This is a genomic window from Streptomyces sp. ADMS, assembly GCF_033441795.1.
Lineage (GTDB): Bacteria > Actinomycetota > Actinomycetes > Streptomycetales > Streptomycetaceae > Streptomyces.
The window spans coordinates 56723-108002 of record NZ_JAVFVX010000007.1; the positions used below are offsets into that span (position 1 = coordinate 56723).

Annotated in this window: 43 protein-coding genes and 3 pseudogenes (1 of these 46 only partly in view); 22 read left to right on the top strand and 24 right to left on the bottom strand. The window is 69.9% G+C overall.

From position 1 onward, the window contains the following. The 5 genes in view from RB628_RS05050 to RB628_RS05070 are tightly spaced (at most 54 nt apart) and all read left to right on the top strand, a layout consistent with a single transcriptional unit that may run on beyond the window. Window positions 1–170: the end of an alpha-ketoacid dehydrogenase subunit beta gene (locus RB628_RS05050; protein WP_318319044.1), read on the top strand. 835 nt of this gene lie to the left of the window's left edge; only the last 170 of its 1005 coding nucleotides appear in the window; its start codon lies off the left edge, out of view; it ends in the stop codon at window positions 168–170. After that, entirely contained in the window at window positions 170–1492 is a 1323-nt protein-coding gene (locus RB628_RS05055) for a dihydrolipoamide acetyltransferase family protein (RefSeq protein WP_318319045.1), read from the top strand. Before RB628_RS05050 ends, RB628_RS05055 begins: the two co-directional genes overlap by 1 nt. A 54-nt stretch (window positions 1493–1546) precedes the next feature. Next, complete coding sequence (locus tag RB628_RS05060; RefSeq protein WP_318319046.1) at window positions 1547–2467, top strand: NTP transferase domain-containing protein; 921 nt, start codon at window positions 1547–1549, stop codon at window positions 2465–2467. Further along, window positions 2464–3882: a molybdopterin molybdotransferase MoeA gene (locus RB628_RS05065; protein WP_318319047.1), complete on the top strand. Its 1419-nt coding sequence runs from the start codon at window positions 2464–2466 to the stop codon at window positions 3880–3882. The genes RB628_RS05060 and RB628_RS05065 overlap by 4 nt, the downstream gene beginning before the upstream one ends. 43 nt (window positions 3883–3925) lie before the next feature. Then, a complete protein-coding gene (locus tag RB628_RS05070; RefSeq protein ID WP_318319048.1) occupies window positions 3926–5032 on the top strand; it encodes a potassium channel family protein in 1107 nt (368 codons plus the stop codon). Window positions 5033–5046: 14 nt separating this feature from the next. On the opposite strand, the gene RB628_RS05075 is transcribed toward RB628_RS05070, so the two are convergent. Then, window positions 5047–5895, bottom strand: a complete 849-nt coding sequence (locus RB628_RS05075) for an ABC transporter permease (RefSeq protein ID WP_318319049.1) — start codon at window positions 5893–5895, stop codon at window positions 5047–5049. Continuing rightward, window positions 5892–6932, bottom strand: a complete 1041-nt coding sequence (locus RB628_RS05080) for an ATP-binding cassette domain-containing protein (RefSeq protein ID WP_318319050.1) — start codon at window positions 6930–6932, stop codon at window positions 5892–5894. The genes RB628_RS05075 and RB628_RS05080 overlap by 4 nt, the downstream gene beginning before the upstream one ends. Window positions 6933–7097: 165 nt before the next feature. On the opposite strand from RB628_RS05080, the gene RB628_RS05085 reads away from it, so the two are divergent. Next, entirely contained in the window at window positions 7098–8078 is a 981-nt protein-coding gene (locus tag RB628_RS05085; protein WP_318319051.1) for an NAD(P)H-quinone oxidoreductase, read from the top strand. A gap of 14 nt (window positions 8079–8092) precedes the next feature. Here the strand turns inward: RB628_RS05085 and RB628_RS05090 are convergent, their stop codons facing one another. Next, a complete protein-coding gene (locus RB628_RS05090; protein WP_318319052.1) occupies window positions 8093–8509 on the bottom strand; it encodes a hypothetical protein in 417 nt (138 codons plus the stop codon). A 149-nt stretch (window positions 8510–8658) separates the two neighbouring features. Between RB628_RS05090 and RB628_RS05095 the strand changes: the two genes are divergently transcribed. Continuing rightward, on the top strand, window positions 8659–9201 hold the full coding sequence (locus RB628_RS05095) for a bacterial proteasome activator family protein (protein ID WP_318319053.1): 543 nt from the start codon (window positions 8659–8661) through the stop codon (window positions 9199–9201). Between the two features lie 75 nt (window positions 9202–9276). Here the strand turns inward: RB628_RS05095 and RB628_RS05100 are convergent, their stop codons facing one another. Beyond that, window positions 9277–10929, bottom strand: coding sequence for a protein kinase domain-containing protein (locus tag RB628_RS05100; RefSeq protein WP_318319054.1), 1653 nt, complete (start codon window positions 10927–10929; stop codon window positions 9277–9279). Window positions 10930–11277: 348 nt separating this feature from the next. Here RB628_RS05100 and RB628_RS05105 point away from each other — a divergent pair, with 348 nt between their 5' ends. Further along, on the top strand, window positions 11278–12852 hold the full coding sequence (locus tag RB628_RS05105; protein WP_318319122.1) for a protein kinase domain-containing protein: 1575 nt from the start codon (window positions 11278–11280) through the stop codon (window positions 12850–12852). A 148-nt stretch (window positions 12853–13000) separates the two neighbouring features. On the opposite strand, the pseudogene RB628_RS42510 reads toward RB628_RS05105, so the two are convergent. The 4 genes and pseudogenes from RB628_RS42510 to RB628_RS05120 form a co-directional block, all read right to left on the bottom strand. After that, window positions 13001–13570: pseudogene (locus tag RB628_RS42510) on the bottom strand (phosphotransferase); the annotation flags it as partial. Window positions 13571–14056: 486 nt separating this feature from the next. Further along, a pseudogene (locus RB628_RS42515) lies at window positions 14057–14506 on the bottom strand (phosphotransferase); the annotation flags it as partial. Window positions 14507–14582: 76 nt separating this feature from the next. Then, complete coding sequence (locus tag RB628_RS05115; protein ID WP_318319056.1) at window positions 14583–14978, bottom strand: pyridoxamine 5'-phosphate oxidase family protein; 396 nt, start codon at window positions 14976–14978, stop codon at window positions 14583–14585. A 113-nt stretch (window positions 14979–15091) separates the two neighbouring features. After that, entirely contained in the window at window positions 15092–15772 is a 681-nt protein-coding gene (locus RB628_RS05120) for a response regulator transcription factor (protein ID WP_318319057.1), read from the bottom strand. A 320-nt stretch (window positions 15773–16092) separates the two neighbouring features. On the opposite strand from RB628_RS05120, the gene pdhA reads away from it, so the two are divergent. Genes pdhA through RB628_RS05135 form a run of 3 tightly spaced genes read left to right on the top strand, consistent with a single transcriptional unit; the run spans window position 16093 to window position 19932 of the window. Then, complete coding sequence (pdhA, locus tag RB628_RS05125) at window positions 16093–17433, top strand: pyruvate dehydrogenase (acetyl-transferring) E1 component subunit alpha (protein ID WP_318319058.1); 1341 nt, start codon at window positions 16093–16095, stop codon at window positions 17431–17433. Between the two features lie 2 nt (window positions 17434–17435). Next, window positions 17436–18461, top strand: coding sequence for an alpha-ketoacid dehydrogenase subunit beta (locus RB628_RS05130; RefSeq protein ID WP_318319059.1), 1026 nt, complete (start codon window positions 17436–17438; stop codon window positions 18459–18461). 10 nt (window positions 18462–18471) lie between these two features. Further along, a complete protein-coding gene (locus RB628_RS05135; protein WP_318319060.1) occupies window positions 18472–19932 on the top strand; it encodes a dihydrolipoamide acetyltransferase family protein in 1461 nt (486 codons plus the stop codon). A 70-nt stretch (window positions 19933–20002) separates the two neighbouring features. Here RB628_RS05135 and RB628_RS05140 read toward each other — a convergent pair whose 3' ends face one another. The 3 genes from RB628_RS05140 to RB628_RS05150 form a co-directional block, all read right to left on the bottom strand. Then, complete coding sequence (locus tag RB628_RS05140) at window positions 20003–20833, bottom strand: BRO family protein (protein ID WP_318319123.1); 831 nt, start codon at window positions 20831–20833, stop codon at window positions 20003–20005. Then, a complete protein-coding gene (locus RB628_RS05145; RefSeq protein WP_318319061.1) occupies window positions 20805–20954 on the bottom strand; it encodes a hypothetical protein in 150 nt (49 codons plus the stop codon). The genes RB628_RS05140 and RB628_RS05145 overlap by 29 nt, the downstream gene beginning before the upstream one ends. 192 nt (window positions 20955–21146) lie before the next feature. Continuing rightward, window positions 21147–22052 (bottom strand): D-alanyl-D-alanine carboxypeptidase family protein, encoded by a 906-nt coding sequence (locus RB628_RS05150; RefSeq protein ID WP_318319124.1) that lies wholly within the window; start codon window positions 22050–22052, stop codon window positions 21147–21149. 315 nt (window positions 22053–22367) lie between these two features. On the opposite strand from RB628_RS05150, the gene RB628_RS05155 reads away from it, so the two are divergent. Beyond that, window positions 22368–23030, top strand: coding sequence for a GntR family transcriptional regulator (locus RB628_RS05155; RefSeq protein ID WP_318319062.1), 663 nt, complete (start codon window positions 22368–22370; stop codon window positions 23028–23030). Beyond that, window positions 23027–24364 carry an MFS transporter gene (locus tag RB628_RS05160; RefSeq protein WP_318319063.1) on the top strand — a complete coding sequence of 446 codons (1338 nt, stop codon included), beginning with the start codon at window positions 23027–23029 and terminating at the stop codon, window positions 24362–24364. The genes RB628_RS05155 and RB628_RS05160 overlap by 4 nt, the downstream gene beginning before the upstream one ends. Window positions 24365–24581: 217 nt before the next feature. On the opposite strand, the gene RB628_RS05165 is transcribed toward RB628_RS05160, so the two are convergent. Then, window positions 24582–25406: a maleylpyruvate isomerase family mycothiol-dependent enzyme gene (locus RB628_RS05165; protein WP_318319065.1), complete on the bottom strand. Its 825-nt coding sequence runs from the start codon at window positions 25404–25406 to the stop codon at window positions 24582–24584. A 208-nt stretch (window positions 25407–25614) separates the two neighbouring features. Between RB628_RS05165 and RB628_RS05170 the strand changes: the two genes are divergently transcribed. Continuing rightward, entirely contained in the window at window positions 25615–26412 is a 798-nt protein-coding gene (locus RB628_RS05170) for a carbon-nitrogen family hydrolase (protein ID WP_318319066.1), read from the top strand. Window positions 26413–26611: 199 nt separating this feature from the next. Here RB628_RS05170 and RB628_RS05175 read toward each other — a convergent pair whose 3' ends face one another. Next, on the bottom strand, window positions 26612–27106 hold the full coding sequence (locus RB628_RS05175) for an LURP-one-related/scramblase family protein (protein WP_318319067.1): 495 nt from the start codon (window positions 27104–27106) through the stop codon (window positions 26612–26614). 603 nt (window positions 27107–27709) lie between these two features. Between RB628_RS05175 and RB628_RS05180 the strand changes: the two are divergent. Beyond that, a pseudogene (locus RB628_RS05180) lies at window positions 27710–27992 on the top strand (cupin); the annotation flags it as partial. Window positions 27993–28011: 19 nt separating this feature from the next. Here the strand turns inward: RB628_RS05180 and RB628_RS05185 are convergent. The 4 genes from RB628_RS05185 to RB628_RS05200 form a co-directional block, all read right to left on the bottom strand. Beyond that, the gene (locus tag RB628_RS05185; RefSeq protein ID WP_318319068.1) at window positions 28012–28230 is read right to left on the bottom strand and encodes a DUF6458 family protein; all 219 of its coding nucleotides are present in this window, start codon (window positions 28228–28230) and stop codon (window positions 28012–28014) included. Between the two features lie 100 nt (window positions 28231–28330). Then, entirely contained in the window at window positions 28331–29665 is a 1335-nt protein-coding gene (locus tag RB628_RS05190; protein ID WP_318319069.1) for a M18 family aminopeptidase, read from the bottom strand. 221 nt (window positions 29666–29886) lie between these two features. Next, window positions 29887–31713 carry an acyl-CoA dehydrogenase gene (locus RB628_RS05195; RefSeq protein ID WP_318319125.1) on the bottom strand — a complete coding sequence of 609 codons (1827 nt, stop codon included), beginning with the start codon at window positions 31711–31713 and terminating at the stop codon, window positions 29887–29889. A gap of 175 nt (window positions 31714–31888) precedes the next feature. Then, the gene (locus tag RB628_RS05200; RefSeq protein WP_318319070.1) at window positions 31889–32746 is read right to left on the bottom strand and encodes an intradiol ring-cleavage dioxygenase; all 858 of its coding nucleotides are present in this window, start codon (window positions 32744–32746) and stop codon (window positions 31889–31891) included. A 208-nt stretch (window positions 32747–32954) separates the two neighbouring features. On the opposite strand from RB628_RS05200, the gene RB628_RS05205 reads away from it, so the two are divergent. The 3 genes from RB628_RS05205 (at window position 32955) to RB628_RS05215 (ending at window position 36966) form a co-directional block, all read left to right on the top strand. Next, window positions 32955–33428 (top strand): SseB family protein, encoded by a 474-nt coding sequence (locus tag RB628_RS05205; protein WP_318319071.1) that lies wholly within the window; start codon window positions 32955–32957, stop codon window positions 33426–33428. A 251-nt stretch (window positions 33429–33679) separates the two neighbouring features. Beyond that, window positions 33680–35881, top strand: coding sequence for an Ig-like domain repeat protein (locus tag RB628_RS05210; RefSeq protein ID WP_318319072.1), 2202 nt, complete (start codon window positions 33680–33682; stop codon window positions 35879–35881). Window positions 35882–35994: 113 nt separating this feature from the next. Further along, a complete protein-coding gene (locus tag RB628_RS05215) occupies window positions 35995–36966 on the top strand; it encodes a pirin family protein (protein WP_318319073.1) in 972 nt (323 codons plus the stop codon). Window positions 36967–37050: 84 nt separating this feature from the next. Here the strand turns inward: RB628_RS05215 and RB628_RS05220 are convergent, their stop codons facing one another. From RB628_RS05220 to RB628_RS05230, 3 genes are all read right to left on the bottom strand, one after another. Next, window positions 37051–37185: a winged helix-turn-helix domain-containing protein gene (locus tag RB628_RS05220; RefSeq protein WP_318319074.1), complete on the bottom strand. Its 135-nt coding sequence runs from the start codon at window positions 37183–37185 to the stop codon at window positions 37051–37053. A gap of 86 nt (window positions 37186–37271) precedes the next feature. Then, window positions 37272–38690 (bottom strand): cytochrome P450, encoded by a 1419-nt coding sequence (locus RB628_RS05225; protein ID WP_318319075.1) that lies wholly within the window; start codon window positions 38688–38690, stop codon window positions 37272–37274. Between the two features lie 7 nt (window positions 38691–38697). After that, entirely contained in the window at window positions 38698–40890 is a 2193-nt protein-coding gene (locus RB628_RS05230; protein WP_318319076.1) for a SpoIIE family protein phosphatase, read from the bottom strand. Between the two features lie 229 nt (window positions 40891–41119). Here RB628_RS05230 and aspS point away from each other — a divergent pair, with 229 nt between their 5' ends. From aspS to RB628_RS05245, 3 genes are all read left to right on the top strand, one after another. Next, window positions 41120–42883, top strand: a complete 1764-nt coding sequence (aspS, locus tag RB628_RS05235; protein ID WP_318319077.1) for an aspartate--tRNA ligase — start codon at window positions 41120–41122, stop codon at window positions 42881–42883. 161 nt (window positions 42884–43044) lie between these two features. Next, window positions 43045–44001: an intradiol ring-cleavage dioxygenase gene (locus RB628_RS05240; protein WP_318319078.1), complete on the top strand. Its 957-nt coding sequence runs from the start codon at window positions 43045–43047 to the stop codon at window positions 43999–44001. A gap of 151 nt (window positions 44002–44152) precedes the next feature. Next, window positions 44153–45127 carry an intradiol ring-cleavage dioxygenase gene (locus tag RB628_RS05245; protein ID WP_318319079.1) on the top strand — a complete coding sequence of 325 codons (975 nt, stop codon included), beginning with the start codon at window positions 44153–44155 and terminating at the stop codon, window positions 45125–45127. A 399-nt stretch (window positions 45128–45526) separates the two neighbouring features. On the opposite strand, the gene RB628_RS05250 is transcribed toward RB628_RS05245, so the two are convergent. Next, the gene (locus tag RB628_RS05250) at window positions 45527–45892 is read right to left on the bottom strand and encodes a PH domain-containing protein (RefSeq protein ID WP_006373333.1); all 366 of its coding nucleotides are present in this window, start codon (window positions 45890–45892) and stop codon (window positions 45527–45529) included. A 220-nt stretch (window positions 45893–46112) separates the two neighbouring features. On the opposite strand from RB628_RS05250, the gene RB628_RS05255 reads away from it, so the two are divergent. Beyond that, window positions 46113–46607, top strand: coding sequence for a hypothetical protein (locus RB628_RS05255; protein WP_318319080.1), 495 nt, complete (start codon window positions 46113–46115; stop codon window positions 46605–46607). A 12-nt stretch (window positions 46608–46619) separates the two neighbouring features. Here RB628_RS05255 and metG (RB628_RS05260) read toward each other — a convergent pair whose 3' ends face one another. The 3 genes from metG (RB628_RS05260) to RB628_RS05270 form a co-directional block, all read right to left on the bottom strand. Continuing rightward, a complete protein-coding gene (metG, locus tag RB628_RS05260) occupies window positions 46620–48329 on the bottom strand; it encodes a methionine--tRNA ligase (protein ID WP_318319081.1) in 1710 nt (569 codons plus the stop codon). Between the two features lie 95 nt (window positions 48330–48424). Then, complete coding sequence (gene metG / locus RB628_RS05265; protein ID WP_318319082.1) at window positions 48425–50038, bottom strand: methionine--tRNA ligase; 1614 nt, start codon at window positions 50036–50038, stop codon at window positions 48425–48427. Window positions 50039–50174: 136 nt separating this feature from the next. Continuing rightward, window positions 50175–51280, bottom strand: a 1106-nt coding sequence (locus tag RB628_RS05270; RefSeq protein ID WP_318319083.1) for a VWA domain-containing protein, incomplete at its 5' end; no start/stop codon positions are given.

Consider the following 51280-nt stretch of genomic DNA (forward strand, 5'->3'; position numbering starts at 1 on the left):
TCGCGGCCCGCGTCACGGAGCGCTGCTTCCATCATCTGGAGGCGCCGGTGCTGCGCGTCGCCGGGTTCGACATCCCGTATCCGCCCCCGATGCTGGAGCGGCACCATCTGCCCGGCGTCGACCGTGTCCTGGACGCTGTCGGACGGCTGCAGTGGGAGGCGGAACGCTGATGGCACAGGTACTGGAGTTCAGGCTCCCCGACCTCGGCGAAGGGCTCACCGAGGCGCTGATCGTGCGCTGGTTGGTCGAGGTCGGCGAGGTCGTCGCCGTCGACCAGCCGGTCGTCGAGGTCGAGACGGCCAAGGCGATGGTCGACGTGCCGTGTCCCTACGGGGGCGTCGTCACCGCCCGCTTCGGCGAGGAGGGCACCGAACTGCCCGTCGGGTCACCCCTGGTGACGGTGGCGGTCGGGACACCGGCCCACCCCGACCCCGCCGGTGACGCGGCCCGGGGCTCCGGGAACGTGCTCGTGGGATACGGCACGTCCGAGGCGCCCGCGCGGCGGCGGAGAGTACGGCGGGAACAGGCGGCGCCCGCCGCTCCCGTGGCCCTCAAGGAGACAGTCGCACACGCCCCCGCCCCCGCCCCGGTGGACGGTCCCGTCCCGGTCATCTCGCCGCTCGTGCGCAGGCTCGCCCGCGAGAACGGCCTGGACCTGCGGAAACTGACGGGCTCCGGGCCCGACGGACTGATCCTGCGCGCCGACGTGGAGCACGCCCTGCGCGCCGGCGCCACCCGACCCGAGTCCTCGGCCCCGGCCGCGACCCCGGTGCCCGCCGCGCACCCCGCCCCTGCCTGCGAGGGGGACACGCGTGTCCCCCTCAAGGGCATCCGCGGTGCCGTCGCCGACAAGCTCTCCCGCAGCCGGCGCGAGATCCCGGACGCGACCTGCTGGGTGGACGCCGACGCGACGGAACTGATGCACGCGCGTGCACACATGAACGGGGGAGGGAGCCCGAAGATCTCCCTCCTCGCGCTGCTCGCCCGTATCTGCACCGCCGCCCTCGCCCGGTACCCCGAGCTGAACTCCACGGTCGACCTGGAGGCCAGGGAGATCGTCCGGCTCGACCGCGTCCATCTCGGCTTCGCCGCGCAGACCGAACGCGGGCTCGTCGTCCCCGTCGTCCGGGACGCGCACACCAGGAACGCCGAGGCCCTCAGCGCGGAGATCGCGCGGCTGACGGAGTCGGCCCGCACCGGCACCCTCCCGCCCGCCGAACTCACCGGCGGGACGTTCACGTTGAACAACTACGGCGTGTTCGGTGTCGACGGCTCCACGCCGATCATCAACCACCCCGAGGCGGCCATGCTCGGCGTCGGCCGGATCGTCCCCAAGCCGTGGGTGCACAACGGCGACCTGGCGGTGCGCCAGGTCGTCCAACTGTCGCTCACCTTCGACCACCGGGTGTGCGACGGCGGCACGGCGGGCGGTTTCCTCCGCTTTGTGGCGGACTGCGTCGAACAGCCGGCGGTGCTGCTGCGCACTCTGTGATCAGGGTGGCGCGCACACGTTCCTGTGATCGGCGGCGGCCCGCATACTCGGAGGGTGACCGCCTATGAGCCCCAGCCCGCAGGGACCCCCGGCGCCGACGGCTACGACGCCGTCGTGCTCGCGGGCGGGACCGCCCGGCGCCTCGGCGGTACCGACAAGCCCGGCGTGCGGGTGGGCGGGCGCGCGCTGCTCGACCGGGTGCTCGCCGCCTGCTCCGACGCAGGCACCACCGTGGTCGTGTCCGCGCCCCGGCCCACCGTGCGGCCCGTGACCTGGGCCCACGAGGACCCGCCGGGCGGCGGACCCGTCGCCGCGCTCGACGCGGGCCTGCGACAGACCAGGGCCGCGCAGGTCGTCGTACTCTCCGCCGATCTCCCGTTCCTCGGACCGGCGACGGTACGGCGGCTCCTCGGCGCCCTGCGGACGCGCGGCGTCGAGGGCGCGCTGCTCAGCGACCCGGGCGGCCGGGACCAGCCGCTCGTTGCCGCGTACCGGGCGTCCGCGCTGCGCCGGGAGCTGGACGCGCTCACCCTCGAACACGGCGGCCTCACCGGCCTGCCGCTGCGCCGGCTGGCCGGCGCGCTGGAACTCATCCGTGTGTCCGACCCCGTCGCGTCCTTCGACTGCGACACCTGGGACGACATCGCCGCCGCCAGAGCACGCATCAGGGAGCATGGGCACGTGTTGGACGAATGGATTTCCGCAGCCAAGGACGAACTGGGCATCGACCTGGACGTCGACACCGGCCTCCTCCTCGACCTGGCGCGCGACGCCGCGCACGGTGTGGCCAGGCCGGCCGCCCCGCTGACGACGTTCCTCGTCGGGTACGCGGCGGGCCGGGCCGGGGGAGGCCCGGAGGAAGTCGCCGGGGCCACCCGCAAAGCCGTCGCCCTCGCCCTGCGCTGGGCCGACGAGGCCGCGGGCGCGGACGATGCCGGCAAGGCCCCGGACAGCAGCAGCCCGGACGCCGGATGACCGTCCGCCACGACCTGGACGACCTCGGCGCCGAGGAGGCGCTCGCCCTCGTGAACGAAGGCAACCACAGCGCTGAGCAGGGCGACGGACCGACCCCCGAGAGTGCCGCAGCACCGGCCCCCGCAGGGGAGGGCGTCTACGACGTGGAGGCCGACCCCCCGAGCCCCGGCGCCGACGGAGACCCCGCCTCCGCCTCCGCCCCCGCGCGCCCTCGGGCCACCCCCTGGCCCCAGGCCCGCGCCATCGCCGAGCGCGCCGCCCGTCAGGTCTCCCGTGCCGCCGCTGCCTCCGTCCCCCTCGACGCCGCCCTCGGCCTGGTCCTGGCCGCCCCTCTCGTGGCCCTCACCGACCTCCCCTCCTTCGACACGTCCGCGATGGACGGCTGGGCGGTGGCCGGCCCCGGCCCCTGGGACGTGCGCGAGGCCGGTGTGCTCGCCGGGCACGCGCAGCCCGAGCCGCTCACGGACGGCGAGGCGGTGCGGATCGCGACGGGCGCCCGCATCCCGCACGACACGACCGCCGTACTGCGCGGCGAGCACGGCCGCGCGGACGACAAGGGCCGACTGCACGCGACCCGCGACATGATGCACGGCCAGGACATCCGTCCACGCGCCCAGGAGTGCCGCTCCGGCGACCAGTTGCTGCCCGCCGGCACCTTCGTGACCCCGGCGGTGCTCGGGCTCGCGGCGGCCGCCGGGTACGACACCCTCGCCGCGATTTCCCGCCCCCGGGCCGAAGTCCTTGTCCTGGGTGACGAGTTGCTCACCGAGGGACTGCCGCACGACGGTCTGATCCGGGATGCGCTCGGCCCGATGCTGCCGCCCTGGCTGCGCTCGCTCGGCGCCGAGGTCATCGCCGTACGCAGGCTCGGGGACGACGCCAAGGCGCTCTACGAGGCGTTGCAGAACTCCCCTGCCGACATCGTCGTCACCACCGGGGGCACCGCCGCCGGACCCGTTGACCATGTTCACCCCACCCTGCGCCGCCTCGGCGCCGAACTGCTGGTGAACGGCGTCCAGGTGCGCCCCGGGCACCCCATGCTGCTGGCCCGGACCAAGGAGAACCAGCACCTCGTCGGGCTGCCGGGCAACCCGCTGGCCGCCGTCTCCGGGCTGCTCACCCTTGCCGAGCCCCTGTTGCGGACCCGCGCGGGACGGGGGGCGCCGGAGCCGTACACGCTGCCCCTCAAGGACGAGGTGCACGGGCACCCGCACGACACCCGGCTCGTCCCCGTCGTCCTGCGCGGCGACCGGGCCGTGCCGCTGCACTACAACGGTCCGGCGATGCTGCGGGGCATCGCCGCGGCCGAGGCCCTCGCGGTCGTACCGCCCGGCGGTGCGCGAGCCGGTCAGGAACTGGAACTGCTCGACCTGCCGTGGGCAGCAGCCACCGAAGCCGGGGTGTGTTTCACGTGAAACATTCGGATCGCAGCGGCGGCCACCCCGGCGGCATGGGGGGATGTTTCACGTGAAACTGCCGGGCCAGGACGCCATCGCCCGTCAGGCGGACGAGCATCTGGTGACCCATCGGGTGAAACTTCCCCGGACCGTGGTGGAACGGCCGATCCGCCAGGTCGCCAAGCGCGTCGCCATGGCGCTGCTGGTGCTGATCGGAACCGCCTTCATCGTCTATGCCGACGCCGACGGCTACATCGACAACTCCGATGGTTCCGTCGATCTTCTCGACGCCTTCTACTACGCCACCGTCACCCTGTCCACCACCGGATACGGCGACATCGCGCCCGTCAGTGACGCCGCCAGGCTGACCAACATCTTCGTCATCACACCGCTGCGCGTGCTCTTCCTGATCATCCTGGTCGGCACGACTCTCGAAGTCCTCACGGAACGTACGCGGGAGGAGTGGCGGCAGAACCGCTGGAGGGCGGCCTTGCGAGATCACACCGTTGTCATCGGGTTCGGGACCAAGGGGCGGTCGGCCGTGCAGACCGTCTGCGCCACCGGGCTGAAGAAGGAACAGGTAGTGGTCGTCGACCCCAGTTCCAAGGCCGTGGACGCGGCCACCGCCGACGGGTACGCGGGAGTGGTCGGCGACGCCACACGCAGTGACGTACTGCTGCGGGCCGAACTGCAGAAGGCGCGGCAGATCATCATCGCCACCCAGCGCGACGACACGGCCGTGCTGGTGACGCTGACGGCCCGGCAGCTCAACCGCACCGCCAAGATCGTGGCCGCCGTACGCGAGGAGGAGAACGCGCCGCTGCTCAAGCAGTCCGGCGCCGATGCCGTCATCACGAGCGCGAGCGCGGCCGGGCGGCTGCTCGGGCTGTCCGTGCTCAGTCCCGCCGCCGGCATGGTCATGGAGGACCTCATCCAGCAGGGCAGCGGGCTCGACATCGTCGAACGGCCGGTCATAAAGGCCGAGGTGGGCAAGGGGCCGCGCGAGACGGACGACCTGGTCGTGAGTGTCGTGCGCGGGCACCGCGTGCTGGGCTACGACGATCCGTCCGTCGGGGAGCTTCAGGTGGCCGACCGGCTCATCACCATCGTGCGGGCGACGCCGGGCGCGCATGTGGCGCCCGACGTCCGCCGGATCCGCGACAACTAACACCTGCGTCCCGGCTACTTGCGGTTGTAGAGCCGCATCGTCACCGGGCCGAAGATGAGCACCAGCAAGCCCGCCCACCCCAGCGACCAGGCGATCTCGGCGGTCGGCCACTCGCCGGCCATCAGCTCCCGCACCGCCGACGACACATGGGTGATCGGGCTGTTGTTGACGAAGGCCTGGAGCCAGCCGGGCATGGTGCTCGGGTCGACGAAGACGTTCGACAGGAAGGTCAGCGGGAAGATCACCATCATGCTGACGCCCATCACCGACTTCTCCGTGCGCAGCAGCAGCCCGAACATCGTCCAGATCCAGGAGAAGGCGAAGGAGAAGACCAGGAGGAGGGCGATGCCGGCAGCCACGCCCACCACTCCGCCGTCGGGTCGGTAGCCCAGGATGACGCCGACCGTCAGCATCACCACGGACGCCATGGTGTACCGCAGGGCGTCGCCGAGGAGATAGCCGACCATCACCGCCGGCCGCCAGATCGGCAGCGTACGGAAGCGGTCGAAGACGCCCTTCTCGATGTCCGTGTTGACCGAGACGCCGGTGTACATCGTGATCATCACGACCGACATCACGAGGATGCCCGGCAGCAGGAACTGGATGTACTCGCGCGGGGAGCCCGCCAGCGCGCCCCCGAACAGGTACGTGTACATCAGCACCATCATGATCGGGAACGCGGTGACGTCGAAGAGCTGCTCGGGGACGTGTTTGATCTTGAGCATCGCCCGCCAGCCGAAGGTGAGGGACGCCGAGAGCGCGCTCGGGCGCGGCGGCCGGTCCTTGGCGATGAGCAGCGCGGCGAGTGCCTCGGCGCTGACCGGGGCGAGATCCCTGCTCTCGGTGGTGGTCGCGGTGCTCATGCCGCCGCCTCGCTTTCCGTGGAGTCGGCCGGGGAGCCGGCTTCCGTGTCATGTCCGGTGAGGGCGAGGAACACCTCGTCCAGGCTGGGCTGTCCCAGGGAGAAGTTGTCGACGGTGATGCCGGCGCGGGCCAGTTCGGAGAGCGCGCGGGCCGCCTGCTCGGCCGCGTTGTCCGCCGCCGACGTACCGATACGGGCTGTCAGCGCCACCGGATCGGGGTCGCGCTGCACCGTCGCGTCGAGGGTCAGCCGCAACACCTCCTCCGCCTGGGGCCGCTGTGCCGGATCACGCAGCCGCAGATGGACGGACCCGGCGCCGACGGACGCCTTCAGCTCGCCCTTGGTGCCCTCCGCGATCACCTTGCCTTTGTCGATGACGGCGATCCGGGACGCCAGCTGGTCGGCCTCGTCCAGATACTGCGTGGTCAGCAGCACGGTCGTGCCCTGGGCGACCACGGCGCGCACGATGTCCCACACCTGGTTGCGGCTGCGCGGGTCGAGACCGGTCGTCGGCTCGTCCAGGAAAAGCAGGTCGGGGGTGTTGAGGATGGACGCGGCGATGTCGATTCGGCGTCGCATACCGCCCGAGTAGTGCTTGACCTGCTTCACCGCGGCGTCCGTGAGCCCGAAGGCCTCCAGGAGCTGGGCGGCGCGCTCACGGGCGGTCCTCTTGTGATGGCCGAGGAGCCGGCCGAGCAGCACCAGGTTCTCGGTGCCGGTGAGGTCCTCGTCCACGGACGCGTACTGGCCGGTGAGGCTCACCCTGCCGCGTACCGTGTCGGCCTCGCGCACCACGTCGTGGCCGAAGATGTGGGCCTCGCCGTCGTCCGGCCGGAGGAGGGTGGCCAGCATCTTCACAGTGGTCGTCTTGCCGGCGCCGTTCGGCCCGAGGACCCCGTAGACCGTGCCGGTGGGCACGGTGAGGTCGACGCCGTCGACGGCCCGGGTGTCGCCGAACGTCTTCACCAGACCCGCGGTCTCGATGGCCAGGTCGGCTGCCTTGGCCGCCCTGCCCGCTTTGGCTGCCTGTGGGCTCATGTCTCGGGGTCCTTCCGGAGTCCTGCGCGTACGGGGTTACGCAAAGGGAGACCGGAGGCCAACCCGAAACTCATCGGCCGCCCGGCCACACGTTTCTCCACGGTCTCTCGTCCGGCCCCGGACCGCACCTCAATTTAACGCCGGGGCGGGGAGTAGCGTCCCCTCATGCATGCGATCACGATTCCCGAACCCGGAGGGCCCGAGGCGCTGGTGTGGGCCGAGGTCCCCGATCCCGTGCCCGGCGAGGGCGAGGTGCTGGTCGAGGTGGTGGCGAGCGCCGTCAACCGTGCCGACATCCTGCAGCGCCAGGGCTTCTACAATCCACCGCCCGGCGCCTCCCCCTACCCCGGACTGGAGTGCTCCGGCCGGATCACCGGGATCGGGCCCGGAGTGTCCGGCTGGTCCGTCGGCGACGAGGTGTGCGCGCTGCTCGCGGGCGGCGGCTACGCGCGGAAGGTGGCCGTTCCGGCCGGGCAGCTGCTGCCCGTGCCAGAGGGCGTCGGTCTGAAGCGGGCGGCGGCGCTGCCCGAGGTGACCTGCACGGTCTGGTCGAACGTCTTCATGATCTCCCACCTCCGACCCGGCGAGACCCTCCTCGTGCACGGCGGCTCCAGCGGTATCGGCACCATGGCCATCCAGCTCGCCAGGGCCGTCGGCGCCAGGGTCGCCGTGACGGCCGGGACGAAGGAGAAGCTCGACCGGTGCGCCGAACTCGGCGCCGACATCCTCGTCAACTACCGCGAGCAGGACTTCGTCGAGGAGCTGAGGCAGGCCACCGGCGGCGCCGGCGCCGATGTCGTCCTCGACAACATGGGCGCCAAGTACCTGGACCGCAACGTCCGCGCCCTCGCCGTCAACGGACGGCTCGCGATCATCGGCATGCAGGGCGGCGTCAAGGCCGAACTGAACATCGGCGCGCTCCTCGCCAAGCGGGCCGCGATCAGCGCGACCTCGCTGCGCGCCCGCCCGCTCGCCGAGAAGACGGCGATCGTGGCCGCCGTACGCGAACACGTCTGGCCGCTGATCGCCGCCGGTCAGGTCCGGCCGGTCGTCGACCGGGAGTTCCCGATGGACGACGTGGCGGCGGCCCACCGGCTCGTGGAGGAGAGCGGGCACATCGGAAAGGTGCTGCTGGTGGTCCCGTAGCGCGCCGTCCCGGGTCACGTCCTCCGGACGCGCAGTCGCAGCGCGAGGAGGGCGAGGCCCAGGCCGAGGCCGATCAGGACCAGCCCGCTGCCGAGCGGCAGTATCCGCAGCACCGGATCGGAGACCGGGGCGGGCAGGGCGGCCGTGTCCCGAGGATCGTCAGGGACGGTAGTGGGCACGGGGAGGGGGACGTTCTCCTCGTACGGCGTCTCCTCGTATGCCGTCTCCTCGGGCGGCGCCGGCACGCGGCGCCCGGGGCGTTCCCGCCCCTCGCCCGCCAGGCTGCCGGCCCGGGAGACGTCGGGGGCGGGCCGGGCGACGTAAGGGATGTCGTACGGCGGTGTCGTGACGTGCGGGGAAGCGGCGAGTGCGGGTGCCGCCAGGGCCAGCAGGGCGGCGCTGGTGCGCAGGGTGCGGAGCCGTGGAGTCATGTCGGTGGCCCCTTCCCGCTGCGGAGTCGCCGGTCGCCAGGGTTCGACGGGACCAGCCTCACACGCAGCCGCCCCTCCGGCATCCCGGACGGAGACCGCGTGCCGGACCCACCGGCCGGAACCGCGACCTGGTGGGAGAGAATGGCGGCATGGAGATGCCGAGGAACGAAAGGTCGCCGGAGAACCCCCAGATCCTGGTCGTTGGCCAGGACGGGATGGCTCTCGGCGGTGGCGGTGACGACGACTCCCGAGAGATCCCGGTGACGGACATGGTGGAGCAGCCCGCCAAGGTCATGAGGATCGGCAGCATGATCAAACAGCTGCTGGAGGAGGTCCGCGCGGCCCCTCTCGACGAGGCGAGCAGGGTCCGGCTCAAGGAGATCCACGCCAGTTCGGTGAAGGAGCTGGAGGACGGTCTCGCGCCGGAGCTGGTCGACGAACTGGAGCGGCTGTCCCTGCCGTTCACGGACGAGGCGATTCCCAGCGACGCCGAACTGCGGATCGCGCAGGCCCAGTTGGTGGGCTGGCTGGAGGGTCTCTTCCACGGGATCCAGACCGCCCTGTTCGCCCAGCAGATGGCCGCGCGGGCCCAGCTGGAGCAGATGCGCCGCGCGCTGCCGCCGGGCGTCGGCGGCCAGGAGGGCGACGACGACCCGCGTACGGGCGGACGGACGGGCGGACCGTACCTCTAGTCCTCCCCAGATCTCATGGAGCGGGGCCCGGTGGCCGACCGGCCGCCGGGCCCCACTCCATGAACAACCGTCTGCTCAGGACGGGTTGCCCGTCGACACGCTCAGCTCGATCACCGGCATGTCCTCGGGATCGGCATCCGCGTCCGCGGAGGGGAACTGGTCCATGACCGTGTCCTTGCCGTACGTGTTCTCGTCGACCCGCGTGACCTTCATCCGCCAGCCGGCCGCCTGGAAGCAGGCCTTGACCGAGGTCAGGTTCTTGAAGCGGAAGTCGGGCAGCCGGATCTTGTCCGGGTCGCTGTACGACTCCGGCGCCTCCGAGCACTCCTCCTCGTCGACCTTCTTGCTCAGGTCCGGCCCCTTGTACCCGGACCCCGACTCCGAATCCGACCCCGAGGTCTGCGTGGCCGAGGCGCTCGGGGTGCTGCCGCTGCCGGCCCCGCCGCCGTTGTCGGTGTCGTCCCCGCCCAGTTTCAGGGCCAGGAGCAGCCCGCCGACCGCGACGAGCGAGACGACGATCGAGCCCACGAGCACCGGGGTGTTGCTCTTCCGTCCCCCTCCGGCGCCGGCCGGGGGCGTGTGCTGCGGCGCGTACGCGCCCGGCGTCTGGTACGCGGCCTGCTGCGGATAGCCGTACGCCGGAGCCGGTGTCTGCGGAGCTGTGTACGCCGGGGGCGGGGTGGCGCCGTACGGATTGGCGTGCTGCGGGTGCGGGGTCGGCTGGTACGGGGTCTGCACGGGGCCCGGCGGGGGCGGGGTCGTCTGGTCGACCGGCGGGAACACCGCGGAGGCGACGCCCGCGCCGCTCTGCGCGAGGGCGCCCGGGACGATGCTCGGGGCGGCCGGCTGGAGGGAGGCGGCCACGCGCAGGCACTCGTCGCGCATGGCGACGGCGCTCGGGAAACGCTCGTTCGGGTTCTTCTTCAGCGCGCGGGCGACGAGCGCGTCCACCGCGGGAGGCAGCGCGCGGTTGACCGAGGAAGGGGCGACCGGCTCCTCCTGCACGTGCGCGTACGCGATCGCAAGGGGTGAGTCCGCGTTGAACGGCAGCCGGCCGGTGACCAGTTGGAACAGCATGATGCCGACCGAGTAGAGGTCGGAACGGGCGTCCACGCCCCGGCCCAGCGCCTGCTCCGGGGAGAGGTACTGCGGGGTGCCGACGACCATGCCGGTCTGCGTCATCGACGTGACGCCCGACTGCATGGCGCGGGCGATGCCGAAGTCCATGACCTTGACGACACCGCGCTTGGTCATCATCACGTTGCCCGGCTTGATGTCCCGGTGGACCAGACCCATCTCGTGGCTGATCTCCAGCGCCGCCAGGACGTCCGCGGTGACCTTCAGCGCCTTGTCGGCGGGCATCGCCCCGGACTGCCGTACGTCCGCGTCGAGAACGGAGCCGAGCGGCTGCCCCTCGACGTACTCCATGACGATGTACGGGGTCATGGTCCCCGCCACATCGTCCTCGCCGGTGTCGAAGACCGAGACGATGTTCGTGTGCGTGAGCTTGGCCACCGCCTGGGCCTCGCGGCGGAAGCGCTCGCGGAAGGCCGGTTCCCGGCCCAGTTCGGTGTGCAGTGTCTTGATCGCCACCTGCCGGTCCAGGACCGAGTCGTACGCGAGGTGCACCGAGGCCATGCCGCCCTCGCCGAGCAGATCGCGCAGCTGGTAGCGCCCGCCGGCGAGCGCGTGCCCCGCGTACCGGCCGTGTGCGCCGTCCTGGCTCATGTCTCAGCGTCCCCCGAACTTCTCCACGGCCGCACGTGATCGATTGGCTGATTCCGGGCCAAGTCTGCCGGAGGTCACTGACACGTCAAGCGCGGTGCCCGTTCCGTGACCGTACGGGAAGGAAGCGTCGCGGAAGCGTTACAGGGGCCGCACGGACGGAGCGCGGAATTTGCACGACGGTACCCGCAACGGGTTTGATTGCCGGTCCGCCCGGGACCCGTACCCGGGTTCATCCCGGAGCTCCTCCGGGATCGCCTCCCGGACCGGAGGCTTGCGTGGAGGCTGTAGCGTGGCCGACGGAGACCGTAACAACACCGCGCGCACCGCGGGCAGAAACGACGGCGAGGACTGATGGCACAGCAGCGCGCTCAGGGCCCGTCCGACCCCGAGGCGGCCGGCGGCGGTATGTCAGACGCACCTGAGTTGTGGGGCAACGGCGGACTGGTCGGGGACGGCCGGTACCGGCTCACCCACAGACTCGGCCGGGGCGGCATGGCCGAGGTGTTCGCCGCCGAGGACGTGCGCCTCGGGCGGACCGTCGCGGTCAAACTGCTCCGCGCCGACCTCGCCGAGGACCCGATCTCGAAGGCCCGCTTCACGCGCGAGGCCCAGTCGGTGGCCGGGCTCAACCACCACTCGATCGTCGCCGTGTACGACTCCGGCGAGGACAACGTCGGCGGTCAGTCCGTCCCGTACATGGTGATGGAGATCGTCGAGGGCCGCACCATCCGCGACCTCCTCATCAACGCCGAGGCGCCGGGGCCCGAGCAGGCCCTGATCATCGTCTCCGGGGTACTGGAGGCGCTGGCCTATTCGCATCAGCACGGCATCGTCCACCGTGACATCAAGCCCGCCAACGTGATCATCACGCACGGTGGCGCCGTGAAGGTCATGGACTTCGGCATCGCCCGCGCGCTGCACGGGGCGTCGACGACGATGACGCAGACCGGCATGGTCATGGGCACCCCCCAGTACCTCTCCCCGGAGCAGGCCCTCGGCAAGGCCGTCGACCACCGCTCCGACCTGTACGCCACCGGGTGTCTGCTGTACGAACTCCTCGCACTGCGGCCCCCCTTCACCGGAGAGACTCCCCTCTCCGTGGTCTACCAGCACGTCCAGGACATTCCGGTGCCCCCGTCCGAGGTCTCGGACGCGGCGCCGCCGGAGCTCGACGGGCTCGTCATGCGTTCCCTCGCCAAGGAGCCGGACGACCGCTTCCAGACCGCCGAGGAGATGCGCGGGCTGATCCAGTACGGCCTGCAGATGCTGTACGACCAGGGCAGCCACACCGGCACCTGGAACACCGGGCCCGTCAACATGCACGAAGGCCGGCACACCCCCTCGGGGGGTTTCGCCGGCACCGCGGTGATGAACCACCCGGGCGACCAGGCGGGCACCACCCAGATCCCCCAGCAGATCCTGCCCTCCGGGTACGGCGGCGGGGACGACGGCGGCTTCGAGGGGCACGGCAACCGGGGCAGCGGCCGGGGCAAGCTCTGGATACTGGCGTTCTTCGCCGTGGTCGCCATCGCGGCGGGCGTCGCCCTCGCCCTCCAGAACGGCAGCGGCTCCGAGGGCGACACCTCCACCACGGAGTCGCCGACCACCTCGCAGTCCGCGACGACCGACGACTCCACGGCGAGTCCGAGCGAGGAGGTCTCCGAAGCGCCGTCGAACACTGCCACGGACGACGGCACCGGCTCGAACTCGGGGTCCCAGTGGACGCCGTCGCCCACGCCTTCGTGGACGCCGTCCGCGACCGCTTCCTCCGAGCCGTCGAGCACCCCGTCGGACGTAGAGACGAGTGCGGAGCCGTCGGTGACGGCGTCGCAGTCGGAGGACGTGGCGACTCCGTCGGGCGACCCGTCGGACGACGAGGGCGGGGACGACGGCGGTACGACGGTGGGCGGCACCCTTCCCTGACATCGACGACACCGGCCGACCGCCCCTCCGGGGTTCCGGGTGAACAGACCGCCGGCCGGTTGACGGAAAGCAGCCTCCACGCGCGCGTGCGGCCCGAAGAGGGCTTCACGCGCGCGTGCCGTCGCCGGGCCGGTCGGCCCCGCGGGTGTCAGTCCGCGAACGCCCCGCACACCGCGTCGTACTCGCGCGTCCACCACACGGCGAGCGCCGAGGCGGCCGGGAACTGGGAGTCGGCGCGGGTGTCCCCCCGCTCGTAGTGCCAGCGCAGCATCCAGAAGTCGTTGAGGCGTTCCCACCACACCCGGTGCACGGCGGCGGCCAGTTCGGAGGGCGTGGCACCCGCGGTACGCCGGTACGCGCGCGCGTACGCCCGTGCCTTGGGCAGGTCGAGCGTGCCGGCGGGCCGTACGAAGAAGATCGCGGCGGCGCGTACGGCCTCCTCCGCGCGGGGCTGCACACCGAGCCGGTCCCAGTCGACGATCGCGGCCGGGGCGTCCCCCTTGTAGAGCAGGTTGAACGGGTGGAAGTCCCCGTGCACCCAGCCCACCGAGCCGCCCGGCGGGGGCCGCCGGTCCGCGTGCTGCTCCAGCAGCGCCCGCCGTTCCAGGAGCCGGTACCTGGCCAGCTCGTCGAAGTCGTCGGTGGGGCGGTGGCGGCGGACGTGGGCCAGAAGGTCGTCGATGAGCGCGAAGGTGTCGGCGGGGTCGGCGCTCGCGGTGGTGGTGGGGAGCGGGATGTTGGCGGGGGCGTCGGAAGGGTCGGCCCAAGGGGCGGACGAGGGTGCGTACAGGGGCTCGGTGGGGCTGTCGGGACCGGCCGGCTGCGGCTGCCCGGCGGAGGCGCGGGGGGAGTTGGGGGCGCGCAGACGGTGGGGGTGGTCCCAGGAGCCGTCGGGACCGGCTGGGGCGGAGGCATTCGCGGGGATAGCGGAGTCTCCGTCAGCGGTGGTGTCCCGGCTCCGGTCGGCGGGTCCGGCCTGCCGGGTCGGTTCTCCCTGCCGGCCGGACCCGCCCTGCTGACCGGGCTCTCCGCGTCGGCCGGCCGCTCCCCGTCGGGCGACCCCGCCCTGTCCGGTGACCCTTCCTGCACCGGCGGCGACATGCCGACCGGCGGTCCCTCCCTGGTGGGCCGCAACTCCCTGCGGGGCGTCCTGGCCCCGTCCGGTGGCCGCGCCCTCGCGCTCGCCCCCGACCCGCTCGCCCGGTGCTCGTCCCCGCGTCGGCATCACCCGTTCCAGGCTCGCGTGGACCACGCCCAGCAGCGCGCCCAGCCGGCCGCACTGGACGGTGCTGAGCTGACCGCCGTGGCGGTGGCGGCCGTCGATCCAGGGGTGCAGGGCGTAGGCGTGGCCGCCGACGACGGCGACCGTACGTCCGTCTCGGCCGGGCAGTGGCGGGGCCACCGGGACGCCGAGGTCCGCGAGGCGCTGGGTCGCCCGGTGCTGACGGGCGATCGCGGCGGGGTCGGCGGTCTCGGGGTCGAAGTGGTGCTTCAGGAAGTAGTCGCCGCGGGTGGTGGCGAGCCGGTAGCCGCGGTTCAGCAGCCCCTGGTCGACGGGGTCGCAGGCCAGCGCGGACCCGGCGGAGTACTGGCGGAGGAGGGCGCCCAGCGGGGGCGCATGGGGCACAAGGGGTGGTACAGATGAGCGCGGCACGCGCCAGATGCTAGGGCACGAGCCGGGCGTGTGAGCCTGGCGCTTGTCGCAGACAGTCACAGTCGGCCGCGGGCAGTCACGGGCAGTCGGTTTCGATCACAGAGTGCACGGTTGTGAACTGAGGTTCGACTCGTAGGTAGACGGGATCGAAGGGAACACCGTCCACGGAGCGCGGGGCGGGCCCGAACCGGTCGAGCTCGGCGGCGGTCGGCTCCACGGCGGCGCACTCCCCGACGACCTGCACGGACCACGACCGACTCCGCGCGGACGGAACATCCGCGCCGTACGCGACGACACCGCCCACGCACGCCCGGTGGTACCCGTGCCCCCTGTGCAGGCGCAGCAGGACCCGCCCGTCCACGACGATGTGCCGGGCGGACGCCAGGAAGGGCAGCGCGCGCATGCTGGTCGCGACCCGGCCGTGGTCGACGCGGCCGAGGAGGTCGGCGGCGTGCTGTTCATAGGTCGGCATGTATGAAGGGTGTTCCACGTGAGGCCGGGCACACCAGGGGCGCTCGCCCCGGGAAGAAGGGTCCAAAGTCCCGATTCGGGTGTCCTGGTGGCAGGCTGAGTGTGCCGGCTCCCCTAGAAACCCTGCCGCTGCCCTTGCCGCTCCGCCTGCGTCCGCGCCACGTACGCCGCCGCCTGCGCACGCCTCTGCATGCCCATTTTGGACAGCAGCCCGGACACATAGTTCTTGATCGTCTTCTCGGCGAGATGCAGCCGCTCGCCGATCTCGCGGTTGGTGAGCCCCTCCCCGATCAGGCTGAGGATCCTGTGCTCCTGCTCGGTGAGGTTCGCGAGCCGCTCGTCGCCCTTCGCCGGGCTGCCGCCGTCCCGCAGCCGCTGCAGGACGCGGGCGGTCGCGACCGGGTCGAGCAGGGACCCGCCGGCCGCCACGTCCCGTACGGCCGCCAGTAGTTCATGTCCGCGGATGGCCTTCAGGACGTACCCGGAGGCGCCCGCCATGATCGCGTCGAAGAGGGCCTCGTCGTCGGCGAACGAGGTCAGCATCAGGCACTTGATGTCCGGGTCCTGGGAGCGGATCTCGCGGCACACCTCGACGCCGCTGCCGTCCGGCAGTCGTACGTCCAGGACGGCCACGTCCGGGTGGGCGGCCGGAATCCGTGCCAGGGCGTCCGCCGCCGTGCCGGCCTCGCCGACCACCTCGATGTCGTCCTCGACCGAGAGCAGTTCGTGTACTCCTCGGCGGACGACTTCATGGTCGTCGAGGAGAAATACGGTGATTTTTCCGTCTTCTGGCACGGAGACAGTCTCACACACCGACTCTTCCCGTGGCCTGGGTGCGCGGGATAACGTGCCGTTGTTCCGGCCCCCTGCAAGGCTGTGACCAGGGCCCCTTCCCGGCTTGCTCAATTTACTTGGATTTCCAAGCAAAATCGCAGGTCAGGGGGGTTTCATAGAAATATGGCGCACTGGGTAACGTGAGGCTTGCGGGACGCTCGCCGGGGCGCCTGTCACGCCTGTTCCCGGCCGAGCGGCACCCACCCCGTGCACGGGTTCGGGAACAGGTGACCGCACTGGTTACCCGGCAACCCCGGGGCCGGACCGACGGAGGAGTACACGTGACCGTGGAGAGCACTGCCGCGCGCAAACCGCGACGCAGCGCCGGAAGCAAGACCGGTACCACCCGCACCACCGCGCAGAGCGCCGACGCGCCGGCCGCCGACGCACAAGCAACGCCCGCGAAGCGCGTCACTGCCACCGCGACCAAGACCACGGCCGCGAAGCGCGCCGCCACCAAACGCGCTGCCACCAAGAAGCCGGCCGCCGGACCGGCGCGAACGGCCGGAACGGGCGCCGATCCGGACCTCATCCAGCTGCTGACCCCCGAGGGCAGGCGCGTCAAGAACGCCGCCTACGACTCGTACGTCGCCGACCTCACCCCCGACGATCTGCGCGGCCTGTACCGGGACATGGTGCTGACCCGCCGCTTCGACGCCGAGGCCACCGCGCTCCAGCGTCAGGGTGAGCTGGGTCTGTGGGCCTCGCTGCTCGGCCAGGAGGCCGCCCAGATCGGCTCCGGCCGAGCCACCCGCCCCGACGACTACGTCTTCCCGACCTACCGCGAGCACGGCGTCGCCTGGTGCCGGGACGTCGACCCGACCAACCTGCTCGGCATGTTCCGCGGGGTGAACCACGGCGGCTGGGACCCCAACACCAACAACTTCCACCTCTACACGATCGTCATCGGCTCGCAGACCCTGCACGCCACCGGCTACGCGATGGGCGTGGCCAAGGACGGCGCCGACTCCGCGGTCATCGCGTACTTCGGGGACGGCGCCTCCAGCCAGGGCGACGTCGCCGAGTCCTTCACCTTCGCCTCGGTCTACAACGCGCCCGTGGTGTTCTTCTGCCAGAACAACCAGTGGGCGATCTCGGAACCGACCGAGCGCCAGACCCGCGTTCCGCTCTACCAGCGTGCACAGGGCTACGGCTTCCCGGGTGTGCGGGTGGACGGCAACGACGTGCTGGCCGTCCTCGCGGTGACGAAGTGGGCCCTGGAGCGGGCCCGCAGCGGCGAGGGCCCGACGCTGGTCGAGGCGTACACGTACCGCATGGGCGCCCACACCACCTCCGACGATCCGACCCGCTACCGCCATGACGACGAGCGGGCGGCCTGGGAGGCGAAGGACCCGATCGCGCGCCTGCGTGCGTACCTGGAGGCCTCAAACCACGCGGAAGAGGGATTTTTCGCGGAACTGGAGGCCGAGAGCGAGTCGTTGGGCAGGCGAGTACGCGAAGTGGTCCGTGCCATGCCGGAGCCGGACCCCTTCGCGATCTTCGAGCACACCTATGCCGACGGGCATGCGCTCGTGGACGAGGAGCGGGCCCAGTTCGCCGCCTACCAGGCGTCGTTCGCAACTGCATCGGACAGCGGCTTCGCCGCGGGGGCGGGGGCATGACCATGGCGGCAGAGACAGTGGCTTCGACGGACGCGGCCCCGGAAACCGTGACGTCCAAGAGCATGGCCCTGGCCAAGGCGATCAACGAATCGCTGCGCAAGGCCCTGGAGTCGGACCCCAAGGTCCTGATCATGGGTGAGGACGTCGGCAAGCTCGGCGGCGTCTTCCGGGTAACCGACGGTCTGCAGAAGGACTTCGGCGAGGACCGGGTCATCGACACCCCGCTCGCCGAGTCGGGCATCGTCGGCACGGCCATCGGCCTCGCCCTGCGCGGCTACCGCCCAGTGGTGGAGATCCAGTTCGACGGCTTCGTCTTCCCGGCGTACGACCAGATCGTCACCCAGCTCGCGAAGATGCACGCGCGCGCGTTGGGCAAGATCAAGCTCCCGGTCGTCATCCGCATTCCGTACGGCGGGGGCATCGGCGCGGTCGAGCACCACTCGGAGTCCCCGGAGGCGCTCTTCGCGCACGTGGCGGGCCTCAAGGTGGTGTCCCCGGCCAACTCCTCCGACGCCTACTGGATGATGCAGCAGGCCATCCAGAGCGACGACCCGGTGATCTTCTTCGAGCCGAAGCGGCGCTACTGGGACAAGGCCGAGGTCGATTTCGAAGCCATCCCGGGACCGCTCCACAGGGCCCAGGTGGTCCGTGAGGGCACGGATCTCACCCTCGCCGCCTACGGCCCGATGGTGAAGCTGTGCCTGGAGGTCGCGAACGCGGCGGCAGAGGAGGGCCGGTCCCTGGAGGTCCTCGACCTCCGGTCGGTCTCCCCGCTCGACTTCGACGCCGTGCAGGTGTCCGTCGAGAAGACCCGCCGCCTGGTCGTGGTGCACGAGGCGCCGGTGTTCTTCGGCTCGGGCGCGGAGATCGCCGCCCGGATCACCGAGCGCTGCTTCTACCACCTGGAGGCCCCGGTGCTGAGGGTCGGCGGCTATCACGCCCCGTACCCGCCGGCGCGCCTGGAGGAGGAGTACCTGCCGAACCTGGACCGGGTGCTCGACGCCGTCGACCGCTCGCTTGCGTACTGAGGAGAGGGACGTGACGACGATGACTGACGCGTCCGTACGCGAGTTCAAGATGCCCGACGTGGGCGAGGGACTCACCGAGGCCGAGATCCTCAAGTGGTACGTCCAGCCGGGCGACACGGTCACCGACGGCCAGGTGGTGTGCGAGGTCGAGACCGCCAAGGCGGCCGTCGAGCTGCCCATCCCGTACGACGGGGTCGTGCGCTCACTCCACTTCCCCGAGGGCACGACGGTCGACGTGGGTACGTCGATCATCGCGGTGGACGTGACGGGCGGGGCTGGGGGTGCGGCTCCGGCGGAGGCCGAGGCCCCCGTTCCGGCCGAGGTTCCCGAGGAGGCGAAGCCGCAGGCCCGCCAGCCGGTCCTCGTCGGCTACGGCGTGGCCGTGTCCTCGACCAAGCGCCGCCCCCGCAAGGGCGCCGAGGTCCCGGCCCAGGAGGTCGCCGCGGCGGTCCAGCACGAGCTGAACGGCCACGGCGGGCGGGCGGAGACGAACGGGCACGGCGGCAACGGCGCCCTCACCGGCCTGGCCGACCAGGCTTCCCCGTCCCCGTCCCCGTCCCCGGCAGCCGCCCGTCCGCTCGCGAAGCCGCCGGTGCGCAAGCTCGCCAAGGATCTCGGCGTCGACCTGACGACGGTGATCCCGTCGGGCCCCGACGGCGTCATCACGCGCGAGGACGTGCACGCGGCGGTGGCCCCGGCGGCCCCCGAGCCGGTGCGCACGACGCCGGTCGCCCCGGTGGTCCCGGCGCCGGTGACCACGCACGACGGCACGCGGGAGACGCGCGTCCCGGTCAGGGGCGTACGGAAGGCGACCGCGACGGCGATGGTCGGGTCGGCGTTCACGGCGCCGCATGTCACGGAGTTCGTGACGGTGGACGTGACGCGGACGCTGAAGCTGGTCGAGGAGCTCAAGCGGGACAAGACGATGGAGGGGCTGCGGGTGAACCCGCTGCTCCTGATCGCCAGGGCCCTGCTGGTCGCGATCAGGCGCCACCCGGACGTCAACGCGTCCTGGGACGAGGCGAACCAGGAGATCGTGCTCAAGCACTACGTCAACCTGGGCATCGCCGCGGCCACCCCGCGCGGCCTGATCGTCCCGAACATCAAGGACGCCCACGAGAAGACGCTCCCGCAACTGGCGGCGGCGCTCGGCGAGTTGGTGTCCACGGCGCGGGACGGCAGGACGTCGCCCGCGGCCATGCAGGGCGGCACGGTGACGATCACGAACGTCGGCGTCTTCGGCGTCGACACGGGCACGCCGATCCTTCCGCCCGGCGAGTCCGCGATCCTCGCGATCGGCTCGATCAGACTCCAGCCATGGGTCCACAAGGGCAAGGTCAAGCCGCGTCAGGTGACGACCCTGGCCCTCTCCTTCGACCACCGGCTGGTGGACGGGGAGTTGGGCTCCAAGGTGCTGGCTGACGTGGCGGCGATCCTGGAGCAGCCCAAGAGGCTCATCACCTGGGCCTGAGCCTGCCGGGGTTTCTGGCTGAGAAACCGCACGGGGCCGCTCCTGAGAGGGGCGGCCCCGAGTGAGGTGCTCAGGCGGCTGTGCTGCCGACCATGAGGATCTTGATCGTGACGGTGCTGCCGTCGATCTCGTACGTGGCCCGGTAGGCGCCGACCCGTAGGCGCCGAAGGCTGGTGCCGCCGAGTTTGCCGCTTGCCGGGGGTTCGGGATCCCGGGCGAGCGCGTTGATCGCCTTGACCAGCGCTTTCACCGAGTCCCCGGCGCGGGCTTCGGCACTCGTCCGGTACGTGTCCGCCGGGGCTGCCGAAGAGGCCGCCCGGGCAGGGCGGAACGCTTCCAGCGCGTCCGCGATCCGGTCCATGGCACTCGCCATACGGGACTGCACCTGTACCGAGGTTCGTTGGAGGTCGAGCATCTCCAAACGGGTCTGCTGGGCCTCCAGGCGTGTTCGCTGGGCTTCGTGTCGAGTCTCCTGCGAAATGCGTTGCGCCTCGGCGAACTCCTCGTCCAGTCGCGCGTTGCTCTCCTCCAGCCGCACGATCGCGTCGGCGACCTGTGCGGGCATCGCGTACGCCACGGGAGCGCTCGGGTCGCGGGGCTGCACCTCCGCCTTGGGGAGGGTGTAGGAACCGTCCCGCTGGACCGTAATGATGACTTCCGCGACCCATCGTTTGAAGGGCCGTGTCTCCGGGTTCGTCGTAGCCGCGATGAGCATGATGAGCCCGTTCAGGTTCACCATGTTCATCGACTTCTTGAAGCCGTGACCAGCCGGAACCTCCGAACCGTAACGTGTGGTTACGCTTTCGAGTTGGGTTCGGAACTCGTCCGGCACGTGGTCTTTCAGGGTCTTCCTCGGGTTGGTGTACCCAAGCTCACCGAACGTCCGCCGCCGGAAACCAATGGCTTCCGTCCGGCATCGTCAGCCTCCGTACCCGGGCTTCTGTAGCCCCGTACACGAAGTCGTTGATGCCGATCGCGTCGGTCTGCGGTACCGCGGTCGACGTCGTGTCGTGTTCGCTCATTCGAACCACCTCCGCAGCGGAACGTAGATCGGTACACAATGCATATGCCAACAGGATCCGGGATGTTCATCACTCCGAGCGCAGTTGGCACCTATCCCTGCGCAGGCGCCCAGAACATGGTGGGCACACGACGGAGGGGGACCTGCCGCGTTGAGCGCGGCAGGTCCCCCTCACGTTCATTGTGCTGTGCTGTCAGCCCAGGCGCGCGAAGCCGTAGTCCATCAGCTTCTTCGCGTCCGACGTGCGCGCGGCGACCGAAGTGGAGGCGAGGACCGTACCGATGACCGTCTTGCCGTTGCGGGTCGCGGCGAAGACCAGGCAGTACTTGGCCTGCGGGCCGGAGCCGGTCTTGATGCCGAGGGTGCCGCTGTAGCCGGACAGCAGCGGCTTGTTGGTGTTCTCCCAGCTCATCCAGCGGGTGCCACCGGTCTTGGTGGTGACCTTCTCCTTGAAGTTCTGCGTCTTCACTATCGCGCGGAAGGCGCCGCTCTTCATGGCGCTGCTGGCGAGCTTCGTCAGGTCGCGCGGAGTCGAGTAGTTCGAGCCGTTGCCGATGCCGTCGAAGCTGTCGAACTTGGTGCTCGGCATGTCGAGGCTCCGGGCCATGCTGTTCATCTTGCCGATGAACGACTTCACCCGGGCGGCACGCGTCGAGCCGGTGCCGAACTTGTCCGCGAGCGCGTACGCCGCGTCGCAGCCCGACGGCAGCATCAGCCCGTACAGCAGCTGGCGGACGGTGACCTTGTCGCCGACGATCAGACGGGCCGAGGAGGCGGTGTTGGCGACGATGTAGTCGCTGTACGCCTTCTGGATCGTGACCTTGGCGTTGAGGTTCAGGTTCGCCTGTGCCAGCACGACCTTCGCCGTCATTATCTTCGTGGTGGAGCCGGTGGACAGCTTGTTGTTCGGGAGCTTCCCGTACAGGATCTGGCCGTTGGCGTTGTTCATCACGTAGCCGCCCTTGGCGGCGATCGTCGGAACGGCTACGGCGGCCTGCGCGGGCGCCGCGGTGAGTGCTCCGGTCGCGAGCACGGCGCCGGTGGTGACCACGACGGCTGCGGCTCTGCGGAAACGGATGCCCTGGATGCCGGTTATCAACTTCAATACCCCGATTACGTCTGAATCGTCCGAATGCCCCTGGAGAGCGGCCGAGTTGGCCGAGTCGTCGGCGTAACGCCGCTCTCGTGTGACTCGTAACTAGCACAGTTGGTTGTGCGCGTGCTGAGGCGGGATCCACAATTTTCCCTTTTCGAGAGACGCCGTACGGCTTTCCGTGGTTCCCGCGACCCTTCGGAAGGCTGAACTGCCGTCCGTGCGGCGACGTCACGCCCCGGCCCGCGATCGGTCCACGGGATCGGTCCATATGGCGGACCGGCCGCTCTCATGCGTACGTGTTGTATCTATTCTGTCGGCATGAGCAGCCTGGCCGTGCAGCACCTGAAGCGACCTCCCGCCGCCGACCGCGTCTACACCCACGTCAAAGAGGGTGTCCTGGACCGCCGTTACGAAGGCGGGACGCTGCTCACCGAGGGCGAACTGGCCGAGGCCGTCGGGGTGTCGCGCACACCGGTGCGCGAGGCGCTGCTGCGTCTGGAGGCCGAGGGGCTGATCAGGCTCTACCCGAAGAAGGGCGCGCTCGTCCTGCCCGTCTCCGCGCAGGAGATCGCGGACGTCGTCGAGACCCGGCAGCTGGTCGAGGAGCACGCCATCCGCAAGGCGGTGCCCGCTTCGCCGCAGCTGATCGCCCGGCTCACCGAACTGCTCGAACGGCAGCGCGAGCAGGCCGCCGCCGGCGACCTCGCGGGAGCGGCCGTGACCGACCGCTGCTTCCACGCCGAGATCGTCCGCAGCGGGGGCAACGAGATCCTCTCCCGGCTGTACGACCAACTGCGCGACCGGCAGCTGAGGATGGGCGTCGCCGTCATGCACGCCCACCCCGACCGCATCACCAAGACGCTCGTCGAGCACCAGGAGATCCTCCACGCCCTGCGCTCGGGCGACGCGGAGGCGGCGGTCGCGCTCGTGCACCGGCACGTCAACTGGTTCTCCAACCTGGCCCGGGGAGAGGTCCGATGAGTCGCCAGGGTGCAGTGAAGGGTGGTTCCGGTTACGGTTCGCTGCCCGGCGATCCGCCCGGCGGGCGCCGCGCCGTCCTCGTCTGGTCCGTCGGCGTCTCCGTGTACTTCGTCGCCGTCATCTTCCGTACGTCACTGGGGGTGGCCGGGCTCGACGCCGCCGACCGCTTCCACGTGGGCGCGTCCGCCCTGTCCACCTTCTCGATCCTCCAGCTCCTCGTCTACGCGGGCATGCAGATACCGGTCGGGCTGCTCGTCGACCGGCTCGGCACGAAGAAGGTGCTGACCATCGGGGTGGTGCTTTTCACGGCCGGGCAGCTGGGGTTCGCGTTCTCCCCCTCGTACGGCACGGCCCTCGCCTCCCGGGCGCTGCTCGGGTGCGGTGACGCGATGACGTTCATCAGCGTGCTGCGGCTCGGGTCCCGGTGGTTCCCGGCGCGACGCGGGCCGATGATCGCGCAGTTGGCGGGGCTGGCCGGGATGGCGGGCAACCTGGTCTCGACGCTCGTCCTCGCCCGGCTGCTGCACGGTGTCGGGTGGACGGCGGCCTTCGCGGGCAGCGCGCTCGCGGGCGTGGTCGTGCTGGTGCTGATGCTCGTGTTCCTCAGGGATCATCCGGAGGGGCACGAGCCGGAGCCGTTCCCGCATCAGGGTGCCGCGTACGTGCGCCGGCAGATCGCCGCCTCATGGCGTGAGCCCGGGACGCGGCTCGGTCTGTGGGTGCACTTCACCACCCAGTTCCCGGCGATGGTGTTCCTGCTGCTGTGGGGCCTGCCGTTCCTCGTCGAGGCACAGGGGCTCACGCGGGCGACGGCGGGGGAGCTGCTGACGCTGGTCGTGCTGTCGAACATGGTGATCGGCCTGGTGTACGGCCAGATCGTCGCCCGGCACCACACGGCGCGGCTGCCCCTGGCGCTGGGCACGGTGGGCGCGACGGCGGTGATGTGGGCGGTGACGCTCGCCTACCCGGCGGTGACCGCCACCGGTCACGCGCCGATGTGGCTGCTCGTGGTGCTGTGCACGGTACTTGGTGCCTGCGGGCCCGCCTCGATGCTCGGGTTCGACTTCGCCCGGCCCGCCAATCCGCCGGAGCGTCAGGGGACGGCTTCCGGGATCACCAACATGGGCGGTTTCGTCGCCTCGATGACGACGCTGTTCGCGATCGGCGTGCTGCTGGACGCGACCGGTGACAACTACACCGTCGCGTTCTCGTTCGTGTTCCTGCTGCAGGGGGTTGGCGTCAGCCAGATTCTGCGGTTGCGGAAGCGGGCGGCGCGGCGGGAGCGGGAGCGGTTGGTTGCGAGCCGGGTTTCTACAGTGCACGTTCCCGTGTAGGTGGTCGTTGCCTTGTGTGGGCGTCTCTGGGGACTGCCGCCCCCAGGCCCCCGCTTCGGCCCTGAACGGGCCTGGTCCTCAATCGCCGGACGGGCTGGGATTGCCTGGACCGGCGCTGCGAACTGACCGCCATCGGCGGACGAGTTCCAGACCGCCGGCTCCAGGCCCGACAAGGGGCCCCGGCGAACAGGGGGCCGCGCCCGACAAGTTCACGGCGTCACGGCGTCACGGCGAAGTGCCGAAGAATCGCCCCCGTGAGGCCCGGGTCGCCCTCTGCCTTGATGCGGTCCGCCACCGCCTCCGGGGTCACCCGGCCGCAGGCCAGGCGGAAGTAGGTCTCCCAGTCGAGGGCGAAGGCGGCGGCCGGGCCGAGGGCGGGGGACGATTCGAGGGTGCCGCGGCCGTTGATGTCGACGCGGATCGTGCGCAGGAACTCGATGGGACCGTGCACGTCGAAGACGATCGCCGAACTGCGCGGCGCCCCGGCGTCCTTGGCGACGATCTTCGGCAGCGCCTCGAGGAGTACGTCCCGCGCGATGTGCGCGCCGGGGGAGTCGAGGTTGCCGGGCCGGCCGAGGGCGGTACGAAGATCCTGTTCGTGCACCCACACGTCGAACGCCCGGTTGCGCATGAGGTCCTCGAGGGCGGTCTCCCGGCCGTAGAGGCCGCGGATCTTCGCCCCCGGTTCCCGCGACTCGTTGCGCAGTTGCCGGTTGCGGCGGATGACCGTGTACTCCAGCTCGGACGTCATCTCGGGTGCGGTGTGGTGACGCCGTACGTCGACCTGCATCTCCATGTAGCGCTGCTGCTCGTTCGTGACGTGGTAGAGGTCGCGCGGGAGTGTGTGGATGGGGCGCGGGTCGCCGAGCATCTCGCACTCCAGGCCGATGACATGGGAGATCACGTCACGGACCGACCAGCCGGGGCATGGGGTCCGGCGGTTCCACTCGCCCTCCACGAGCGGTGACACCAGCTCGGATATCGCATCGATGGAGTGGGTCCAGGCGTCGGCGTAGGGCTGAAGAGTGGGATGCAGACTCACGGAACGGGACCCCTCGGGCGGTCGGTGCGCGGGCAGTGGTGACGGCGGGTGTCGACGGCGTTGTCGGTGGGTGCGAAGTCGTGGGCGGGATGGCTGTCAGCGGGCGTCTTGGAACGTTAAGTTACGCTGCTCTGAGGCACCCCGGCAGTGCTTTCGTGTGACGATCGTAGGCCCGTGTGAACGGCTCGAATGTCAGGACGGTGGTAGTGTGCGCGCCTCGCTCATCCAGATCGGTGTAGAAGAGGGCGAATCGGTCGAATCGCGTCGACGGCGCGTGGCCGCGCTGGTACGGGACGAGGCCGGTGCCGATCTCGTCGTACTGCCCGAGCTGTGGACGACCGGGGCTTTCGCGTACGAGCTGTTCGCCACGGAGGCCGAGCCGCTGGACGGGCCGACGCACGAGGCGATGGCGAAGGCGGCCAGTGACGCGGGTGTGTGGCTGCACGCGGGTTCGATTCCGGAACGGGACCCTGAGGGGCCTCTGTACAACACCTCCCTCGTCTTCTCCCCCGACGGCGACCTGGCCGCCGCCTATCGCAAGATCCACCGCTTCGGCTTCGACAAGGGCGAGGCCGTGCTGATGGGTGCGGGCGAGGAGCTGGTGACCGTCCGTCTCCCCGGGACGACTGTCGGCCTCGCCACCTGCTACGACCTCCGCTTCCCCGAGCTCTTCCGTGGTCTTGTCGACGCGGGCGCCGAGACGCTTGTCCTTTCGGCGGGCTGGCCGGAGCGTCGGCGGTCCCACTGGACTTTGCTGGCGCAGGCGCGGGCGGTCGAGAACCAGGCCTACGTCCTTGCGTGTGGAACGGCCGGTACGCATGCGGGAGTTCCCCAGGCCGGTCACTCGATCGTGGTCGATCCGTGGGGTGAGGTGCTGGCGGAGGCGGGTGGGGGCGAGGAGATCCTGAGGGTCGAGTTCGATCCCGCGAAGGTGGCGGAGACGCGGGAACAGTTTCCGGCGCTGAAGGACCGGTTGCTGGGGCTGACGGTGCCGCGTCGCGGCTGAACGGGCGCGGAGACCGGTGGACGGTGTGTTTCGCCGCCGCCGCCCTACCCGTCCCATCCCCGGGGGCTGCCGCTCCCGGACCTCGCTTCGGCCCTGAGCGGGGCTTGTCCTCGAACTCCCCAGGGGGGTACCCCAGGCCGGCCTGAGATGGCCCGGTGGGTGGGTGGGAGAGCCGTCGCGGGCGGCGCCGGCCTCCGCCTCACTCCCCCGCCCGCTCCTTCTCCGCCAAGTGGATCACGCACACCGCCACCGCGATCAGCAGCGCCGGGTCCGCGTCGTCCCGTACGACATCCACCCCGTACGTCTCCCGGACGTGCAGCCAGCGGCGCGAGATCTGGGCGAGCAGCTCACCGTCGTAGTCGACGCCGAACTCCCGGTCCAGGATCTTCCCGCTGACGTCCAGCTCCGTGCCGTCCGTCAACGTCACCCGGTAGTGATTGCGCAGCAGCGACAGGCGTTTGCGTCTGATCGTCGCCAGCGGGGCGCCGTCCCGTTCGATCATCATCGTGTCCCGCAGGGCGAACATCTTCTGGCGGATGTCGATCAGAACCCGCCCCTGCGTGTCCTTCAGCTCGAAGGTGTCCCGCAGCCGCATCGCCTTGCCGTCGACCAGATACACCTTGTCGCCGTGCTGGTCCTCGATCCAGTAGTCGTCACCGAAGCCCAGCAGCCGGTCGCGTACGAGGAATCTCATGCCTCACGGTTTCCCCGCCACCCGTGCGGAAACGCCCCCTGTAGGCCGACAGGCGGAACTCTGCCATCATCACCAAGGTGTCCGCCGCGTCGGAGATCCGTCAGTGAACCCCCAGTGCCCCGTGCTGCCGGAACGGCTGACGACCGAGCCCTTCCGGCGTCTTCGGACCCTGGGGCTGCCGAGCGAGGACTTCGTCGTCGCGGGCAGTGCGCCGCTCTTCGTCCGAGGGCTGCGGGACCGGGTCTCCGACCTCGACATCGTGGCACGCGCCGCCGGCTGGAGACGTGCCGAGGCCCTTGGTGACGTACGAAGAGCGCCGTACGAAGGGGTGTTGTCCGTCAGGCTCAGTCTCGCCGGGATTCGCATCGAGATCCTCGACGGCTGGTTCCCCGCCCTCTTCGGAACGTGGACCACCTCATCATCCGGGCCGAAGCCGACGACAGTGGCCTCAGATTCCTGTCCCTGTTCGACACGGTCAGATGGAAGCGCCACCTCGACCGGCAGAAAAACCGCGACGACCTTCTACGGATCGAGGAACTGTGCCCTCGGCCCCGTGGCCGTTGCCGGAGCGGCGCCGGTACGCCCGGGGACCGAGGCCGGTCCCACGGCGTACGCGTCGCGAAGGCAGAGGGCGAGCACGTCTGGCACGTGCAGGGCGGCACCGACGAGTTCTTCCTCGTGCCCGCGGGAGCCGGCCGGCGAGTACACGGTCGTCCTCCCGAAGGGCTCGGCCTTCTCGGTCCCCCGTGGCACCGGGCACAAGCCGTACGCCCCGGTCCGCACCGAGATCCTTGTCCTCGAACCCAGTGGCACCCTGAGTGTGGGCGACCGTAACGACGACGTACCCGGCCATGTGGACGTGACGACAGGGCACGCCCTGGCGTAGGCCGGCAGCCCCGGACCGCTCAGCGGTGGTACCGGTCGTCGTCGATCACGGTCGTCGACGGCGGTATCAGCACTCGCCTGCGCCGGGCGACACTGCGGAACGCCAGGGCGCCGATCACTCCGACGATCATCAGGATGACACCGACCAGGTCGAGGTTGACCCCCTCCATCTCCCAGTCGGTCGCGAAGGTGAGGATGGCTCCCACGGCGATGAGGATGATGCAGCCGCCGAGGCTCATGAGTGTTGCCTCCCTGTCCGGTCCGGTCGTTCCGGAGAATTCCGGTTGTTCCGGAGTTTCCGGGTGCCCGGACCCGGGACAGGTATGCGTCGCCGCGCAACTACCCTTCCAGGAACGCGACCAGCGCGTTGGCGAGGAGGTGGGGGTCGTCGGCGCCGCACAACTCCCGTGCGCTGTGCATCGACAGGATCGCCACCCCGATGTCGACCGTCTTGATGCCGTGCCGCGCGGCGGTGATCGGGCCGATCGTCGTGCCGCAGGGCATGGAGTTGTTGGAGACGAAGTTCTGGAACGGGACGCCGGCCTTGTCGCAGGCCGCGGCCCAGACCGCGCGGCCCGAACCGTCCGTGGCGTAGCGGTTGTTGACGTTGACCTTGAGGATGGGGCCGCCGTTGACGCGCGGGTGGTGCGTCGGGTCGTGCCGCTCCGCGTAGTTGGGGTGGACGGCGTGGCCCGTGTCGGAGGAGAGACAGACGGTGCCCGCGAACGCCCTCGCCCTGTCCTCGTACGACCCTCCGCGAGCGAACACCGAACGCTCCAGCACGCTGCCGAGCAGCGGGCCGTCCGCGCCCGTGTCGCTCTGCGAGCCGTTTTCCTCGTGGTCGAAGGCCGCGAGGACGGGGATGTACGGCAGCGGCCCGTCGCCGGCGGTGGAGCTCGTCGCCACGGACGTGAGAGCAGCCGTGGCGGCGTGCACGGACAGGAGGTTGTCCATGCGCGGGCCCGCCACCAGCTCCCGGTCGCGGCCCAGGTACGCGGGCGGTTCGACGGAGTGGACCATCAGGTCCCAGCCGGTGACCTCACCCGGCGCGAGCCCGGACTCCTGTTCGAGGAAGGCGATCAGGTCGCCCTCGCGGACGTCGTCCGACATGCCCCAGATCGGCTGCAGGTGGCGCTGCTTGTCGAGCTTCAGCCCGTCGGTGTTCACGGCACGGTCGAGGTGGATGGCGAGCTGGGGGACTCGCAGCAGGGGCCGGTCGATGTCCACCAGACGTGTGGTGCCGTCCCGGAGGGTGAGGCGGCCGGCCAGACCCAGGTCGCGGTCGAGCCAGGAGTTGAGCAGCGGTCCGCCGTAGATCTCCACGGCGACCTGGCGCCAGCCGTGTCCCCCGAGGTCGGGCACCGGCTTGACGCGCAGGTTGGGGGAGTCGGTGTGGGCGCCGATGATCCGGAAGGGGGTGTGCGGCGCGGCGCCCTCGGGGACGTACCAGGCCACGATCGCGCCACCGCGCAGCACGTACTTGCCGCCGCTCCCCGCGGCGGAAGCCGCTGACGTGTCCGCATCCCAGGCGTCCGTCTCGGCGACCTGGCGGAAGCCTGCCTTCTCCAGCCGCTGGGCGGTGTTCGCCACGGCGTGGTACGGCGACGGACTCGCCGCCAGGAAGGTCATCAGGTCGTCGGTGTGGCCGCGGTCGAAGCGGTGGGGTGCGCTCATGGGGTTCACCTTAACGACGTAACAGTGCCCGCTTCCTGGATGGTGAGCGGGCTCTCGTAACGGGGGTGTGAAGGCCGGACAACTGGCCGGTGAGTCAGTTTCCGGACACTGGACGGACCGTGGGGGTGTGTCCCGGTCCAGCAGGACGGCGGCCCGCCCCGGAAGTGGATCCGGGTGCGGGCCGCCGTGCCTTGCCTGCCGTATGTGCCTGGAGGGTGTGCTTAGAAGGCCGCCTCGTCCAGCTCCATCACGTCGAGGTCCACACCTGCCGCGAGCTTGCGGGCGCCGGTGACGCCGGGGAGGACGTCGGCCGCGAAGAACTTCGCCGCCGCGATCTTGCCCTTGTAGAACGGGACGTCCTTCGCGGACGCCGTCTCCAGCTTCTCGGCGGCCACGGCGGCGCCCTTGAGGAGCAGGTAGCCGACGACGACGTCGCCCGAAGCCATCAGCAGGCGGGTGGTGTTGAGGCCCACCTTGTAGATGTTCCTGACGTCCTGCTCCGTCGCCGCGAGGTCCGTCAGCATCAGGCCGACGATCGCCTCCAGCTCGACGGCCGCCTTGGCGAGCTGCTCGCGCGCCACCGCCAGCTCCTCGCCGCCCGTGCCCGGCGCGAGGAACTTCTTGATGTCCTCGGCGAGGGAGTTGAGGGCCGCGCCCTGGTTGCGGACGATCTTCCGGAAGAAGAAGTCCTGGCCCTGGATCGCGGTCGTGCCCTCGTACAGGGTGTCGATCTTGGCGTCGCGGATGTACTGCTCGATCGGGTACTCCTGGAGGAACCCGGAGCCGCCGAAGGTCTGGAGCGACTGCGCGAGCTGCTCGTAGCCCTTCTCGGAGCCGTAGCCCTTCACGATCGGGAGCAGGAGGTCGTTCAGGGCCTCCAGCGCCGCGGTGTCCTCGCCCGCCGCCTCCTTGACCTGGATCTCGTCCTGGACGGAGGCCGTGTAGAGCACCAGGGCGCGCATGCCTTCGGCGTACGCCTTCTGCGTGATCAGCGAGCGGCGGACGTCCGGGTGGTGCGTGATGGTGACCTTGGGCGCCGTCTTGTCCATGAAGTTGGCGAGATCCGGACCCTGGACGCGCTCCTTGGCGTACTCAAGGGCGTTGAGGTAGCCGGTCGACAGCGTCGAGATGGCCTTCGTGCCGACCATCATGCGGGCGAACTCGATGATCCGGAACATCTGCCGGATGCCGTCGTGCTTGTCGCCGATCAGCCAGCCCTTGGCCGGGTGGCGGTCGCCGAAGGTCATCTCGCAGGTGTTGGAGGCCTTGAGGCCCATCTTGTGCTCGACGTTCGTCGCGTACACGCCGTTGCGCTCGCCCAGCTCGCCGGTCTCGAAGTCGAAGAGGTACTTCGGTACGAGGAAGAGGGACAGGCCCTTGGTGCCGGGGCCGTGGCCCTCCGGCCGCGCGAGGACGTAGTGGAGGATGTTCTCCTCCATGTCGTGCTCACCGGAGGTGATGAACCGCTTCACGCCTTCGATGTGCCAGGAGCCGTCCTCCTGCTGGACCGCCCTGGTACGGCCGGCGCCCACGTCTGAGCCGGCGTCCGGCTCGGTGAGGACCATGGTGGAGCCCCAGGTCCTGTCGACCGCGATCTGCGCGATCTTCTTCTGTACGTCGTTGCCCTCGTCGTAGAGGATCCCGGCGAACGCCGGACCGGAGGCGTACATCCACACGGCCGGGTTCGAACCGAGCAGCAGCTCCGCGTACGCCCAGATCAGGGAGCGCGGGGAGGTGGTGCCGCCGATCTCCTCGGGCAGGCCGAGGCGCCAGTACTCCGAGTCCATGAAGGCCTTGTAGCCCTTCTTGAAGGACGCCGGGACGGGCGCGGTGTTCGTCTCGGGGTCGAAGACCGGAGGGGTGCGGTCGCCGTCCGCGAAGGACTCGGCCAGCTCGTTCTCCGCGAGGCGCGTCATCTCCTCGAGGATGCTCCTGGCGGTGTCGGCGTCCATCTCCGCGAACGGACCCGTGCCGTACAGCTTGTCGCGCCCGAGGACCTCGAAGAGGTTGAACTCGATGTCGCGGAGATTCGACTTGTAGTGCCCCATGGCGACGGCTCCGTAGAGAGATCGGCGAGGCACTGACTCCTCGCGCCTAATTCACATACCAACTAGTAGCTACCTTCCCACGATGATGCTACCCGTCGGTAATAAGACGCAACCCCAACCCGTCATATGTGACGCGTCACGCGCCGCACGCCATGCGGACAGTTCGTCGGACGGTCTAGACAGGGACGGTGAGAGTGGCCGTGTAGCCCTTGTCCACGCTGCCTTCCATGGCCGCCAGCTGCTGGTCGTAGCCGTCGCTGAAGATGTTGTCGGTCTCCAGGGAGAGCTGGCTCAGGTTCTGCACGCTCCGGCTGTACCCGTCCGTCGCGTACACCGTGTCGCAGACGTCCTTCGGGAACGCCAGCTGCGAGGTGTTCGTTATCGACGTGGCCGAGGTCGCGTCCTCCAGGCTGCCGTAGACCTCGAAGTGGACGTGAGGCCAGCGGCCCGTGTAGCAGGCCGGGAAGATGCTCGTGAAGGTGACCTGGCCCTTGTCGTCCGTCTCCTGGACGCCCCGGAGATAGTTCTCGTCGGTGACCCCGTCCGAATAGAGGGAGTAGTTGCCCTCGCGGTCGCAGTGCCACAGGTAGACGGCGGCGCCCACCTTGGGGGTGCCGCAGCCGGAGGCCGCGTCGACGACGGTGAGCGTCATGGTGAGCGGGATGCCCTCGGCCTTGCCGCCCGCCGAGTTCCCGAAGCTGGACGTGATGTCGCTGCGGACGACCCCGCTCTCCTTGAGCACGTTCACCCCGTTCGAACCGTCGCCCGGGTAGGGGCCGGCGGTCTCGTTCGGGATGGTCGCGCACTCGCCGGACGAGGACGACGAGGAAGTACCGGTGCCGCTGGAGGAGGTGTCCGAGGCGGCGGAGGACGTGGAGTCGTCGGCGGCGCAGCCCACCAGCGGCACCAGGCTCGCACCGGCCAGCAGCCGGATCATCCGGCGGCGGGCGAGGACGGGGAAGTCGTAGGAGAGGCCTCTGTCGTGCTCGTGGTCCTCGTGGTCCCCGTGGTGGTGGTGCCCGTGTCCGCTCATGACCGTCTCCCTCTGTCTGTGCCCGCCGGGGATCACTCCGGCTTTGCCGCTTCCCGGTGGTCTCTTTGCCGAAGCCAACGGTATGAGCGCCGACTGTGGGAAACCAGGGCCGCACCTGTGGACTCCCTATGGGACGGCTCGGCCGCGCCGGGCGCAACCAGGGACCGGCCCGCCCCGGCTCCGCCGCGCGCTCGGTACTCTTGCGCCCATGTATGGATACGGCCAGCACGGCGATGGAGGTGCGGCGCAGCAGCAGTACGCGCAGCCGCAGCAGCAGATGCCGGGCGGGTATGGCCAGCAGCCGCCGCTGTACCCCGAGCCGTCTCCGCCGTCCCTCGCGGACGCGGTGCGCGCTTTCACGACGGGCTCGATGTCGGCCGAGGACTTCCAGCAGGTCTTCGCCACGTCGAAGGTGTACTGCCCGCGCGGCGACAACCCCGGGTTCCTGGCGCTGCACAACACGCAGCAGCCGGTGATCCCGATGTTCACCTCCCTGAAGGAGCTGCGCCGCTACGCCGGCAAGGAGTCCAAGTACTTCGTGATCACCGGCGCCGAGGTCATCGACCTGCTGCCCACCGGCTACGGCTTCGTCGTGGACATGGAGGGCGACCACCGTATGGTGTTCGACGCGAAGGCCGTCGAGCAGATGGTGGAGTTCGCGATGCGCAGGATGTACGGCTGAGGGCCGTCGCCTTTTCTCTCCGCTTCTCTCTCCCCAGTCTCAGCGCTCCCCTCCCTTCTCTCCCCTCAGGCGCCGAAATCCTTCCCCCCGCGCTGGAAATCCCGTCCGCGTTTGTCACAGGCATGCCATAGGGTTCCTTCTGGCAGCCGCGCCCCACTGCTACCGCTTTCCGCGGTCGCGCCTGGGCGTCGCGCGGCGCTCTCAGCTCCCGGCGATCCCGGGTTCTCTTGTGGGGGTTCATCACTGTGCGCATGCGCAGCACTTCGACAGCGACGGCGCTCGCCGTCCTCTTCAGCTCGGTGGCACTGAGCGTCGTCACCACGGGTTCCGCCTCGGCCGCCGTCGCCACGGTGAACTCGCCCGGCGGCATCGTCGCGGACGCGACCCTGAAGCGGGTCTTCCTCGGTGACAGCGGCAACGGCCGCGTACTGGCGGCGAACTACTCCGGCACCGTCGTCGACACCGTCAGCGGCCTCGGTTCGGTCGCCGACCTCGCACTGTCCGACGACGGTCGCACCCTGTACGCGTCCCTGCCCGCACGGCACCAGATCGTGGCCCTCGACCCGGCCACCCTGAACATCAGGGCCCGCTACACGGTTCCCACCGACACAGGCCCGCGCCACCTCGCCTTCACCGGCGGCAAACTCTGGTTCAGCTACGGCGACCAGTGGGACGGCAACCTGGGCTCGGTCGACCCGAACTGGACCGGAACCCCGGCCCCGGACACGTCGCCGACCCCGACCCCGACGTCCGTTCCGCCTTCGGCCTCGCCGTCCGAGCCGCCCACGTCGCCCGCACCGGAGCCGTCCACGGAGCCGTCCGACGACCCGAGCACGGAGCCGAGCGCCGAGCCGTCCGTGGAGCCCACGACGGAGCCGCCCACCTCGGAACCGTCGCCCGATGCCTCCGCCGAGCCCACCGACGCGCCCTCTCCCTCCCCCGAGGTCTCCGCCGACACCTCCACCGCGGCCCTGGCGAGCGGGACCGACCCGGTGTCGATGGAACTGTTCCCGCAGGGGCACCCCGGCATCTGGGGCCAGGCGCTGCTCGACGCGAGCACGGCGGCGCCCGGTCTGCTGGCCGTCGGTGAGACCGGCCTGTCCACGTCCTCGATGGCCGTCGTGGACGTCACCGGACCGACGCCCCAGCTGACCGCCTGGCACAACGGCGACTACACGCTCAACGGAGGCATCGGCGACTTCGACCTCGTCCCCGGAGCCCCGCAGGTACTGGTCAACGGCACCGACCGGGACGCCTACGCGAACGGCACGTTCACCAAGGCGGGCGCCTATCCGGGCGGCCAGAGTGCCGACATCGCCCCGAACGGCCTGGTCGCCCAGGCCGGCGGTACCAAGGTGGCCGTCTACCGGCCGAACGCCACCAGGCCGCTGCGCACGTACACGGCCGGCACGTACGGCACCGCCGACCTGGCCTGGGCCCCGGACTCCTCCCGGATCTTCGCCCTGGTCGGAACCGGCACCGGCTACACCCTCAAGGCGCTCACCGACCCGACGAAGAACGTCCCGACACTGACGGTGAACGCTCCGTCGAAGGCCACCCGCGACAAGAAGCTGACGGTCTCCGGCAAGCTGTCGGCGACGGTCGCGCTGCCGGCCGGTGCCAAGCTGAGTGTCACCCGTACCGACCTGGAGACCCCGAACGGCAGGGCGCTGCCGTCGGTCACGGTGAAGGCGGACGGCACCTACTCCTTCACGAACACCCCGCCCGTCGGCGGCACGGTCACCTACAAGGTGACGTACGCGGGCGACGCCGCGCACACTCCGGTCACCGCCTCCGACAAGGTCGCGGTCTCCCGTGCGGCGACCACACTGACCCTGAACAACAACAAGAAGCTCTACAACTACGGCACCGACGTCAAGTTCACGGCGCACCTGGGCCGGACGTACAAGAACCGCACGGTCGAGATCTGGGTCGACCCGCACGGCAACGACAAGCCGAAGAAGCTGGTCAAGTCCGCCAGGGTCAACTCGGCCGGGAACCTCTCGGTGACCGTGGACATGACCCGCGACACGAACGTCACCGCGGTCTTCAAGGGCGACGCCCGCTTCGCGCCCAGGACGGTCAAGGTCACGGCGAACGCGCGGGTGCGGATCTCCACGGCCGTGTCCCGGCACTACAAGACGGCCAAGATCGGCTCGATCTCGTACCACTGGTTCCACAAGAACACCGACCCGGTGCTGACGACCTCGATGCCCTACTACCCGGGCCGTCATCAGCGCTTCGACCTGGAGGTCTACTACCAGGGCACGTGGTACCCGGCCTACGAGTACTTCGCGATCGGTACGAACGGCAAGTCGGTGGTGCAGCTCGGGGCGCCCGGTGAGTCGGGCATCCGGGCCCGGATACGGTCGTCCTACATCGACGGTGCCTCCGGCGACAACGTGAACTCGACGACCTACGGACCCTGGAAGTACCTGTACTTCAGCAACTGACCGACTCCTGGTCGACTGCGGAGGCCCGGAGGGAATGCCCTCCGGGCCTTCTCTGTTAGGGGTAGCAGGAAGTTCAACAATAAACTAAACTGGCCGCACAAGGAGGTCCCGACATGCCTGCAGTGACCGTCGAGAACCCGCTGACCCTGCCCCGTGTGGCCGCTTCGGCCGACGCCGTGCCGCGTCCCGTGATCGGTGTGACGACCGCGCCGAGCGGATTCGAGGGAGAGGGCTTCCCGGTGCGCCGGGCGTTCGCCGGGATCAACTACCGGCACCTCGACCCGTTCATCATGATGGATCAGATGGGTGAGGTGGACTATCAGCCTGGGGAGCCGAAAGGGACCCCCTGGCATCCGCATCGCGGCTTCGAGACCGTCACGTACATCATCGACGGGATCTTCGACCACCAGGACAGCCAGGGCGGTGGCGGCACCATCACCAACGGCGACACCCAGTGGATGACGGCCGGCTCGGGGCTGCTGCACATCGAGGCTCCGCCGGAGTCCCTGGTGATGTCCGGCGGTCTGTTCCACGGCATCCAGCTGTGGGTGAACCTCCCGGCCAAGGACAAGATGATGGCCCCGCGCTACCAGGACATCCGTGGCGGCCAGGTCCAGCTGCTCACGTCCCACGACGGCGGCGCGCTCCTGCGCGTCATCGCCGGCGAGCTGGACGGGCACCAGGGCCCCGGTATCACCCACACCCCGATCAGCCTGGTCCACGCCACGCTGGCCCCGGGCGCGGAGGTCACGCTCCCCTGGCGCGAGGACTTCAACGGCCTGGCGTACGTCCTCGCGGGCCGCGGCAGCGTCGGTGCGGACCGGCGCCCGGTGCACAAGGGGCAGACGGCGGTCTTCGGGGCGGGCTCGTCGGTGACGGTGCGCGCGGACGAGGAGCAGGACGCGAACACTCCGGACCTGGAGGTCGTACTCCTCGGGGGCGAGCCGATCCGTGAGCCGATGGCGCACTACGGTCCGTTCGTGATGAACACGAGGGCGGAGCTTGAGCAGGCGTTCGAGGACTTCCAGAAGGGCCGGCTGGGGACGGTCCCGGCGGTTCATGGAATGTCCGAGGGTGGTTTGTAGGCCCTCGAAAGTTCAGTACGTTACGACTGGGCCCGAAGCCGCAACTCCGTTTTGCGACTTCGGGCCTGTCTAGTCCGGGCGTTGCTACGGCAGCACGTAGAGGGGCGCCCCGTCCGCGGCGCAGCCCGTCTGTCGCACGCAGCCGCGCTTGAGCAGGGTGCGTAGACAGTCGTGGACGCGAGTGAGGGAGAGCCCCGTACGCGTGGCGATCTCCTCCATGCGGTAACTGGCCTCACCCCGAACGAGCGCGGGCGCCAGGTACAGATGGAGGCGCGACTCATGTTCATAGCAAGGATGTTCATCCTTTAGTGGGCTGACGCATCGATTCTGCGTGCCCGCAACGCCACCCGGGCCTCCCCCGCCGCCTGCAGCGTCACCGCCGCCGTCACCGGGATGTCCCTGTCCGGCGTCTCGATGTCGTACTCGCGCAGCAGTACCGCCAGGGCCAGCACCGATTCCAGCATCGAGAAGTGGCGGCCGATGCACGCGCGGGGGCCGCCGCCGAACGGGAGCCACGCGTAACGGTGGCGGGCGCTCTCCTGGTCGGGCGTGAAGCGGTCCGGGTCGAAGCGGTCGGCGTTGTCCCAGTGGGCCGGGTGGCGGTGGGTTACCCAGGGCGAGAGCAGGACGTCCGCTCCCGCCGGGATGACGTGGCCGTCGATCTCCGTGGCCTCCACCGCGCGCCTGCCCATCAGCGGAGCGGCCGGATACAGGCGCATCGTCTCCTTCAGGACCCTGGTCAGGTACGGGAGTCGGTCCATCGTCGCCGCCGTGAACGGGTCGCCCGGGGGGAGTGCGTCGACCTCTTCCCGGGCCCTTGCCCTTGCCTCCGGGTGGCGGGCCAGGAGGTGGAGGGCGAAGGCCAGTGACGTCGCCGTCGTTTCGTGGCCGGCCAGAAGGAACACCAGGACCTGGTCGCGGAGTTCGGTGGCGTCGAGGCTGCCGTCCTCGTCGTTCTGCGCCTGGGCGAGGAGGGAGAGCAGGTCCTCGGCTGCCTCCCCGGCCGCTTCGCTCCCGTTGCTCCGGCGCGCCGCGATGATCCGGTCGCAGACCTCGTACACCGCCCGGGTCGCCGCCTCCGCACGCCTGTTGGACGGTGTGGGCCAGGTGCGCGGGACCCTCAGCGGGGAGTAGGCCCGCCCCGCGATGTACGCGCTGATGACCGGGAAGTTGGCGCGGATGACGTCCACCGCGGCCTCGACGTCCGCGCCGAACAGGACGCGGGCGACCGTGCGCAGCGCCAGGCGGTCCATCTCCTCCACGACGTCCACCTCGGGACTGCCGCGCCAGCGTTCCGCTGTCGCCTCGGCCTCCCGTGTGATCGCCGTGGCGTAGCCGTCGACCCGCTTCTTGGTGAACAGGGGCTGGATCAGGCGGCGTTGGCGCAGGTAGTCGTCGTCCTGACTGGTCAGGAGGCCGTTGCCGGCGGACTGGCGTATCTCCTCGTAGAAGATGTTCTCCTTGCGGAAGTTGGTGGCCTGTGTGGCCAGGACCTGCTGGGCGCCGTCGGGGGAGAAGACGCAGTACATGACCGTACGGAGGCCGGGCGGGCCTGCCGTTACGCGGACCACGTCGCCGTGCTCCCGCTGGGCGCGGACGAAGGTGCCGAGCGGGTCCCTGCGCAGGTCGAGGGCCGAGCCCAGCAGGGGGTGGCCGGTGGGGCCGGGGACAGGGGCAGGAGGGGCGCTGGGTGCGGTCCTGCGTGCGGTGCGCGTGACGGCCATAGCCACATCATCCGCTTTTCGAGGTGCCTGGGAACACCCTTTCCTTCTTCTCCTTCTCCTTCTCGTCTTCCTTCTCCCCCGCCGTCTCGTACAGCTCGAACCAGATGCTCTTGCCCTCGCCCCGCGGGTCGACCCCCCACTCGTCCGCGAGTATCTCGATCAGCATCAGCCCCCGGCCCGACGAGGCCAGTTCGCCCGGGCGGCGTTTGTGCGGGAGGTCGTCGCTCACGTCCGTGACCTCGACGCGGATGCGGCGCTCGCCGGGGGCGCCCGTGACCTCGGCGACGACCAGGGCGTCCGCGTCCGTGTGGACCAGGACGTTGGTGGCCGTCTCGGAGATCAGGAGGACCGCCGAGTCGACCTGGTCCGGGCACGGCCAGTCGTGGAGCTGCTCGCGGAGTTGCTGGCGGGCCACGGCGACGCGCTCGGGTTCCGCCTGGGCGATCGTCAGCATCGTGCGACGGACCGCGGGGCGTGCCGCCGACGGCGGTGTGCCGTCGGTTTCGCCCTCTCCCGGGCGGCTCAGGAGCAGCAGCGCTATGTCGTCCTCGCGGCGGTCGGCCAGCGGGCCCGTGGTGTGGTGGGAGGACGGGCCGTGCACGGCCTGGACCAGGGCGTCGGCGAGTTCCTCCAGGCCGTCGTCCTTGATGTCGCCCTTGTGTTCCTCCAGCGTCGTACGGATGCGCCGCCAGCCCGTCTCCAGGTCGTGGCCGCCGGTCTCGATCAGGCCGTCGGTGCACAGGAGCATGGTCTCGCCGGGTTCGAGGGCGAGGAGGGTGGTGGGGTAGTCGGCGTCCGGGTCGATGCCCAGGGGTAGACCACCCGAGGTCGGGCGGGTCAGTACCGTGCCGTCCGCCATGCGGATCGCCGGGTCCGGGTGGCCGGCGCGGGCGATCTCCAGGACGCCGGTCGAGGGGGTGACCTCGACGTACAGGCAGGTCGCGAAGCGCAGGTCGCCGCTTCCCTGGTCGTGGGTGACGCCGTGCAGGAAGCGGGAGGCGCGGGAGAGGACCGCGTCGGGGCGGTGGCCCTCGGAGGCGTAGGCGCGCAGCGCTATGCGGAGCTGGCCCATCAGGCCGGCGGCGCGGACGTCGTGGCCCTGGACGTCGCCTATGACCAGGGCGAAGCCGCCGCCGGGCAGCGGGATCATGTCGTACCAGTCGCCGCCGACCTGGAGGCCGCCGCCGGTCGGTATGTAGCGGGCGGCGACGTCCATGCCGGGTATCTCGGGGCCGAGGGTCGGCAGCATGGAGCGTTGCAGGCCGTCGGTCAGTTCGCGTTCCGACTCGGCCACGCCCGCCCGGGAGAGGGCCTGGGCGAGCATGCGCGCGACCGTCGTCAGGACCGAGCGTTCGTCGGGGGTGAAGGTGACCGGGTAGGCGAAGCCCGCCATCCAGGCGCCCATCGTGCGGCCCGCCACGGTCAGCGGCAGGAACGCCCAGGACTGGCGGTCGAACACCTGGGCGAGTGGCCAGGCGGTGGGGTAGCGGGCCCTGTAGGCCTCGGGGGAGGAGAGGTAGACGGCCCGGCCGGTGCGGACCACCTCGGCGGCCGGATAGTCGGTCTCCAGGGACATGTGGGAGAAGGGGCGCTCGTCGCCGGGGCGCTGGCCGTGGTGGCCGATGACGGTGAGGCGGTCGCCCTGGACGCCGAAGACCGCGAGGCCGTCCGGTGAGAAGCCCGGCATCGACAGGCCGGCCGCGACCCGCAGGACCTCCTCCGTGGACCGGGCTTCGGCCAGTGCCCGGCCCGCGTCCAGCAGGAACGCCTCCCGGGAGCGGCGCCAGTCACCGGTGACGGGGGTGCGCGCGGCGGTGCCCGGCGGGGGCTCGGTGACCTCCTGGAGGGTGCCCATCACGTCGTAGGCCTTGCGTTTGATGTCGAAGGTCGGTTTCGCACGGCTGCGTGCGGTACGGATCACCCTGCCCCGCTCGTCCATGACGCGGACCCGGACCTCGGCGATGCTGTCCTCGGCGACGGCGAGCTGGATGACGCCGGTGATCTCGTTCCAGTCGACCGGGTGGAGGCGGGCCCGGGTCGCGGCCTCCGTGAGGGTCGTCGGCTCGGCGGGCAGGCCGAGCAGGCGGGCCGCCTCGGCGTCGAGCGTGACCAGTTGTGTTGCTGTGTCCCAATGCCACAGGCCGGTTGCGAGGGCGACCAGGACGTCCCCCACGGCGGGCAGGGGCTCACCAGTGCGCATTGACCTACTTTATGGAGAGGTGATCGCAGCGTGCCACCCAAGCTGTACGGGACAAGCTGTATGCGAGCTGTGAGCGTGGGGCGGCGGCGCGGGCGGCGGGGCAGGTTGCGCGCCCGAACTATTGCGGGGAAGCGGTCTCGGGGCGGCCGGTACCCTTGGGTCAGTGTTTTCGCTGTTTCACGTGAAACACGACCCCGATCCCCGATCCGCGAAGGCTGGATGAACGACGATGCATCGGTACAGGTCCCACACCTGCGGCGAGCTCCGCGCCTCTGACGTCGGCAGTGACGTCCGGCTGAGCGGCTGGCTGCACAATCGGCGCGACCTGGGCGGCATCCTCTTCATCGATCTCCGCGACCACTACGGCATCACGCAGCTCGTCGCCCGTCCCGGCACGCCCGCCTACGAGGCCCTCGACAAGGTCTCCAAGGAGTCGACGGTCCGTATCGACGGCAAGGCCGTCTCGCGGGGCGAGGAGAACATCAACCCCGAGCTGCCCACCGGCGAGATCGAGGTCGAGGTCGGCGAGGTCGAGCTGCTCGGCGCCGCCCAGCCGCTGCCCTTCACGATCAACGCCGAGGACGGGGTCAACGAGGAGCGGCGCCTGGAGTACCGCTTCCTGGACCTGCGCCGCGAGCGCATGCACCGCAACATCATGCTGCGTACGGCCGTGATCTCCGCGATCCGTCACAAGATGACGGCGCTGGGCTTCAACGAGATGGCGACCCCGATCCTGTCCGCCACCTCCCCCGAGGGCGCCCGTGACTTCGTCGTCCCGTCGCGCCTGAACCCGGGCAGGTTCTACGCCCTTCCTCAGGCGCCGCAGCAGTTCAAGCAGCTGCTGATGATCTCGGGCTTCGACCGCTACTTCCAGATCGCGCCCTGCTTCCGTGACGAGGACGCGCGCGCGGACCGTTCGCCGGGCGAGTTCTACCAGCTCGACGTGGAGATGTCCTTCGTCGAGCAGGAGGACGTCTTCCAGCCCATCGAGAAGCTCATGACCGAGCTGTTCGAGGAGTTCGGGGGCGGCCGTCACGTCACCTCTCCCTTCCCGCGCATCCCGTTCCGCGAGGCGATGCTCAAGTACGGCTCCGACAAGCCGGACCTGCGCGCCCAGCTGGAGCTGGTGGACATCACCGATGTCTTCGAGGACTCGGACTTCAAGGCGTTCCGCGGCAAGCACGTGCGGGCGCTCGCCGTGCCGGACGTCTCGTCCCAGCCCCGCAGGTTCTTCGACCAGCTCGGCGAGTACGCGATCGAGCAGGGCGCGAAGGGCCTGGCCTGGGTGCGCGTCGCCGAGGACGGTTCTCTCTCCGGCCCGATCGCCAAGTTCCTCACCGAGGAGAACGTCGCCGAGCTGACCAAGCGCCTGTCGCTGGCCGCCGGCCACGCGGTGTTCTTCGGCGCGGGCGAGTTCGAGGAGGTCTCGAAGATCATGGGCGCGGTGCGGGTGGAAGCCGCCAAGCGTGCCGGGCACTTCGAGGAGGGCGTCTTCCGCTTCTGCTGGATCGTCGACTTCCCGATGTACGAGAAGGACGAGGACACCGGCAAGATCGACTTCTCGCACAACCCCTTCTCCATGCCGCAGGGTGGTCTTGAGGCCCTGGAGACCCAGGACCCGCTGGACATCCTCGGCTGGCAGTACGACATCGTCTGCAACGGTGTCGAGCTGTCCTCCGGCGCGATCCGGAACCACGAGCCCGAGATCATGCTCAAGGCCTTCGAGATCGCGGGCTACGAGCGTGACACGGTCGAGGAGCAGTTCGCCGGCATGCTCCGCGCGTTCCGCTTCGGCGCCCCTCCGCACGGTGGGATCGCGCCCGGCGTCGACCGTATCGTCATGCTCCTCGCGGACGAGCCGAACATCCGCGAGACGATCGCGTTCCCGCTCAACGGCAACGCCCAGGACCTGATGATGGGTGCGCCGACGGAGCTGGAGGAGACGCGGCTTCGGGAGCTGCACATTTCGGTGCGGAAGCCACAGCCCAAGTAGAGCGCCGGTATTGCAGGGAAAAAGGGGCTCCTCGGTCTTCTGCGGGTAGTTCGTGTGAACGGCTCGGAATCGGCGACGATTCCGAGCCATTCTCATGCGGTGCTCAGGAAACACGGTAAATCACAGGTCTTTGACAGGTCCCGTTCATAATCTTCTGGCTCATGACTGATACCCCCCAGCAGGAATTTCCGCAGCAGGGAACCGCGGAACAACGCGAATTGACGCGCCGCAGAGTCGTCGTCGCCGGTGGCGCTACGGCGGTGACGGCCACGGCGGTGGCACTCGGCACCGGACTGGCGTCGGCGCAGGGAGCACCGGAGGCCAAGGGTGCGCACGCTCCCGGCAGCACCCCCTCCGGACCTCTCTCCGGCACCCCGTCCGGCACCCCCGAGGCCTGCTACGTGCTGACCACGGAGACCACCGAGGGCCCGTACTACATCGACGCCGACAAGCTCCGCCAGGACGTCACCGAGGACGAGAAGGGCATCCCCCTCACCCTCAGGCTCAAGGTGATCGACTCCGAGACCTGCAGGCCGGTGCGGAACGCGGCCGTCGACATCTGGCACTGCTCGGCGCTCGGCGTCTACTCCGGCTACGAGGCGATGGGCAACGGCGGCGGCGGTGGCGGTGGCACCCCGCCGTCCGGCGCGCCGACGGACGTACCCACGGGTCCGCCTCCGTCGGACGGTCCCGGCGGGCCCGGCGGCCACCAGGAACCGACCGACGACGAGCGCTATCTGCGCGGTACGTGGAAGACGGACCGGCGCGGTCACGTCACCTTCCGGACCGTGTTCCCGGGCTGGTACCGCGGTCGCTGCGTCCACATCCACGTCAAGGTGCACGTCGACGGTACCTGGACCGACGCCGGCTACGAGGGCGGGCGCACCTGTCACACGGGCCAGCTGTTCTTCGACGAGGAGTCGGTGCTGCTCTCGGCGGTGGTGGCGCCGTACTCGACGAACACGGCGACCCGTACGACTCTCGACGAGGACACGATCTACCCGGACAACGGTGCCGAGGGCGGGCTGCTGCGGCTGAAGTACAAGAAGCGGGACATCGGGCGCGGAGTCCTCGCCGAGCTGACGATGGGCGTGGTGCCGGACGACGAGACGGAGTGAATTGAATAAGGGTAGCCTTACCTAATTCAATTCTGAAGGGGCGGGAAATGGACGCCTGTTTTCCGCCCCTTTCCTCGATTCGCGGAATAGCAGAGCAAAGCACAGTCCTTTCTCATGGTCCTGACAGGTGTCCTACCTAGGTTCCAGAGCCATGACAGAAAACCAAGGGCCGAAGCACAAGCGGGATCTGACGCGTCGCAAGGTCGTCGTCACCGGCGCCGGAGCGGTCGCCGCGGTGGGCGTCGGGGGCGGACTCGCGGCGGGCGCGTTCGCGGGCGGAACGGGCAGGAACACTCCCACCCCCAAGGCCTCCGGCAGCAGCTCGGAGGTCTGTTACACGCTCGCCTCGGAGACCACGGAGGGCCCGTACTACATCGACGCGGACAAACTCCGCCAGGACATCACCGAGGACAAGGAGGGCATCCCGCTGACCCTGAGCCTCCGCGTGATCGACTCCGAGACGTGCAAGCCGATCGTCAACGCGGCCGTCGACATCTGGCACTGCGACGCGCTGGGACTGTACTCCGGCTACGAGAGCCTCTCCACCGGCGGTGGCGGCGCCCCGACCGACGCTCCCTCGGGTACCCCGACGGGTGAGCCGCCGACCGACGCGCCCTCCGGCGGCACGGGCGGTGGCGGTACGCACGAGGAGCCCACCGACGACAAGCGCTACCTGCGCGGCACCTGGAAGACGGACCGGCAGGGCCGGGTCACCTTCAAGACGGTCTTCCCGGGCTGGTACCGGGGCCGCTGCGTCCACATCCACACGAAGGTGCACGTGGACGGCACCTGGACGGACGCCGGCTACGAGGGCGGCACCACCTGCCACACCGGCCAGTTCTTCTTCGACGAGGAGTCGGTGCTGCTCTCCGCCGAGGTCGAGCCGTACTCGACGTCGACGACCGAGCGCACGACGCTCACCGAGGACACGATCTACGACCAGAGCGGCACGGCGGGCGGTCTGCTCAAACTGAAGTACGACAAGAAGAACATCGCGAAGGGTGTGGTCGGCTCGATCACGATGGGCGTCGACCCCGAGGCGACGAACACCGGCACGGGCGACGCGGTGCAGCCGGGCGCGTCCGAGGCGGCGGACACGGCTTCGCCCTCGGCTTCCGCGAGCTGACGGACGTACGGCCCGCGAAGGAAGGCCCGGAACCCTCCCCCAGGTTCCGGGCCTTCGCCATGAGCGTTCGGTTCCTCGACCACGCGGTCAGGAAACGGACTTGTAAGATCCCCAGCCGCTCCCGATCTTCGTACGCGCCCCGAACGACCGCTTCCCGTCCCCGCTCTGGCGGGGTACCGCGCGGTGGTGTCGCCGTACGGCGTGGTGCCGGACAGGGTGATGCTGCCGGCCGCCACAGCGACCGCGAGTGCGAAGACGGGCGCGGTCGGCCCGCCCCGTCCCAGGGCGTGTCCGCCCGCTTGAGGTTCCCTCCCGCCGAGGGCTTCTCCCCAGCCCTCGCACAAGTGAGCGAACTCTGCCCGGGTTCGAAACGGGCTGTGACCTTGTCTCCCGTTGTGCCTACTTCGCCACGAACTGCGTAAGGATCGCCTGGACCTCGTAGATGTCGACGCCCTTGGTGAACGTCTTCTGGACCGGGGTCGCGGAGCCCGAGATCCAGATCTTCAGCTCGGCGTCGAGGTCGAAGGTGCCCGCGGTCTCCACCGCGAAGTGGGTGATGCTGCGGTACGGCACCGAGTGGTACTCCACCTTCTTGCCGGTGATTCCCTGCTTGTCGACCAGGAGGAGCCGCCGGTCGGTGAACAGGATGGTGTCGCGGATCAGCTGGTACGCGGCGTGCACCTGCTCGTTCTGGCCGAGCAGCCGGGCGTAGTCCTGCTGTGCCGCGGCCGGATCGACGGTGTGCGCGTTGCCGAAGAGCGCCATGGTTGAACCCTCCAGTGCGGCTTGACGTGATCTTCGCACTGTATATGCCCGAAAGAGGGGTCTGCCCAGAGGAGCGGGAGATTCCGTACATACGGAGATCGACGCGGATCGCGGGCGTCCACGGGATGTTCGCAGGCGGCACACAGACTTCTCGTCGGGAGCGCACAGTGGCGAGGCGTCTCATGGAAACCGTCGCAGAGGGGTACCCGCACCTCACGGCATGTTCCGTTCGCGCTCGCTGGAGGAAGTCATGGAAATCGTCGTTCCGCTCACGCTGCTGCTGATCGTCGGAGCGGTGGTTTCTGTCGTCCTTCTGCGCAGGCAGGTTGGGATGACGACGGTTCCGTCCGGCCTGTCCGGCCTGTCCGGGCTTGACGCGGAGGTCGAGGCCAACCGGTGGGTGGTGCGGCTCGGCGGGAGTCTGGCCGGGCTTCGGCCGGGGGCCGACGAGGCCGCGGCGCAGGCGTTGGCGGTGGCGGCCGGCCGCCACCGCGCCGCCCGCGACCAGCTGGCCGGGGCCCGTACACCCGCCGAGTACGCGCTCGCGAGGGAGACCGCCGTGGAAGGGCTCCAGTACGTCCGCGCCGCCCGCAGCGCACTCGGGCTCGAATCCGGTCCGCCGGGCGCTGCCGACGGGAGCGAGGAGAGCGACGGAAACGGCAGAACCGCCCGTCGACTCCGAGCAGTTGACGGGCGGTTCGGTGTCACTGTGTAACGCGGGCGGGAGTTACTCGGCTGCGCCGCCGAAGCGCTCCTTGTACGTCTCCAGGTCCTCGTCCGTCAGCTTCGCGAACAGGACCGGCGGGACCGTGAAGGCGGTGCCGGCGGGGACGGCGGACAGGGACTTCGCCTCCTCGGCCGTGACCCACGTCCTGGTGTCCTCCCGCAGCGCGAACGCCGTGCGCATCGTCGCCGCCGCCGTCGGGATGAAGGGTTCCGAGACCACCGAGTAGAGGTGGATGAGGTTCATCGCCGTACGGAGGGTCAGGGCCGCGCCGTCCTGGTCGGTCTTGATCTCCAGCCAGGGGGCCTTCTCCTCCAGGTAGGAGTTGCCCGCCGACCAGAGTGCGCGCAGGGCTGCCGCCGCCTTGCGGAACTGGAGGGCCTCCAGCTGGCTCTCGTACTCGCCGAGCAGCTCGGCGATCTGCTCGCCCAGCTTCGCCTCCGCCTCGCCGGCCGCCGCGCCCGCCGGGACCTCGTCGCCGAAGCGCTTCCTCGAGAAGGACAGGACCCGGTTGACGAAGTTGCCGAGGGTGTCCGCCAGGTCCTTGTTCACCGTGGCCGTGAAGTGCTCCCAGGTGAAGGAGGAGTCGTCGGACTCGGGAGCGTTGGCGATCAGGAAGTACCGCCAGTAGTCGGCGGGGAGGACTGCCAGGGCCTGGTCGGTGAAGACGCCCCGCTTCTGGGACGTGGAGAACTTTCCGCCGTAGTACGTCAGCCAGTTGAAGGCCTTGACGACGTCGACCTTCTTCCACGGTTCGCGGACGCCGAGTTCCGTGGCCGGGAACATCACCGTGTGGAACGGGACGTTGTCCTTCGCCATGAACTCCGTGTAGCGGACGGTGTTGTCAGCCTCGTACCACCAGGACTTCCAGTCCTCACCGTTGGCGTCCGCCCACTCCTTCGTCGCACCGATGTACTCGATCGGGGCGTCGAACCAGACGTAGAAGACCTTTCCCTCCGCCGCCAGCTCCGGCCAGGTGTCCGCCGGGACCGGGACGCCCCAGTCCAGGTCGCGGGTGATCGCACGGTCGTGCAGGCCTTCGGTCAGCCACTTTCGGGCGATGGAGGAGGCGAGGTGGGGCCACTGGCCCTCGTGGGCGGTCACCCACTCCTCCACCTCGTGCTGGAGCTTCGACTGGAGGAGGAAGAGGTGCTTCGTCTCACGGACCTCCAGGTCCGTCGAGCCGGAGATGGCGGACCTGGGGTCGATCAGGTCCGTCGGGTCCAGGACGCGGGTGCAGTTCTCGCACTGGTCGCCGCGGGCCTTGTCGTAGCCGCAGTGGGGGCAGGTGCCCTCGACATAGCGGTCAGGGAGGAAGCGGCCGTCGGCGGGGCTGTACACCTGGCGGATCGCACGCTCTTCGATGAAGCCGTTCTCGTTGAGACGGCGGGCGAAGTGCTGGGTGATCTCCATGTTCTGGGGGGAGGAACTCCGCCCGAAGTAGTCGAAGGCCAGCGCGAAGCCGTCGTACACCGCCTTCTGCGCGTCGTGGGCCTGCGCGCAGAAGTCCGCCACGGGGATGCCCCGCTCCTTCGCCGCGAGCTCGGCCGGGGTGCCGTGTTCGTCCGTCGCGCAGATGTAGAGGACGTCGTGGCCGCGCTGACGCAGGTAGCGGGAGTAGACGTCCGCCGGGAGCATGGACCCCACCATGTTGCCCAGGTGCTTGATCCCGTTGATGTACGGAAGGGCGCTGGTGATGAGGTGTCGAGCCATTGCGGGCTGCTCCCGAGTCGCTGCGTGGGGTGACGGGTGCCGTATCCGGTGCTGCCGGCGGGCCCGTACGAACCTTGGAATCGTAGTCGACCGGACTACGCGCCCGGCTTCTCCTCCAGGCGGGGGAAGAGCACCGCGCCCTTGGTGATCGTCGCGCCCGCCGGCAGGCGGCCCCAGGCGGCGGCGTCGGTGACCCGCTGGTCGGGGAGTGCGCCGAGGACGGCGTCCGCGCCGAGGGAGTCCCAGAGCTTCTGCGAGGTGTCCGGCATGACCGGGTTCAGCAGGACCGCCATCGCGCGCAGCGACTCCGCGGCCGTGTAGAGGATCGTCGCCAGGCGTGCCCTGCCCTCCGGCGACTCGTCCTTCGCGACCTTCCAGGGCTCCTGCTCCGTGATGTAGCCGTTGACCTGCTTCACGAAGTCGAAGATCGCGAGGATTCCGCCCTGGAAGTCCACGTCGTCGCCGATCCGGCGGTCCGCCTCGGCCACCGCCTTGGCCATACCGTCCTGGACGGCCTTCTCGGCCTCGCCCGCGGCCGTCGCCTCCGGCAGCGTGCCGCCGAAGTACTTGCCGACCATCGCGGCGACCCGCGACGCGAGGTTGCCGTAGTCGTTCGCCAGTTCGCTGGTGTAGCGGGCGGAGAAGTCCTCCCAGGAGAACGAGCCGTCCTGGCCGAACGCGATCGCGCGCAGGAAGTACCAGCGGTACGCGTCCACACCGAAGTGGGATGTCAGGTCCTGCGGCTTGATGCCCGTCAGGTTCGACTTCGACATCTTCTCGCCGCCGACCATCAGCCACCCGTTGGCCGCGATCCTGCCCGGCAGCGGCAGTCCCTGCGCCATCAGCATCGCGGGCCAGATGATCGCGTGGAAGCGGAGAATGTCCTTGCCGACCAGGTGCACGTCCGCGGGGAAGGTGTTCTCGAACTTCTCCGGGTTCTCGTTGTAGCCGACCGCCGTCGCGTAGTTCAGCAGCGCGTCGACCCACACGTAGATCACGTGCTTGTCGTCCCACGGGACCGGGACGCCCCAGTCGAAGGTGGAGCGGGAGATGGAGAGGTCCTGGAGGCCCTGGCGGACGAAGTTCACGACCTCGTTGCGCGCCGACTCGGGCTGGATGAAGTGCGGGTTCGCCTCGTAGTGCGCGAGCAGCTTCTCGCCGTACTCGCTCAGCTTGAAGAAGTAGTTCTCCTCCTTGAGGATCTCCACCGGCTTCTTGTGGATGGCACAGAGTCTTGTCTTCGTGCCGTCCTCGGTCTCGATGAGGTCGCCGGGGAGCTTGTACTCCTCGCAGCCCACGCAGTACGGGCCCTCGTAGCCGCCCTTGTAGATCTCGCCCTTGTCGTGCAGATCCTGGACGAACTCCTGGACGCGGTCCGTGTGACGCTTCTCCGTCGTACGGATGAAGTCGTCGTTCGCGATGTCCAGGTGCTCCCAGAGGGGCTTCCAGGCTTCGTCGACGAGTTTGTCCGCCCACTCCTGCGGGCTGACGCCGTTCGCCTCCGCGGTGCGCATGATCTTCTGGCCGTGCTCGTCCGTGCCGGTGAGGTACCACACCCTCTCGCCGCGCTGACGGTGCCAGCGTGTGAGCACGTCGCCTGCGACGGTCGTGTAGGCGTGGCCCAGGTGAGGAGCGTCGTTGACGTAATAGATGGGGGTGGAGACGTAGTACGCCTTCCCGCCCTGCTTCTCGGATCCAGTGGCCGCCATGGTCGAAATCCTACTGGCCGGGGGGAGATCGGCTCACGCCGATTTCGGTTGGCGGGACGGCGGGGGATTACGGGGACAGGGCCCGGGGTATGGCCCGGGGCCCTGTCGGTTGTGGTGCGGGAGGTTCTGCGAGTGGCTACTGGCGCCAGTTCGCCAGTACGCCCTCGTACAGCTCCGCGTCCGTGAGCTCGCGCGGGGTCGGGCCCGCGTGGAAGAAGGACGTGTTGGCCGTCTTCAGCCTGCGGAGGTAGTCGAAGGCCTTGTTCTCCGGCTCGCCGAACGCGACGAAGGAGAAGAAGAGGGTGGGGTGGTTCGCCGCCGCGTCCGTGAGGGACTGGGTGGCGGGGGTCTTGGCGTCCGGGGCGCCGTCCGTCTGGAAGACGACGAGGGCGGGGTGCTCGGTGCCGGACTTCTCATAGTGCGTGACGATCTCCTCCACGGCTGCGTGGTAGCTCGTACGTCCCATGCGGCCGAGGGAGGCGTGGAGTTCGTCGATCTTGTTCTCGTGGTCGGGGAGGGTGAGTTCGCCGGTGCCGTCCAGTTCCGTGGAGAAGAAGACGACGTGGACCGTGGCCTCGGGGTCGAGGTGGGCGGCGAGGGCGAGGGTCTGCTCGCCGAGGGCCTGGGCGGAGCCGTCCTTGTAGTACGGGCGCATGGACGCGGAGCGGTCCAGGACGAGGTAGATCTTGGCGCGGGTGTTGGTGAGGTTGAGGGTGGTGAGGGTGGTGGCGGCGGAGTTGTACGCGGTGAGGAGGGTTGCGGGTACGGCCTCGGCTGCGCCGTCGGCCGTGTCGGTGTTCCCACCCGCACCACCCGTGACGCTCTCGTCTTCGGGTGCGGGTGGCCCCTGTGGGGCTTCCTCCGCGTCGGCGGCTGCCGGTTCCAGGTCCTCGGCCTCAGGTGCCCCGGTTGTCTCAGGAGCGTCGGCTGCCACAGGTGCAGATTCCGGTTCCGGTTCCGGTTCCGAGTCCGCCGGTACCTCGGGTTCGGGGGTCGCCTCGACCACGGGTGCGGCTTCGGCTGCGGGAGTGGGCTCTGCCGCCACGGGCGTGGCTTCAGGCTCGGAGGTCGCTTCGACGACCGGCTCCGGCTGTGGCTCGGGTTCGGCAACCGCTTCGACCTCGGGCTCCGGCGCCGACTCCGGTTCGGGGGCGAGTTTGGCTACGGGTTCGGGCTTCGGGGTCGGTTCTTTGGTGGTGGGCTTGGCCTTGGGTTCCGGAGTGGGCTCCTCGGCGGCGGCCA

What these genes read in the sequence shown, in the direction of transcription:
- RB628_RS05055 (WP_318319045.1), top strand. Translation starts at nt 170, where the DNA reads ATGGCACAGGTACTGGAGTTCAGGCTCCCCGACCTCGGCGAAGGGCTC.
- RB628_RS05065 (WP_318319047.1), top strand. Translation starts at nt 2,464, where the DNA reads ATGACCGTCCGCCACGACCTGGACGACCTCGGCGCCGAGGAGGCGCTC.
- RB628_RS05070 (WP_318319048.1), top strand. Translation starts at nt 3,926, where the DNA reads ATGTTTCACGTGAAACTGCCGGGCCAGGACGCCATCGCCCGTCAGGCG.
- RB628_RS05075 (WP_318319049.1), bottom strand. Translation starts at nt 5,895, where the DNA reads ATGAGCACCGCGACCACCACCGAGAGCAGGGATCTCGCCCCGGTCAGC.
- RB628_RS05080 (WP_318319050.1), bottom strand. Translation starts at nt 6,932, where the DNA reads ATGAGCCCACAGGCAGCCAAAGCGGGCAGGGCGGCCAAGGCAGCCGAC.
- RB628_RS05085 (WP_318319051.1), top strand. Translation starts at nt 7,098, where the DNA reads ATGCATGCGATCACGATTCCCGAACCCGGAGGGCCCGAGGCGCTGGTG.
- RB628_RS05090 (WP_318319052.1), bottom strand. Translation starts at nt 8,509, where the DNA reads ATGACTCCACGGCTCCGCACCCTGCGCACCAGCGCCGCCCTGCTGGCC.
- RB628_RS05095 (WP_318319053.1), top strand. Translation starts at nt 8,659, where the DNA reads ATGGAGATGCCGAGGAACGAAAGGTCGCCGGAGAACCCCCAGATCCTG.
- RB628_RS05100 (WP_318319054.1), bottom strand. Translation starts at nt 10,929, where the DNA reads ATGAGCCAGGACGGCGCACACGGCCGGTACGCGGGGCACGCGCTCGCC.
- RB628_RS05115 (WP_318319056.1), bottom strand. Translation starts at nt 14,978, where the DNA reads ATGCCGACCTATGAACAGCACGCCGCCGACCTCCTCGGCCGCGTCGAC.
- RB628_RS05130 (WP_318319059.1), top strand. Translation starts at nt 17,436, where the DNA reads ATGGCGGCAGAGACAGTGGCTTCGACGGACGCGGCCCCGGAAACCGTG.
- RB628_RS05145 (WP_318319061.1), bottom strand. Translation starts at nt 20,954, where the DNA reads ATGAGCGAACACGACACGACGTCGACCGCGGTACCGCAGACCGACGCG.
- RB628_RS05155 (WP_318319062.1), top strand. Translation starts at nt 22,368, where the DNA reads ATGAGCAGCCTGGCCGTGCAGCACCTGAAGCGACCTCCCGCCGCCGAC.
- RB628_RS05160 (WP_318319063.1), top strand. Translation starts at nt 23,027, where the DNA reads ATGAGTCGCCAGGGTGCAGTGAAGGGTGGTTCCGGTTACGGTTCGCTG.
- RB628_RS05175 (WP_318319067.1), bottom strand. Translation starts at nt 27,106, where the DNA reads ATGAGATTCCTCGTACGCGACCGGCTGCTGGGCTTCGGTGACGACTAC.
- RB628_RS05185 (WP_318319068.1), bottom strand. Translation starts at nt 28,230, where the DNA reads ATGAGCCTCGGCGGCTGCATCATCCTCATCGCCGTGGGAGCCATCCTC.
- RB628_RS05190 (WP_318319069.1), bottom strand. Translation starts at nt 29,665, where the DNA reads ATGAGCGCACCCCACCGCTTCGACCGCGGCCACACCGACGACCTGATG.
- RB628_RS05195 (WP_318319125.1), bottom strand. Translation starts at nt 31,713, where the DNA reads ATGGGGCACTACAAGTCGAATCTCCGCGACATCGAGTTCAACCTCTTC.
- RB628_RS05200 (WP_318319070.1), bottom strand. Translation starts at nt 32,746, where the DNA reads ATGAGCGGACACGGGCACCACCACCACGGGGACCACGAGGACCACGAG.
- RB628_RS05205 (WP_318319071.1), top strand. Translation starts at nt 32,955, where the DNA reads ATGTATGGATACGGCCAGCACGGCGATGGAGGTGCGGCGCAGCAGCAG.
- RB628_RS05210 (WP_318319072.1), top strand. Translation starts at nt 33,680, where the DNA reads ATGCGCAGCACTTCGACAGCGACGGCGCTCGCCGTCCTCTTCAGCTCG.
- RB628_RS05215 (WP_318319073.1), top strand. Translation starts at nt 35,995, where the DNA reads ATGCCTGCAGTGACCGTCGAGAACCCGCTGACCCTGCCCCGTGTGGCC.
- RB628_RS05220 (WP_318319074.1), bottom strand. Translation starts at nt 37,185, where the DNA reads ATGGAGGAGATCGCCACGCGTACGGGGCTCTCCCTCACTCGCGTCCAC.
- RB628_RS05225 (WP_318319075.1), bottom strand. Translation starts at nt 38,690, where the DNA reads ATGGCCGTCACGCGCACCGCACGCAGGACCGCACCCAGCGCCCCTCCT.
- RB628_RS05230 (WP_318319076.1), bottom strand. Translation starts at nt 40,890, where the DNA reads ATGCGCACTGGTGAGCCCCTGCCCGCCGTGGGGGACGTCCTGGTCGCC.
- aspS (WP_318319077.1), top strand. Translation starts at nt 41,120, where the DNA reads ATGCATCGGTACAGGTCCCACACCTGCGGCGAGCTCCGCGCCTCTGAC.
- RB628_RS05240 (WP_318319078.1), top strand. Translation starts at nt 43,045, where the DNA reads ATGACTGATACCCCCCAGCAGGAATTTCCGCAGCAGGGAACCGCGGAA.
- RB628_RS05245 (WP_318319079.1), top strand. Translation starts at nt 44,153, where the DNA reads ATGACAGAAAACCAAGGGCCGAAGCACAAGCGGGATCTGACGCGTCGC.
- RB628_RS05250 (WP_006373333.1), bottom strand. Translation starts at nt 45,892, where the DNA reads ATGGCGCTCTTCGGCAACGCGCACACCGTCGATCCGGCCGCGGCACAG.
- RB628_RS05255 (WP_318319080.1), top strand. Translation starts at nt 46,113, where the DNA reads ATGTTCCGTTCGCGCTCGCTGGAGGAAGTCATGGAAATCGTCGTTCCG.
- metG (WP_318319081.1), bottom strand. Translation starts at nt 48,329, where the DNA reads ATGGCTCGACACCTCATCACCAGCGCCCTTCCGTACATCAACGGGATC.
- metG (WP_318319082.1), bottom strand. Translation starts at nt 50,038, where the DNA reads ATGGCGGCCACTGGATCCGAGAAGCAGGGCGGGAAGGCGTACTACGTC.